The 57,671-nt window shown below is 38.3% G+C and carries 31 protein-coding genes, 1 tRNA gene, 2 pseudogenes and 1 riboswitch; of the genes and pseudogenes, 17 read left to right on the top strand and 17 right to left on the bottom strand.

Features of this window, described 5'->3' with window-relative positions:
* Window positions 1-1,389: 1,389 nt before the first annotated feature.
* Genes gcvP through gcvT form a run of 3 tightly spaced genes read right to left on the bottom strand, consistent with a single transcriptional unit; the run spans window position 1,390 to window position 5,678 of the window.
* On the bottom strand, window positions 1,390-4,185 hold the full coding sequence (gene gcvP, locus ACFIKB_RS07490) for an aminomethyl-transferring glycine dehydrogenase (RefSeq protein ID WP_375653211.1): 2,796 nt from the start codon (window positions 4,183-4,185) through the stop codon (window positions 1,390-1,392).
* A gap of 5 nt (window positions 4,186-4,190) precedes the next feature.
* The gene (gene gcvH / locus ACFIKB_RS07485; RefSeq protein ID WP_273723568.1) at window positions 4,191-4,559 is read right to left on the bottom strand and encodes a glycine cleavage system protein GcvH; all 369 of its coding nucleotides are present in this window, start codon (window positions 4,557-4,559) and stop codon (window positions 4,191-4,193) included.
* A gap of 6 nt (window positions 4,560-4,565) precedes the next feature.
* Window positions 4,566-5,678 (bottom strand): glycine cleavage system aminomethyltransferase GcvT, encoded by a 1,113-nt coding sequence (gcvT, locus tag ACFIKB_RS07480; protein ID WP_375653203.1) that lies wholly within the window; start codon window positions 5,676-5,678, stop codon window positions 4,566-4,568.
* Window positions 5,679-5,815: 137 nt separating this feature from the next.
* Window positions 5,816-5,913, bottom strand: a riboswitch (glycine riboswitch).
* Window positions 5,914-6,359: 446 nt separating this feature from the next.
* On the opposite strand from gcvT, the gene ACFIKB_RS07475 reads away from it, so the two are divergent.
* From ACFIKB_RS07475 to ACFIKB_RS07460, 4 genes are all read left to right on the top strand, one after another.
* Window positions 6,360-7,022 (top strand): LON peptidase substrate-binding domain-containing protein, encoded by a 663-nt coding sequence (locus ACFIKB_RS07475; protein ID WP_375644963.1) that lies wholly within the window; start codon window positions 6,360-6,362, stop codon window positions 7,020-7,022.
* Window positions 7,023-7,035: 13 nt separating this feature from the next.
* On the top strand, window positions 7,036-7,242 hold the full coding sequence (locus ACFIKB_RS07470) for a Trm112 family protein (protein WP_375653202.1): 207 nt from the start codon (window positions 7,036-7,038) through the stop codon (window positions 7,240-7,242).
* A gap of 637 nt (window positions 7,243-7,879) precedes the next feature.
* On the top strand, window positions 7,880-8,260 hold the full coding sequence (locus ACFIKB_RS07465) for a helix-turn-helix domain-containing protein (protein WP_375653199.1): 381 nt from the start codon (window positions 7,880-7,882) through the stop codon (window positions 8,258-8,260).
* A gap of 1,247 nt (window positions 8,261-9,507) precedes the next feature.
* Window positions 9,508-10,539 carry an aspartate-semialdehyde dehydrogenase gene (locus ACFIKB_RS07460; RefSeq protein ID WP_375644965.1) on the top strand — a complete coding sequence of 344 codons (1,032 nt, stop codon included), beginning with the start codon at window positions 9,508-9,510 and terminating at the stop codon, window positions 10,537-10,539.
* Window positions 10,540-10,820: 281 nt separating this feature from the next.
* On the opposite strand, the gene ACFIKB_RS07455 is transcribed toward ACFIKB_RS07460, so the two are convergent.
* Window positions 10,821-11,468, bottom strand: coding sequence for an SH3 domain-containing protein (locus tag ACFIKB_RS07455; protein WP_375644966.1), 648 nt, complete (start codon window positions 11,466-11,468; stop codon window positions 10,821-10,823).
* A gap of 512 nt (window positions 11,469-11,980) precedes the next feature.
* Here ACFIKB_RS07455 and ACFIKB_RS07450 point away from each other — a divergent pair.
* Genes ACFIKB_RS07450 through ACFIKB_RS07440 form a run of 3 tightly spaced genes read left to right on the top strand, consistent with a single transcriptional unit; the run spans window position 11,981 to window position 14,513 of the window.
* On the top strand, window positions 11,981-12,799 hold the full coding sequence (locus ACFIKB_RS07450) for a MetQ/NlpA family ABC transporter substrate-binding protein (protein ID WP_015856778.1): 819 nt from the start codon (window positions 11,981-11,983) through the stop codon (window positions 12,797-12,799).
* 27 nt (window positions 12,800-12,826) lie between these two features.
* Window positions 12,827-13,861, top strand: a complete 1,035-nt coding sequence (locus tag ACFIKB_RS07445; RefSeq protein WP_015856779.1) for a methionine ABC transporter ATP-binding protein — start codon at window positions 12,827-12,829, stop codon at window positions 13,859-13,861.
* A complete protein-coding gene (locus ACFIKB_RS07440) occupies window positions 13,854-14,513 on the top strand; it encodes a methionine ABC transporter permease (RefSeq protein WP_015856780.1) in 660 nt (219 codons plus the stop codon). The genes ACFIKB_RS07445 and ACFIKB_RS07440 overlap by 8 nt, the downstream gene beginning before the upstream one ends.
* A 922-nt stretch (window positions 14,514-15,435) precedes the next feature.
* Here ACFIKB_RS07440 and ACFIKB_RS07435 read toward each other — a convergent pair.
* Entirely contained in the window at window positions 15,436-15,915 is a 480-nt protein-coding gene (locus tag ACFIKB_RS07435) for a MaoC family dehydratase (RefSeq protein WP_375636453.1), read from the bottom strand.
* Window positions 15,916-16,078: 163 nt separating this feature from the next.
* Here ACFIKB_RS07435 and ACFIKB_RS07430 point away from each other — a divergent pair, with 163 nt between their 5' ends.
* Window positions 16,079-17,413: an NAD(P)H-dependent oxidoreductase gene (locus ACFIKB_RS07430; protein ID WP_375636451.1), complete on the top strand. Its 1,335-nt coding sequence runs from the start codon at window positions 16,079-16,081 to the stop codon at window positions 17,411-17,413.
* Window positions 17,414-18,213: 800 nt separating this feature from the next.
* Here the strand turns inward: ACFIKB_RS07430 and ACFIKB_RS07425 are convergent.
* Window positions 18,214-18,570, bottom strand: coding sequence for a hypothetical protein (locus ACFIKB_RS07425; RefSeq protein ID WP_375653198.1), 357 nt, complete (start codon window positions 18,568-18,570; stop codon window positions 18,214-18,216).
* Between the two features lie 1,370 nt (window positions 18,571-19,940).
* Between ACFIKB_RS07425 and ACFIKB_RS07420 the strand changes: the two genes are divergently transcribed.
* The 4 genes from ACFIKB_RS07420 to ACFIKB_RS07405 all read left to right on the top strand — a co-directional run bounded on the left by ACFIKB_RS07420 (window position 19,941) and on the right by ACFIKB_RS07405 (window position 23,510).
* On the top strand, window positions 19,941-20,129 hold the full coding sequence (locus ACFIKB_RS07420) for a hypothetical protein (protein ID WP_375653196.1): 189 nt from the start codon (window positions 19,941-19,943) through the stop codon (window positions 20,127-20,129).
* A gap of 613 nt (window positions 20,130-20,742) precedes the next feature.
* Window positions 20,743-21,486, top strand: a complete 744-nt coding sequence (locus tag ACFIKB_RS07415; protein ID WP_375636448.1) for a creatininase family protein — start codon at window positions 20,743-20,745, stop codon at window positions 21,484-21,486.
* Window positions 21,487-21,499: 13 nt separating this feature from the next.
* A complete protein-coding gene (locus ACFIKB_RS07410) occupies window positions 21,500-22,528 on the top strand; it encodes a CobW family GTP-binding protein (protein ID WP_375653194.1) in 1,029 nt (342 codons plus the stop codon).
* 10 nt (window positions 22,529-22,538) lie between these two features.
* Window positions 22,539-23,510: a WD40 repeat domain-containing protein gene (locus tag ACFIKB_RS07405; RefSeq protein WP_375647643.1), complete on the top strand. Its 972-nt coding sequence runs from the start codon at window positions 22,539-22,541 to the stop codon at window positions 23,508-23,510.
* Window positions 23,511-23,764: 254 nt separating this feature from the next.
* Here the strand turns inward: ACFIKB_RS07405 and ACFIKB_RS07400 are convergent, their stop codons facing one another.
* The 9 genes and pseudogenes from ACFIKB_RS07400 to ACFIKB_RS07360 form a co-directional block, all read right to left on the bottom strand.
* The gene (locus ACFIKB_RS07400; RefSeq protein ID WP_375653191.1) at window positions 23,765-27,421 is read right to left on the bottom strand and encodes an autotransporter outer membrane beta-barrel domain-containing protein; all 3,657 of its coding nucleotides are present in this window, start codon (window positions 27,419-27,421) and stop codon (window positions 23,765-23,767) included.
* Window positions 27,422-27,573: 152 nt separating this feature from the next.
* Window positions 27,574-31,146, bottom strand: a complete 3,573-nt coding sequence (locus ACFIKB_RS07395) for an autotransporter outer membrane beta-barrel domain-containing protein (RefSeq protein WP_375653189.1) — start codon at window positions 31,144-31,146, stop codon at window positions 27,574-27,576.
* Between the two features lie 168 nt (window positions 31,147-31,314).
* Window positions 31,315-31,724 (bottom strand): annotated as a pseudogene (locus tag ACFIKB_RS07390) (autotransporter outer membrane beta-barrel domain-containing protein); the annotation flags it as partial.
* A 498-nt stretch (window positions 31,725-32,222) separates the two neighbouring features.
* Window positions 32,223-32,504, bottom strand: a complete 282-nt coding sequence (locus ACFIKB_RS07385) for a hypothetical protein (RefSeq protein ID WP_375644982.1) — start codon at window positions 32,502-32,504, stop codon at window positions 32,223-32,225.
* A 478-nt stretch (window positions 32,505-32,982) separates the two neighbouring features.
* Complete coding sequence (locus ACFIKB_RS07380; protein WP_375644981.1) at window positions 32,983-33,546, bottom strand: hypothetical protein; 564 nt, start codon at window positions 33,544-33,546, stop codon at window positions 32,983-32,985.
* A 750-nt stretch (window positions 33,547-34,296) separates the two neighbouring features.
* Complete coding sequence (locus tag ACFIKB_RS07375) at window positions 34,297-37,416, bottom strand: autotransporter outer membrane beta-barrel domain-containing protein (protein ID WP_375653187.1); 3,120 nt, start codon at window positions 37,414-37,416, stop codon at window positions 34,297-34,299.
* Between the two features lie 444 nt (window positions 37,417-37,860).
* Window positions 37,861-40,734 (bottom strand): autotransporter outer membrane beta-barrel domain-containing protein, encoded by a 2,874-nt coding sequence (locus tag ACFIKB_RS07370; protein ID WP_375653185.1) that lies wholly within the window; start codon window positions 40,732-40,734, stop codon window positions 37,861-37,863.
* Window positions 40,735-41,887: 1,153 nt separating this feature from the next.
* Window positions 41,888-45,010 carry an autotransporter outer membrane beta-barrel domain-containing protein gene (locus ACFIKB_RS07365; protein ID WP_375653183.1) on the bottom strand — a complete coding sequence of 1,041 codons (3,123 nt, stop codon included), beginning with the start codon at window positions 45,008-45,010 and terminating at the stop codon, window positions 41,888-41,890.
* Window positions 45,011-45,685: 675 nt separating this feature from the next.
* The gene (locus ACFIKB_RS07360) at window positions 45,686-52,339 is read right to left on the bottom strand and encodes an autotransporter outer membrane beta-barrel domain-containing protein (RefSeq protein ID WP_375653180.1); all 6,654 of its coding nucleotides are present in this window, start codon (window positions 52,337-52,339) and stop codon (window positions 45,686-45,688) included.
* Window positions 52,340-52,536: 197 nt separating this feature from the next.
* On the opposite strand from ACFIKB_RS07360, the gene ACFIKB_RS07355 reads away from it, so the two are divergent.
* The 5 genes from ACFIKB_RS07355 to ACFIKB_RS07335 all read left to right on the top strand — a co-directional run bounded on the left by ACFIKB_RS07355 (window position 52,537) and on the right by ACFIKB_RS07335 (window position 56,381).
* A complete protein-coding gene (locus ACFIKB_RS07355) occupies window positions 52,537-53,487 on the top strand; it encodes a siderophore ABC transporter substrate-binding protein (RefSeq protein ID WP_375636428.1) in 951 nt (316 codons plus the stop codon).
* 102 nt (window positions 53,488-53,589) lie between these two features.
* Window positions 53,590-54,546: an ABC transporter permease gene (locus ACFIKB_RS07350; protein ID WP_375653178.1), complete on the top strand. Its 957-nt coding sequence runs from the start codon at window positions 53,590-53,592 to the stop codon at window positions 54,544-54,546.
* A complete protein-coding gene (locus ACFIKB_RS07345; RefSeq protein ID WP_375636425.1) occupies window positions 54,539-55,489 on the top strand; it encodes an iron chelate uptake ABC transporter family permease subunit in 951 nt (316 codons plus the stop codon). Before ACFIKB_RS07350 ends, ACFIKB_RS07345 begins: the two co-directional genes overlap by 8 nt.
* The gene (locus ACFIKB_RS07340) at window positions 55,486-56,244 is read left to right on the top strand and encodes an ABC transporter ATP-binding protein (protein ID WP_375636423.1); all 759 of its coding nucleotides are present in this window, start codon (window positions 55,486-55,488) and stop codon (window positions 56,242-56,244) included. The genes ACFIKB_RS07345 and ACFIKB_RS07340 overlap by 4 nt, the downstream gene beginning before the upstream one ends.
* Window positions 56,245-56,307: 63 nt before the next feature.
* Window positions 56,308-56,381: transfer RNA gene (locus ACFIKB_RS07335), tRNA-Gln, on the top strand.
* Between the two features lie 171 nt (window positions 56,382-56,552).
* Here ACFIKB_RS07335 and ACFIKB_RS07330 read toward each other — a convergent pair.
* Window positions 56,553-57,371, bottom strand: coding sequence for a DNA adenine methylase (locus tag ACFIKB_RS07330; RefSeq protein ID WP_375653176.1), 819 nt, complete (start codon window positions 57,369-57,371; stop codon window positions 56,553-56,555).
* A gap of 142 nt (window positions 57,372-57,513) precedes the next feature.
* Window positions 57,514-57,671: pseudogene (locus tag ACFIKB_RS07325) on the bottom strand (late control protein); the annotation flags it as partial.

The raw sequence follows: 57,671 nt of genomic DNA, 5'->3' as shown, positions 1-57,671 counted from the left end.
TAAATGCCCAATTAAACTAAAGTATTAATTCTCTATATATCAAACAAAACATCCAGTCTCATAAGTTTCTCTTATTTTCAGTTTTGTTCATAGTGAAGCAATCAAAATCATTCGCTTGCATACCACAAACTGGACTATGTATAGATAAAAATGATTTAAGAAAGGAATAATACCTCTTATGAACCATCTCAAGTACCAAGAGCTATAACATTAAGCGGCTGGCAAAGTGTATGATAGTGCCAACTTCTTCCTTCATAGAGCGTAAAGATTGGGAGCTCTCTCAATAGATTTATCGTTGTACCATTCACGAGCGCCGTCGCGAAATGGGATTGGGAGCGAAATGTCTCTTTAAAACAAACACGTGAATTAACAACCAAAGTATATTCTTTTTGGAGTGTTCTGTTTTACATGAGGGTATCCCATTAAGAACACAATAAATAAAAGCATGGGACAATATGTAATCCCCATTATAAAAAAACATTGCTTTAGATGCTTCTGAAAGCCGTAAAGCTGAATTAAAAGGAGATGACAAACTGAGGATTGAGTTTCACCTTTACGGCTTTATATTTCTCTGAAATTAGATTGTCTTCCAGTTTCAAAGATTACGTCAACAGAAATACGCAATCCCCTCGCCATCATCTGGCATACAAAAGCTTGAACTACTCATAAAGCTCTTTTTTGTCTCAATCTCTGACTTAAAACATGTCGCTGCGTTAAGTTTGGATGTGGATTTACAGGCAACAGCTAAAACACACGGGCTCTTAGGAAAACAACGCCGTAAAGTCACAAACTGACCTACAATGGATTGGAAAGATGTGCCGGCTTTTTATAAGACACCCTGTAAAAAAACAACCATAATACATTTGGTTTTGCATTTACTCATTCTGACAGGTATTCTTACGTATTTTTGCGTCATATTTATAAAAAGCAGATTAAAGAGAAATATTTAGACAATGCTTGACTTAAGAATATGCAACAACAGAGTTTCGCGGGGCTTTATCATCAGATAACACTAAATTTGATTTTATTCTTTCTGCAACCGGTCGTAGTCACCTTAGTGAGAGTCGTATGTCACAACACATGCAACAGACTGGACCCTATCCCCCGTAGGTTTCACTCTCGTTTACGTGAATTAGCTGGCTAGACCGATGCGCCTAGTCACTAAAACCATGTCATACGGTAGAAGGCAAAGGAGAGCATGCCTATTGCCCACAAAACACAGTTTTTTGTCGACTTTTCCGATTTTTCTCATGTTATAAAAAACTATGCAAAATTCTAGAAAATAGACAAATAACTCCATAATAACATGATCAATAAGTAAAAAACCCACACAAAATGTGTGGGCTTTTTTGTTTATGTAAATAAACAAAGTAAATACATATTTGTTATTTAATAGGTATTTCCCAATGGCGGACACGAACAAATGAGCATTCTGTCTCCCGCAACATTATCAATACGCGATACAGGAGGCCAATATTTACTGGCTGGATCAAGAGAACTGTTGGGAAAAGCAGCTTCTTGTCGCGAATAGGGTCGTTCCCAAGCATCATCTAAAGCATCTGCCACTGTATGAGGGGCATTAACCAACGGATTATTGTCTTTTGGCCAAATCCCACGACCAACTTTCTTCGCTTCTTCAGCAATAGAGAGTAAAGCATCACAGAAACGATCAATTTCTGCTTTTGGTTCTGATTCCGTTGGCTCAATCATCAAAGTTCCCGGAACAGGGAACGACATCGTGGGCGCATGGAATCCATAATCAATGAGACGTTTTGCAATATCATCAACACTCACCCCATACTGCTCTTTCAACACACGTGTATCCACAATACATTCATGAGCAACACGTCCATGCTTGCCCCGATAAAGAATGGAATAAGCGGGTGAAAGACGTGCAGCAATATAATTGGCATTTAAAATGGCTATTTGTGTTGCATATTTTAAGCCATCAGCCCCCATCATTCGAATATACATCCATGTAATCGCAAGAATAGACGCACTTCCATAAGGAGCTGCCGAAACCGCATGTGTTGTCCCATCCTGTTCATGCCCTGGTAAGAATGGTTTGAGATGCGCTGCAACTCCAATTGGTCCCATACCAGGACCACCACCTCCGTGGGGAATGGCAAATGTTTTATGAAGATTCATATGACAAACATCAGCGCCAATATCTGCAGGACGAGCAAGCCCCACAAGCGCATTGAGATTAGCACCATCGAAATAAACTTGTCCGCCATTTTCATGAATAATAGAACAAATTTCCTTAATGCTTTCCTCATAAACACCATGTGTTGAAGGATAAGTAATCATGAGAGCAGCCAATTTATCCTTATGCAATTGCGCTTTCATTTTGAGATCGTCTACATCAACATCACCATCGCTTAAACATTTTACCACAACGACTTCCATACCTGCCATATGTGCCGAAGCTGGATTGGTACCATGCGCAGATGCAGGAATAAGACAAACTGTACGTTGATGTTCTCGCCGTGATTGGTAATATCGTCGGATAGCCAAAAGCCCCGCATATTCACCTTGAGCACCAGAATTTGGCTGAAAAGAAACTTGCGCAAATCCTGTAATTTCACACAACCATGCATTTAACTGATTAATCATCTCTAAATAACCCGCTGCATCCTCTTGTGAAACAAAGGGGTGTATATTGGCCATACTAGCCCAACTTACAGGCATCAATTCAGCCGCCGCATTAAGCTTCATTGTACAAGAGCCAAGAGGAATCATAGCACGATCCAGCGCCAAATCCTTATCTGCCAAACGACGCAAAAAGCGCATCATATCTGTCTCTGAATGAACCGCATGAAAAAAAGGCTGAGAAAGAAAAGCAGCATTCCGCTTTTTGCCAAAGAGTCGTGGAGAAACCTGATCGCCTAATTGTGCCCCAAAAAGCTGCGCTAAAGCACAAGCATCTTCTTCTGTCGATAATTCATCAAAATTGATTGCAATGGTGTCATCATCGAGAACACGAATAAGGCGTCCACTCATTTTGGCTTGATGTGCAATCTCTTTCGCTTTTCCCTTCACAACAATGCTTACACAATCAAAAAAAGATTCTCCTTCACAAAAAACACCTGCAGCCTCTAAACCAGCAACAAAACGACATGTTAAATGATGAATTCGCTGCGCAATTTCTTGTAAACCTTTCGGCCCATGCCAAACAGCATAAGCGGTTGCCATATTAGCCAACAAAGCCTGTGCTGTACAAATATTTGACGTCGCTTTATCGCGCCGAATATGTTGTTCACGTGTTTGCAAAGCTAAACGAAAACCAACACGCCCTCTCGTATCCACGGATTGACCAACAATACGCCCTGGAATAAGACGCGTTAACGCATCACTCACTGCAAGGTAACCAGCATGTGGACCACCAAAGCCCATTGGAACGCCATAACGCTGCATAGAGCCAACAACGATATCTGCCCCCCATTGAGCAGGTGGCTCCATAAGGGTAAGCGCTAAAGGATCAGCCACAACGATAACTAAAGCTCCTTTTTCCTTTGCCTCTTTTATGATCTCACTGTAATCATGAAAAGCACCTTTTGTATCTGGCCAAGACAAAACAACTGCCGCTGTATTAGAACAAATTTTCCTCTCTGGGCTGATACAAATACCTTGTGTTTCAGCACGCGTTTGCGCAACACTTAAAGTCTGAGGATGTAAAAGACTCTGAAGAGAAATCTTCGTCTTTTTCTCACGGGAAAAGCGAAAAGCGAGGGCATTGGCTTCAGCTAAAGCTGTTGCTTCATCAAGAAGGGAAGCAGCAGCAACAGGCAAACCTGTGAGTTCACTCACCAATGTCTGAAAATAAAATAAAAGTTCTAAACGACCCTGACTAATTTCTGCTTGATAAGGCGTATAAGCAGTATACCAAGCAGGATTTTCAAACAGATTTCGTAAAATAACTGGGGGCACATGAGTTCCATGATATCCTTGCCCAATAAAACTTTTGTGCACACAATTACGCTCCATCATCTTGGAGAGTTCTTCCAAGGCTTGTCCTTCACTAGCAGCCTTTGGTAAATTAAGTGAACGTCCCAAATGGATAGAATGTGGAACAGCTTGAGAAATGAGTGTATCAACACAATCAAGCTCTAAAACATCAAGCATTTTTTGTGTTTCATCAGGACGCAGCCCAATATGTCGAGAAGAAAAAGAACGCTCGATCATGATACTCATCCAATCAAAGCCTTATAAGCATCTTTATCCAACAACCCTTCCAGTTGTGTCTCATCCTGCAATGTCATTTTCCATAACCAGCCTTCTGTTTCGGCTTTCTGATTTACCAATTCAGGATTATCAGCCAATGCTTCATTTATTTCGACCACTTCACCATCAAGAGGAGCATAAACATCTGAAGCGGCTTTCACCGATTCCACAACAGCAGCTGCCTCTCCTTTGGAAAGTTTTGTCCCACTTTGTGGTAAATCAACAAAAACCAAATCTCCTAATTGCTCTTGCGCATAATGCGTAACCCCAACAGTCACCACTTTTCCTTCAACGCTAAGCCATTCATGGTCTTGTGTAAAATAAGTTTTAGACATAAAAAATCATCCTTTAAAATAACGTTGTTCAACAAAGGGAAGTGAATGAACTGATAATACAATCTTTTTGCCTCGCAGTTCTGTAAAGACTTGTGTCCCTTCAACTTTACAATCAACAGAAACATAACCCATCGCGACAGGACCATCAAAAGAAGGACCAAAACCACCTGATGTTACAACTCCAATCTCATTACCTTGATCATCAAGAAGCACCGCACCAGCACGAATAGGTTGGCGCGTTTGCGGTTTTAATCCAACACGACAACGAGCAGGTCCTTTTTGCAGCGCTTCAAGAAAAGCCTTCGCGCCATAAAATTGTGCTTTTTCTCGAACACTTTTAGGAACAGCCCATGTTAGAGCCGCATCAATAGGTGTCGTATCAGGGGTAATGTCATTTCCATGCAAACACAGCCCTGCTTCCAACCGCAAGCTATCGCGTGCTGCAAGTCCAATCCACTCAACACGAGAATCACTCAGCAATTTTTCAGCCAACATATGCGCATGCCCTATAGGCAAAGCAATTTCAAAACCATCCTCTCCCGTATACCCAGAACGCGTTATAAACCAATCCTGTTGTGGTTCGAATCCTTGCATAAAGAACAATTCATTCCCTGGCAAATCGGCATCAGCAAGAACAGCGGCCGCTTCAGGACCTTGAAGAGCAAGCAATACCCTTTCAAGAGCAATCACTTGACATTCAAAATCAACCGCACGCTTTTCCAATTCTACAAAATCAGCCTGTGCATTCCCAGCATTGGCGACCAACATAAAACGGTCCTCTTCCAAACGGGTAATGATAAGATCATCAAGAATACCAGCCTGCTCATTAAGCAAGTAATTATACCGTGAGTGCCCAATCTTTAAAGCTGCTGCATCAATGGGAAAAGCATAGGACAAAAATTCCACGGCTTGTACCCCTTCAACGGCAATCAATTTCATATGAGAAATATCAAAAAGTCCCGCATGTGCACGCGTATGAAGATGCTCTTTCAAAACGCCAAGAGGATACGTTAAAGGCATGTTCCACCCCGCAAAAGCACCAAATTTTGCTCCTGCTTTTTCATGCATATCATATAAAGGAAGTGTTTTTAAAAAAGATGTTTCTTGTGCTGTGCCCATAATAACTCCAAAGCTGCGCTAACGCCCACAGAATATGACCGTCTCTGCACCCCTCTGTCATCAACCTGAGAGACTCGCGAAAAGATTTTTCGCTTACACCTTCGGCGCGGGCTCTCCCGACTTTCCAGATCTGCCTTCTTCCTTTTACGGTCCTTAAAGCCTGAGAGATTATGGGCTATTTCCCCTTCGGCGGCAATGCGAAAATTCGCAATCTGCACTCTCCCGCAAAAGAATGAAAGAAACGATAACGCTCTTTCCAGCATGCCCTAACCTATAACCTATCTTTATCACACTGTCATTAGTAAAGTGATGAAAATGTTCTCATTTTAAAACTTGCGTAAGCTGCTTCAAAAGATTTATAATAGTATCCTTTTGAACCTTACAAAAATTGCAAGGAACACATTTTAGGAAATTTAAGACAAAATCAAAAGCTATAAACAAAAATACCTCTTGAAAATCATGCAAAACGTCACACACTAAAAAGATCGCAAAGCAATATTCTTTCTCGCGCAGTTCAACCTTAAAGATAGGGTTTCATATTCTTTTTTTAGAATAAGGACTTCAAGTATTTTATAAGTATGATTTTAATGTACAAGAAGTAGGTTTTCTGCTTTCTCAATAGTGTCATAAATTGCGACTATTTACAGACTAAAACTACCGAACAAAGGTGACAAAATACTCATGAAAGCTGGTAATATCTCTTACAATTGCGAAAATGATCTTCCAAAGCAAATTGCCCTTTTTCCTTTAGAAGGTGCACTCTTACTACCCGGCGGTTTTTTATCACTCAACATTTTTGAACCAGAATCACTTGAAATGATTGAAAACGTTATGGTAACTGATCGTCTATTGGGCATTATTCAACCACTTTCATCGAACACAGACCGCTTCTCTACACAACTTTATAAAACAGGCTGTATAGGGCGCATTACAAACTACAGTGAAACAGGAAATGGACAACTGTTCATAATCTTACAAGGTGTTTGCCGCTTCACCTTAGAACAAGAATTGACAAACACAAAATCCTATCGAACAGCTCTCATCCAATCAAACATAAAAGACTTGCAAGAATTTGATGTTGAAGAAAGCATTAACCGAGAGAGCTTACTCGACGTTGTAGAAAAATATCTAACCATACATGAAATGGAATATAATTGGAGCAGTATCATAGAAGCCCCTACACCTATATTGGTTAATGCTTTTTCAGCTCTTATCCCCTTTACACCAGCAGAAAAACAAGCTCTCCTTGAAGCTCCAGATATCGAAAGCCGTGCCCAAACTCTTCTTGCATTAACAGAACGCTCACTCATGAAACAAACAGGTACAGATTACCGTTTAAACTAATGAACGTCCAAACATGAAAAAAATGACCACAGATCCCAAAATGCTCGAATTGCTCGTCTGTCCGATAACGAGAGGCACACTCTCTTACAACCGAAAAAAACAAGAGCTCATTTCTCTCAACGCCAAACTTGCCTATCCTATTCGTGATGGTGTTCCCATTATGCTTGCCTCAGAAGCACGCCCTTTGCAAAACAATGAAAACGTAGCGTATAAAAAATAAGAAAATTTCGTTCATTTTTTCTGGAGAAAGCTGTTATCAATCACTGCTCTATGAAACGCTCTCTTTTGCTCATGCAATCTTTTTAATATTGGTATTTTAAACGCTAATCCATTACACGCCAGCACCAGCATTCTCTTTACCAACTCCCCTCTTTACCAACTTCCAATGTTATACTTACTCTAAAAAGTCTTTTGTTTCTGAATGCGAAAAGAAACTTCCGTTTCTATACACAATAAATGGATAAAAGTCATATAGTTACAATTTTAAATATTCCCAATAATGATCACCAAGAAATTGTCCTAAATTTCATCAAAATAAAGGGATGCATTGCAACAGTTGCATGTAAACTTTGCAAAAAACAACCAAACCAACTGCTGTCACTCTGGTTGACGATTTAAAGAAATTATCCTATGAATGAACTTGTGTTTTTGATCGTATACGCAGCGATCAATAGGGCCTGGAAGCCCTAAAACCGAGTATAAAATAAACCCGCTTTTTGCGGATATCCCGGAATTTCCGGGGGCTCTTGTTATGTCCAAGTGCTCTCAGCACTAAAAGCAAGAGGCTGGCTCGGTTTCAGCACTTCCAGACCCCGGAATACTAATGCGAGGGCGCTCGCAACCGGAGGGGGAGCAAAGTGCGAGCCAAAAATTTACATTTTTATGACATTTCTTTAGGCAAAAAAATTCGCTTTAGAAGAAACCTCATGGGTTTTTCTCAAAAACAATTAGGGAGTCATTTGGGCGTAACATTTCAACAAATTCAAAAGTATGAGAAAGGTTTAAATCGCGTAAGTGCAAGACGTTTACAAGAAATTGCTCATATATTAGATGTTCCCGTTTCCTTCTTTTATGCTGATAACACAAAAAAAGAAGATCCCCTCTATCATTGTGATGACAGAGTAGAAAGCAAAGCAGAATATTTACTTTTGCAAAGTTTCAGAATGCTGACCCGCAAAAAACAAAGGGCTATTTTGCAGTTGATTTCTGGTGAAAAAAATGACCCCTTATTTTCATAAATTCACTGAAAGAACAATCAACATCCTTAATAACATTGAAAAGAATTTTGACTGTCTCCCCACACCTCATGAGAACGAAATTTCTTAAATCTAATCTGGTCTGTAAATAGTCCGAATTCTAACGAGTTTAACTGAGCTATAGCGCTTTGATTCATAATGATATATCTAACGTTATGTATATTGAATGAGTGTCTCGAATATCATAAAATTCTTTCATTTCAAACTTGTTCTATATTGAATCAATCAAAATCACTTATTTGCACATTACAAGCAGAGTTAGCGTGTGAGTAAAAATGTACAAAAAAGGCATACCTCTTAATTGAATCGTCTCACATACCAAGAACTGTAGCCACATTGAGTGCTGAAAAAATGTATGATGGTGCTAACTTACTCTTTTTTTTAAACATTAAACATGGAGGTGTTCAACGGCTTTCCACTCATATAATCCACTTGAAACAAAAAGCTCGCCAAACAAGCCTAAGAATATTCCCACACACTTAAATATATCAAGAAAGCTTAAAGATCACCATACTTCAAATGACGATATTTTATAGCATAACAGGATTAAAGTAAAAATAAGACACGAAAAAACTATATGTATAACTTTCATAAGAATTTATTTATATAATGGATACTTAAGTTTATCCTGTTGTACCATAAATTCTATCATTTAAGGTATGAGAATATGAAGCATGCATACCTCCTTGAAACATTCAAATGTTTTTTAGGTGCCAAATGTCTTTTTAAATATTTTTAGGCTTGCTTGTTGAGCCTTAAGTTCAAGTGAAAAATGGGAAGTTGCTAAAAGTAACCGCTAGAATCTGGCTGTTTACAGACTGTAATAGGAAGCTTCGCTTTTAAAGGCATAGGGAGAAGATCAAATACTTCAACACTTAACAGATAAGGTATTAAAAGATTCCCCCAACGCAATACGTAATAGCATCCTTAAAAAATTCAAAAGTGTGAAGGTAAACAATTGACAGAAGATATGGAATTCACTTAATTAAAGTGCTCTCTAAAGAGATAACAGTTTCGCGTAAAATATTCAATTTTTCAATTCTGAAAGATTAAAAAAACATATCATTTGAAATAAAACAATTTATTGTGCTGACGATAAGGATTGGTGTGCACAAAATTGAATTGTTGAAAATCAAAAATATAATTTAATGATGTTCCTTGACCAACTCACTCTCTCCTGAGTATAGCACGGGGAATAAACGTGGAGAGACATGAGGAGTATATAGAAAATGAGTTTTAAAGTTGCAATTGTCGGCGCAACCGGAAATGTTGGTCGTGAAATGCTTACAATTTTAGAGGAACGTGGTTTTCCTGCGCATGAAATTGTCCCTCTAGCATCACGACGCTCATTAGGACAAGAAGTTTCTTATGGAGATAAAACTTTAAAAGTAAAAGCACTGGATACTTACGATTTTTCTGACACAGATTTTTGTCTGATGTCCGCGGGAGGAAGCATTTCCAAAGAATATGCTCCTAAAATCGCTGCCGCTGGCTGTGTCGTCATCGATAATTCCTCCACGTGGCGCTATGATTCCAATGTTCCGTTGATCGTCCCTGAAGTCAATGCCGAAGCTATAAATGCCTTTTCTAAGCGTAATATTATAGCAAATCCTAATTGTTCAACAATTCAACTGGTCTTAGCTTTAAAACCTCTCCATGATGCTGCAATCATTAAACGTGTTGTTGTCTCTACATATCAGTCGGTTTCTGGAGCTGGTAAAGAAGGAATGGACGAACTTTTCGAACAATCACGTGCTGTTTTTGTTGCAGACCCAATTACATCAAAAAAATTCACTAAACGCATTGCCTTTAATGTCATTCCTCATATCGATGTTTTCATGGAAGATGGTTATACAAAAGAAGAATGGAAAATGACTGCTGAGACAAAGAAAATTCTCGATCCGAAGATTAAATTAACAGCCACTGCTGTTCGTGTCCCTGTCTTTATCGGTCATGCCGAAGCTGTCCATGTTGAATTTGAAAAACCACTAAGCGTATCTGAAGCACAAGCGCTTCTCCGCGATGCTCCCGGTTGTCAGCTTATCGATAAACACGAAGATGGTGGCTATACCACACCTTATGAATGTACCGGAGAAGATGACACCTTTATTAGCCGTATTCGTGAAGATATTACCGTTGAAAATGGTTTAGCTTTCTGGGTTGTCGCCGATAATTTAAGAAAAGGAGCAGCATTGAACGCAGTTCAAATTGCTGAATTGCTCATTTCTCGTAATTTGATAAAGCCTAAGTCCGTAAATTAACGCCCTGTCCGAAAGGATAAAGAGCCTTAGCCGGTCTGTCAAAAGTCCGGCTTCTCTTCAGTAGGATCTTCCCCTGCTGGAGATTCATATCACCAGCCTAAAGGACTGTAATTCGGGGTATTGACAAATTTTACTCTGAATATCCATGAATACCTCGCCACCTTAATTAATCATCGCCGCCCTAATGCCATTTTACGGTACAATAGGATCAGCAGCATAAGCGTTTTTTGCTTCATGCTGCTGATCCTTTTTATCATTCCGGTTGTGAAATTAACTTACCCTTATCGAGCAGGATAAGTCACAACACGGTAACGTGTTTCATTACGTTCAAAATTTTTATAATTGACATTATCAGGAAAGAAGGGATTATAAGCATTTACGTGCTTTACAGAAACTCCTTGTGCTTTGGGCGAAGGATTTAAAATTGTCCGTTCATCTCTTTTTTTGACACCTGTAGAATCGATAATCATATCTGTTCTGTAGAGTTTTTGTATGTTTTTCCGTGTTTTTTGAATCGCCGGAAGAGCTTTAAAACCAGAAACAACCTGTTTTACTTTTTCTTTTTTTACTTTTGGCGATTTTCTCATAGCATTTGGCTTTACTGGCATCTTTGTAAAAGCAACGGTAGGAACATTGTTGACATTGACATAACGTGCAGATGCCCAACCAACCTTTCCGTGATAACCAAGAGAACACCAAGTTTTATTGGATAGACAGCCATAAATTTGCACTTTTTCTCCCATTGGAACCATTGAGATCACTTTGTAAGCTGTCGCAGGACCTGTGCGTAAAGATACCTGACCTGAAGCAACACGAGCAACTGTTCCTGCAATGGTTCCAGCTTCCGCGTGAGAAGCAGTCACAGCCACCCCCGACGCTCCCAAAGCCCATAAAATCATTGTTGTTGATAAAAATTTCTTTCTTAACATTATTTTTCTTCCTCTCTCAAAACATGTGAAGGGCAAAATTTCGCCTTTGCAAAAATTTGCCGCGTTTAAATCCAATGATCCGCAACTTTTATTTCCCGCCCAAAAGACCCCACAACATTGTAACAAAATCTCTCTTTATTCCCCCTCTACACGAACACGGCCTTTTGATCTTGATTGCGCAGTATGCTCCTCATAAATTTACAGCTAAAGCATCATCTGATTGTCTGGTTCTTCAACCAATCGTCCCTTAAAGAAGTTTTTCAAGTGTTATTGGTTCCCTCAACAAATGATTGCAATAAAAGAATTGATTTCCTAAATTTCAGAGAATTACTGAGAATGAATGATGATAAGCCCCCAAAATACTAAAAATAGAAGGAAAAATAATACTCTTTTAAAAATAAAAGTGATTGAATATTCTCTAAAGCTTGTATAACTTTAAATCTCCTTAGAAAAATACAGAGTATATTGAAACTTCCCTCAAAAAATCTCTTGGAAAAGAAAGTTAAAAGCACATGACATTAAAATTTTTTTCTCGTAGTCGGATTATAGGATTATTCCTCTCTCTCTTTGCACTTTTTTTATCTACGGTTTTTGTCATGGCTACAGACAAATCAAAAATCAAACTTGGTATTATGGAAGGGCGGGATGCGATTATTTGGAAAACTGCTGCTGAACAGGCTAAAAAGGCCGGTTTAGATATTGAACTCGTTTATTTTTCTGATTACGCTTTGCCTAATGACGCTGTTAACGCAGGAGAGATCGATGCGAATGCTTTTCAGCACGCTCCTTATCTTAATGAACAAATGAAACAACGTGGCTATAAACTTTCAATTGTCGGCTATACATTTATTGCTCCAATCGGTGTTTATTCGCACAAAATCAAAGACTTAAAAGATCTACGTGATGGTGCACATGTTGGTATTCCAAACGACCCATCTAATGGTGGAAGAGCCTTACTTCTTCTCAATTCTTTAGGTCTCATTAAGTTAAAAGATCCCCATAATATTCTTGCATCTCCACTTGATATTATCGAAAATCCTAAAAACCTGCAAATTCGTGAGCTCGATGCTGGTATGTTAGGGCGAGCTATTGACGATTTTGATCTTGCAATTATAAACACAAACTGGGCTATTGTTTCCGGATTAAACTTCGAAAAAGATGTCGTCGCATGGGAGAGCGCAAAAAATAATCCTTATGATAATATCATCGTTGTACGCACGAGCGAAAAAGATGAGCCATGGGTTAAAAAATTAGTTGCCGCTTACAACAACGATCTTATCCGTGCAAAAATCAAAGAGATTTTTGGCAAAACCGCCCAAACTTCTTGGTAATTGTGCCAAATATCCGAGTAATTGTGAATGGAAAAACCTACCCTTATCTCCTTAAAAAACATCAGCCGTTGTTTTAACAAAACGGCTGGTGTTCCGGTAATTAATAATCTCTCTTTAAATATCCATGCTGGTGAAATCCTTGGCATTATTGGGCGCAGTGGAGCAGGAAAATCAACACTTATCCGCTGTTTAAATGGGTTAGAGAAGATTGATGCAGGGTCCATTTTTTTTGAAGGTGTTGATATTTCAAATCTATCAGAGATAGAGTGGGCGCCTTACCGTCAACGAATTGGGATGATTTTTCAACATTTCAATCTTCTCTCATCGCAAAATATTCTTGATAACATTGCATTGCCGCTTAAATTAAGTGGTGTAAGTAAAAAACAACGCCACAAACGTGCCCTTGAACTGATTGAATTGGTTGGGTTATATGGAAAAGAATATTGCTATCCGGCACAATTGTCAGGGGGGCAAAAACAACGCGTTGGCATTGCTCGTGCGCTCGCTGCTAATCCTAAAATATTGTTATCAGATGAAGCCACCTCTGCTCTTGACCCTGAAACAACACAATCTATTCTAGAGCTCCTTGCTGATATTAATAAACACCTCAATCTCACGATTGTGCTCATCACCCATGAAATGGAAGTTGTGCGCACCATAGCGCATCGCGTTGTTGTTCTTAATCAGGGGAACATCGTAGAAGAAGGACGTGTGAAAGACATCTTTACATCACCGCAAGACGATACAACCATAGCCATGCTCAAGCTTGTCACCCCGCAACTTCCTGAAAAATTTGCGAAAAATCTCAAACCAATCGGGCGAGAAGCTGTCATTGAAATCAATATTGCCGGTGAAATTGCCCAGCAGCCTTTTCTTCATCTTCTAGAAAATGAGAGTGGTTTAAAAGCACGTATTTTGCATGGTGGCATTGATACAGTTCAAGATGAAACCATCGGGCGACTCTTCTTGGCTCTTCCTGGAGAAGATAAAGAAGCTTTAGAAAAAGCTGTTCAATGGTTAACGAAAAAAGGACGATATTGTGAGGTCTTAGGCTATGTTTAATGTTCTGTCTCATGAACTTCCCCAAGCTGTTATTGATACAATATTGATGACACTTAGTGCTTCTTTTATGGCATTTATTATAGGACTTCCCCTTGGTCTTCTTCTTCACACAACAGCACGCGGGGGGATTTTTTCCTCATCTCTCATCAATCGCCCTTTAAGCATGATCATTGACAGTATTCGTGCCATTCCCTTTATTATTCTTGCATTTTATCTTCTTCCCGTTACGCGTATCGTTGTAGGAAGAGGGATAGGAATGCCTGCTGTAATTTTTATACTGACCATTTCAGCTATTCCTTTTTATGCACGCATGGCGGAACTCTCTTTTAAAACCGTTGAAAACGGTCTCATTGAAGCGATCCGCTCTATGGGTGCAAGCCGTCTTCAAATTATCAGACATGTTCTTATTCCTGAAGCTCTCCCTAGCCTGATTACAGGTTTTACAGTCATGGTCATTTCTCTCATAGGAGCCACCTCACTTGCTGGATATCTTGGTGGAGGCGGTTTAGGGGATATGGCAATCCGCTATGGCTATCAACGCTATAATACCTTCATCATGACCATTGTCATCATTCTTTTGATCATGCTCAATATTATAACCCAATGGACTTCTGATAAAATCGTACAAAAACTTGATAAAACAAAACATTAAAAGACTTAGAATTTCACATACCAGTATCATCATCCTCTTTGCCACTTTCCAAGTGCAACAACCCTTGGTTGTCGAAAACGTTCATAAGAGATTAGGAACTTTTTTCTTAAACAGTTTTTATCTCTCCCCATCCGTTTGTAACATGAAAGAAAATAGTTTTAACTGATTGAATATAAAAGGAAATGAAATGAGAGATCTTACAATATTTGAAACTCTCTCTTAACATAAAAATGATAAATTATCATGTCAAATTAAGACATTGGTCACGACCTTTCCCAACCTTAGACAACATATTGAATAAGAACTCTGAATACCGTAAAGTCCTCTCATTCCCAATTTGTTCCATATCGAATTAATCAAAATCTCTCGCTTGCATGTTACAAGCAGGAAGAGCCGTGTGAGTAAAAACTATACAAGCAAGGAAGGCGTGCCTCTTATGAATTGTCTCAAGCACCAAGACCTGTCTTAACATTGGGTGCTAGCATATAAGGTGCTAGCATATAATATGATAGTACCGGTTTTCTTCTTCACAAGCATAAAGATATGGGGTGCTCAATGGCTTTACCGTTATACTATTCACAGGCGCCATTGCGAAATGGGTGTGACGAGCGTTGAGAGATGTTTCTTTAAAATAAGCCCGTGAATTAGCAACGCAAGTATATTCCATTTGAAACATTCTGTTTATGTGAGGGCTATGATCCCATTAAAGAATGCTATAAACAAAAGCGTGAGGCAATGCACTATCTTCACCAAGAAACTCCTCTTCAAAAAGATCTAGGAAAGATAGCAATCTGCTATAGCTATCAACGCTATGATAGCTATAGCATATCTATCACCCTATAGATTATTCTCAATATTATCATTGAAGAAACTTCTCATAGAATTGTACAAAAATTTTATAAAATAAAGTACTCAAACTAATCTAGATATTGGAAGATTTTTCCCCCATCACTGCCACAATAAGCCACTGAGCCGTAAGAGCTGGTTTTTTTAACTGTTCAATTTCTACCGTAACCCCATAATGGAAAACCACTCGACCAGAAGGGCGAATTTCTGCATCATCTAACACAAAACGCGCACGTACCCGTACCCCTGTTTTCACAGGACTCATGAAGCGTACTTTATCGAAACCATAATTAATCCCCATTGTGCTCCCCTCCAACTCTGGAAGTGCCTCATAAGCGAGCGTAGACAAAAGCGATAATGTTAAAAACCCATGAGCAATTGTGCCTCCAAAAGGTGTCTTTTTAGCCTTTTCCTCATCAACGTGTATCCATTGATGATCATCTGTAGCGCATGCAAACTGATTAATCATATCCTGTGTAACAAGACGCCACCCCGATAATCCCACTTCTTTCCCAATAAAACTGGTGACATCTTGTACTGCTATTTTTTGCTGCATAACGCTATTCCTATTTTATTTGATAAAAACAACCACCCCTCTTGCTTTTATAAAATCCATTGATTAGAGCATCAAGAATAAAAGATTAATTGTCTTAAAAACAAATGCACCTTATGAATGAGAAAAGCTCTTTAGCAGAATAGTTTTCAAATGGGAAAAAAGAATGGCAAGCAATGTGAACCTAACAGGTTTAGCGCATGATTTGAAACAACGTGCAGAAAAGCATCCCCCCATCCGTATTGGACTGATTGGTTGTGGTGAAATGGGCACAGATTTATTATCAAGTATTGCGCATATGGATGGTATAACAGTCGCTGCAGTAGCCACTAGGACGCCGTCACGTATTTTTGATGCCGCTACAATGGCCTATGGCGAGGATGGACATGTCTGTGAAGTTGAAAATACTTATGCTCTCACGCAAAGCATTGAAAAAAATTTGATTGCAGCAACAGATGATATTAACCTTGTTTTACGTCATGAACAAATTGATATTATCGTTGATGCAACAGGCTATCCCGAAGCAGGAGCAGAAATTGGTATCAAAGCGCTTGAGAATAACAAACATCTTGTCATGATGAATGTTGAAGCAGATGTTACAATTGGCGCTTATCTCAAACATGAAGCAGAAAAACGAGGGCTCATTTATACACTTGGTGCCGGAGATGAACCAACTTCTTGTATGGAACTCATAGAATTTGTTTCAGCCCTTGGACATAAGATTGTTGCAGCAGGTAAAGGAAAAAATAATCCTCTGCGCTTTGATGCTACACCTGATGCTTACGAAGAAGAAGCATTCCGGCGTAATATGAATGTGCGCATGTTGGTTGAATTTATTGATGGTTCCAAAACGATGGTTGAAATGGCAGCAATTGCCAATGCCACTGGACTTCTCCCCGATTGCCCAGGAATGCATGGACCACAAGCGGCGCTGCAAGATCTAAACAAAGTGCTTATCCCAAAACAAGATGGAGGCATTTTGCAGCGATATGGTATTGTAGATTATTCAACAGGCCAAGGTGTTTCCCCAGGTGTCTTTGTCATTGCAGAAATAGCGCACCCACGTTTACGCGAACGTATGGAAGATTTAAAAATTGGTCAGGGGCCTTATTTCACCTTTCACCGTCCCTATCATTTAACAGCAATGGAAGTTCCCCTCACCTGCGCACGCGCTATGCTTTATGGCAAAAAAGATATGGTTCCTCTTAGCCATCCCGTAGTAGAAGTCTGTGCTGTTGCTAAAAAAGATTTACATCCAGGTGATCAGCTAGACTTTATCGGTCTTTATACTTATCGCGCTTGGATAATGAACATCGCAGAAGCACGCGCTCACCACGCCATTCCTTGTGGTCTTTTAGAAAAAGCAACAGTAACAGCTGCAATTAAAAAAAACGAACTCATTACAATACATAATACTGCTATTCGTGAAGATCAATGGATTGCGCGTCTTCGTGCTAAACAAGACCTTTTACTTCATGTCCCTTCTTCCGCTAAGCTATAAACACTCCTTAATTACCTTACTTAACAGCATCTTTCCCTGACACGACAGAACAACCCAGAATACACTTGTATCGCAAATAAAAGTATTTATCTTTTAATAAAGGCATTTTCAACGATGCATATCACCACTTCCTTCTCACAATATGGCGCGTAAATGCTACAATATAAACCACCCCATGAGATGGCATAAGATTCATTGTGTATCACTATCTTTACTCTATAAAGATACAAACCGGCATCATCATTTTATTTGTCAATATTACGACAGCCCTTGAGCCTTTGAGATGATTCATGAGAAGAATTTTTACTCTTTTTTTGATAATCTTATCCATACACGAACGCAACTTGTTCTATGTAAAAAATACTTTTGATGGATTTAACATAAACAAATTTGAAATAATAATTTATCATTTTTCTTATTGCATAAGAGCCATGAATAAGGGATATTTTTTATTTTATCCTCTTATAAAAGATAAAAAATTTTAAAAAGGATAAAATATGCCTTTAATGAATAATCTTCATATGAGAGAAGGTAAACAATATTAAAAGGCTGATAAAGATAGTAAGTATACTAGCCTTATTACTAGGAAATAACCATAAACTGTAAAAAATGAGGTTACACTATTTTGTAAAAAAACATAAATGTAGGACATTGAACTTTAATAATGTTAATAAAAGCTACATTTGGTATTAATAATAGTGATTTTTCCATCCAATACAGTATAAATAAGTTCAAATATTTATTTTTTCAAAATCATGAAATGAACAAAAAAATCATCGACTTTGTCGATGAGCTTTCTACTAAAGTGTAGTGAATATTCCCCAAAGAGATACAACAGCACCTAATACATCCCCAATACATAAAGAAGCAAGAAGTGATATAATACCTATTCCCCCCCAAAAAGCTGCACCTGAAAAGGCAGCAGTTTTTTCAGCTTTCCCCAAAACAATAGCATTTTGTTCCTCAACGCCTTGAATAACAGCTCTATCCACAGCTTTAATAACTACATTTTTTTCTAGTGTAGAAATAGTAACTGCCACACTCTCTTGAAATTGATTTTTTACAAAACTTGCATTTCCCTCTATAGTTTGTACAAAAAAAAGAATAAATAGTGTAAAAGTAAATGAACATACACGATTTTTAAATATTTTAAACATAGCTTTCTTTGCTCCTCTTTTCTTCACTGAAAAAATGAAAGAATATTCACATATATAAAAACCAAAACTTATATTTAATTATTTATATAATTACACATAATAAAATATTATCTGTAATTATATTACAGATATAACACATTGTGTATTGAATGTAAAGACACAAAAACAACAAATGATAAAAATAATTTAAAATGTAATTAAATTTTAAAGAACTATAAAATTAAAAACTGTCAATCTAATGATAATTCTTCTCTATTATTTCAATAAATATAAAAATGAAAGAATACTTAATGAATTTTTATTATATCGCTCATCAATAAACTTGAAAATAAAATTGATAGCGAATAAAAACCTCGATCTAAAACAAATCTATCCTAATAAATAAACCTTAAAATAGTGTATTATTTTTCTATAAAACAGTTATAAAATGTAAAAATAAATCAAGATCTCTATTTTCAAATAGACAAGATCTCTATTTTCAAATAGAAAAGACGTTAATAAAATGATTCTCAACTTTTACTGATATATAAAGAAAAATAGCGCATAGCATCTTCAAAAAGGTAATTCAGCACCTTTATCTCATACAGCATAAAGAACTTAAATATTGACTTTAAAACCCAATAAAACAAACGCATAAAATAAGTAAATCTATCAGATTTACAAAAACATTATAAGCAACACTAGAGCACCAACAAACTACCTAAAATTAAATAAAAAGAGAGTCATGAAAAATGAGATGATCCCCCAAAATACTGAAAAGCAATTTTCTTTCTTAATTCTCATAAAAGTTATTCCATATTTTTCGTCAATATTGTAGAGCGCAGCCCTATTTATCTTTTGAGTAATTATATTTACTCTGTATTAGTAAAAAATAATTCTCTTTGAAATAAATTTTTGGCAATATTCACATAACTGTCTGCAATTTGTGCAAAATAAATAATAATAAATAATTAATCAAATGCTTGAAAGAAAAGTGGTAGAGAAACTGACTAAAAATTGCATTTTTGAGATACCAACTTAAGTAAGCGCATTGAAAAAATAACGCCATGAAAACTGATATTGAATGATAAATTTAGCAATCGATCATTTTAATAGCAGGATACTAATCTATAATAATAATTTCTTGTTTTGCATGTTGAATGAGAGGGCTGATTATTATAAGACTCTCTTAATTTTAACTCTGTTTATATTGAATCAATCAAAATTCTTCGCTTTCAAATCACAAAAGAAAACGATGTGTGTGTAAACACACTTGAAAAAAGGAAAATTTCACTTATGAGATATTTTAACTATCAAGCGCTGTTAACACAATATTGAAAACTGGCAAAGTGAATGGTGGTGTCGCTTTTTACTTTAAAAAAGTAAATATAGTGAAGTACAATATATTTTATATTATGAGGATTTACCGTTATACCCTTCACGAACAGCGTCGCAAAATAGGCTTGGATACCTTAGGAAAGGTTTCTTTAAAATTAGGAAAGGTTTCTTTAAAACAAGCATATCAATGTGCAACACAATGGCGTTCTGTTTATCATGTATCCAACGGTGTTTCTTCTTGAATCATCTTATAAACTCATCGAGCTCTCTGAGACTGCAAGTTTATCTTACGTGAATCCTTCCCTTTATATTCATTTTTTCTCATGAACACTAAAGTCTATTAAGACACTATCCAAAGTAAAATCAATCAATAAACATTTCTATTCTTTTGTAATATACAGATACTTGAATTAAGAATTTAGAACTTCTGATTGCAACCAAAGTCTGTACTATTGCAACAATAGAAATAGTTTGGTTATCCTCGCTCCATAGTAAAAAGAAGAATATGCAACTTACAGAAAAAATTGTGTTTTCAATAAACAATGAAAAATTATTTTTCATTACATGATGTTAAGTATTTAATCTGTATGAATATTTACTTATTAAAAATGAGAATCTGCATCAGAAAGTCTTACCAAAGATAGCTATCTTTAGAAAGTTCGCCTCATATTACAAAAAAATTGAGTTGGCTTTGCTCAATAAAATCTTCACTATTTTTAACAAAACTCTCATTTTTATAGCATCCATATGTGATGTAAAAAAACGCCTATTTGCGTTTCTCTTATAGATAGATTAAATAGTGACAGCACTTTTGATCACTTTATCTGTGTTAACTTCTCTTTTGGGCAATAATTTATGATATCTAACACGCCTTTTCTCGCTCTTTTACCTTTGGGCGCACACGAATATCACGGAGAGCACCTTCCCTTCGAAACCGACTGGATCATTGCTGAAGCTTTTGCAAAAGCCCTCACTTTACAAACAAAAGAGCAATTTCATATCGCACTTTTACCGGTTGAAAAGATTGGCTATTCTATAGAACATATGGATGTTACAGGCACACAAACCCTCACCTTTTTCGAGGCTATTGAGCGATGGATAAAGATTGGTGAAAACTGTTATCACAAAGGGATCAACCGTCTTCTTCTTCTCAATGCTCACGGAGGTAATTCACCCTTAATGAGTATTGTTATCACCGAATTACGGAGGCGTTTTTCAATGCTTGCGGTAGCAACAAGTTGGAGTCGTTTTGGCCTACCACAAGGTTTAATGGTACCGTCTCAACAGCATCTTGATATCCATGGAGGTTTTATAGAAACCTCTCTCATGCTCTATTTAGCACCCGAAAAAGTGCATATGGAGAAAGCAGAAAATTTTCATAATAAGCAAGCTGATATGATTGCCAACTATCAGTATTTACGCGCTTATGGTCCTCATGCCTTTGGATGGACAATGCGTGACCTTAACAAACAAGGAGCAGCAGGCAATGCAAGTGAAGCAACACCGCAAGCCGGTGAAGCAATTTTCTCTCATGTTCTTTGTGGGCTTCATGGTTTACTTGATGATATCAATCGATTTAAAATAAACACATTTCAATAAAAAGGCATGAACCATGGAAAAGACGCAAAACACTCCCACAAAACTTCCTGTTACGGTTCTCACAGGCTATCTTGGATCAGGAAAAACCACTCTTCTCAATCGCATTCTGAGTGAAAACCACGGCAAACGTTACGCAGTCATTGTCAATGAATTTGGTGAAATTGGCATCGATAATGATCTTATCGTTGAATCGGACGAAGAAATTTATGAAATGAATAATGGTTGTGTCTGTTGCACCGTGCGCGGCGATCTTATTCGCATTTTGGAAAGTCTAATGCAACGCTCTCATCGATTTGATGCTATCATTATAGAAACAACAGGGCTTGCTGACCCAATCCCCGTTGCACAAACTTTTTTTATGGATGATACGGTCCATGAAAAAACCGCTCTCGACAGTGTCATCACAGTCGTTGATGCAAAGCATTTTTCACACCAACTTAAAAAAAGCCGAGAAGTTGAAGAGCAAATTGCTTTCTCTGATATTGTTCTCTTAAATAAAATTGATCTTGTCAGCGAAGAAGAACGTGCACACGCGCAATCGCTCATTCTTGCAATTAATCCCAGAGCCATAATTTACGCAACAGAGCGCGCTAACATCCCTCTTGATAAACTCCTCGATCGAGGTTCCTTTGACCTCCAACGCACTTTAGATAATGATCCCCATTTTCTTGACCATCAGCACGCAGACCATGTCTGTGGTCCCGATTGTAATCATGATCATGCACATCACCACAAATCCACCATTCATGATATTACAATAACCTCTGTAAGTTTAAAAACAGGTGCCCTTCAACCAGAAAAATTTTTCCCATGGATTCAACAGATCACGCAACAACAGGGTCCCGATATTTTGCGTTTAAAAGGCATTATCGCATTTCAAGGAGACGATGATCGTTATGTCATTCAAGGCATACACATGATCCTTGAAGGACAGCACCAACGTCCATGGCGTGAAGATGAAAAACGTGAAAGTCGACTTGTTTTTATTGGCCGCACCCTTGATGCCGAAAAACTGAGAACGGGTTTTGAAAATTGTGCATAAGCGAGTAACAATGCCAAGCATTACCAATTACAATTTACAAAATTATTGTCTTTCCTCCGGTTTTATTGATAACAAACCAGCTTTTGTCTCGGTTGAAGGTTTTATTGTTTTTTTTAACCCAATCCCACAAACCATTGAAGTTCACCAAGGAATAATTTCTAGCCATTTTTCCCATGATAACACAGCTATCATTACAGGTGGAGAAGACGGAAAGGTCTGTCAAACAACAGCAGATGGTCATACAAAAGTACTGGGCAAACAGGAAGGCAAATGGATAAGCAATGTTGCATTTGGACCACGGAAAGTTTTTGCTTTTTCCTCTTCACGTATCACACTGGCAAATGTTGGCAAAGAACTGCAAGAGCTTATACATGAACGCAGTATAGAAGGTCTTGCTTTTGCTCCAAAGGGATTACGCCTTGCCGTTGCCCATTACAATGGTGTTACTCTTCATTGGTTATCAACACAAACATCTCCCACCACATTGGTCTGGAAAGGAGCACACTTTGGTGTCACCTTCTCACCAGACAACCGCTATGTCATTTCTACCATGCAAGAAAACGCCCTCCATGGCTGGCGTCTCACTGATAATCAGCATCTCCGCATGAGTGGCTACCCAAGCAAAGTCAAAAGCTGGTCTTGGAGCGCGAAGGGAAAATGGTTAGCAACATCCGGTGCATCAGCAGCCATTGTCTGGCCCTTTCATACAAAAGATGGCCCCATGGGAAAAACACCATTAGAACTGGGCACACGAGCAAATGCACTTGTCAGCACCGTTGCATGCCATCCAAGCGAAGACATTGTAGCAATAGGCTTCAATGACGGAATGATTTTGTGTGCACATTTTCACGATGGAAAAGAGGTTCTTCTAAAAGGCTATGGAAAAAGCGCCATTTCAGCGCTCAACTGGGATCAGACAGGACACAACCTTGCCTTTGGTAGCGAAAATGGTGAGTGTGGTATTATCAACATCTCTGTTTAAGAAAAAAACAACAACCATTACAGCTAAAATAGCCGCACAATCCTCCAGAAGCAATTGCGCATGAAACCCATCTTCCTCTCTAAAAAATAAACACACTTACGAGGCATTTTCAATCACAAACCAAAGAAATCATATATTGTGGACCTTTTTCATCAAGACAAAAGAACCATTTAGAAAAAATAAGAGAAGATTTTAATAAAGTAAAAGGCAGCATTTTCTACTGCCTTTTTTATAAAAAGACATATCATACTTTGTCAAAAAAGGTGGCGCAAACCAGCAGAGAAACTTGCTCCAGAAAACCCTGCTTTTGTCAGTCTATGCTGATAATTTATATCTCCATAAAGAGAAAGTTTTGAAGAAAGACGCGCATTAAACCCAAGACCTGCTTCCAAAGAAGAACCAAAAAAACCTAATTGGAAATCGTTTTTAAAAGAAACAAATCGCTTATCTTCAAAACTATGCAAATAAGAAAGCTTACTATAAAAAGAAACGACACGTCCCTCTTCAGAAACATTAAGTGTCTTGCTTAAACGCCCACCAACACGCCCCACCCATTGATGAAATTTTCCTAAATCAACCTCAATATTATCAACATCATGTGCCGGATTAAACTGAAGATGCTGATAAACAACCTGAATCTGCGGATCAAAAATAACACCTTTATACCCTGTTGCAAACGTTCTGCCACTTGTTAAAGAACCGCTAAACTGTTTACCCTTTAACGCTACAACCTTGCCCCGTGCTAGTGTCAAAACATCTCCCTTAAAAAGTCCATACGATAATACTCCATCGATATAAAAACCCGTATCATGCTGTAAACTTCCATAGGCTCCAACAGACCATTTATCAAATGCGCTTTTTTTGCTCTGTTCAACATTTAGAGGATGGAGAGAGAGTTTTCCATAAGTTCCCGTGACCCCAAAGAATGTACAACTCTCTGAACTCTCAATTTCTTTCAGCAAAACACCTGCTTCCAGTGCACTATAATCAAGTTCTGCTCCATAGCCATATTCAAAAGCAGAAAGATTTGAAGCATAGTGGTAGCTTCCACCATAACCACGGATAAAAAATGCTGGATTTTCATCACTTTTCAAAGAACCTCCAGAAAAGCTTCGTATTGCCTTCAATTTTTTATTTTGAGAGGCAAAATCCATCAAGCCGGCATGGAATAAAGCATTTGGTAAAAGGAGATAAGTTGGCAACTGTGGGACAACCGCCCTAATTCCCATTTCGGGCTGAATATCAGGCTTAACAGGAACAGGCGGAGTGGGGACAGGATCTGTAGGTGTAGGATCACTTGGATCAGAGGGCTCAGACGGAGCAGGTGTTGGTGTAATAGGCACAGAGGAAGAAGATGAAGGATCTACAGGTGTAGGATCACTTGGATCAGAGGGCTCAGACGGAGCAGGTGTTGGTGTAATAGGCACAGAGGAAGAAGATGAAGGATCTACAGGTGTAGGATCACTTGGATCAGAGGGCTCAGACAGAGCAGGTGTTGGTGTAATAGGCACAGAAGAAGAAGGTGAAGGATCTGTAGGTATAGGATCACTTGGATCAGAGGGCTCAGACGGAATAGGTGTTGGTGTAATAGGCACAGAAGAAGAATGTGAAGGATCTGTAGGTATAGGATCACTTGGATCAGAGGGCGCTGACGGAGCAGGTGTTGGTGTAATAGGCACAGAGGAAGAAGATGAAGGATCTGCAGGTGTAGGATCACTTGGATCAGAGGGCGCTGACGGAGCAGGTGTTGGTGTAATAGGCACAGAGGAAGAAGATGAAGGATCTGCAGGTGTAGGATCACTTGGATCAGAGGGCTCAGACAGAGCAGGTGTTGGTGTAATAGGCACAGAAGAAGAAGGTGAAGGATCTGTAGGTATAGGATCACTTGGATCAGAGGGCTCAGACGGAGCAGGTGTTGGTGTAATAGGCACAGAAGAAGAAGGTGAAGGATCTGTAGGTATAGGATCACTTGGATCAGAGGGCTCAGACGGAGCAGGTGTTGGTGTAATAGGTGTAGGTAATGGAGTGAGAACAGGGTCTGTAGGTGTAGGATCTACCGGCGCAGAAGGTGAAGGTTGAATAGGTAAAATCGTAGAAGAATCTTGTTTAGGACTAATATAAATACCCTCGAGACGAAAATCCCAAAAGTCCCGATCTCCTGCAACTAATCTATTCATAGGATCTGCTTTTCCAAAAGAAGAACTTGGTCCATAAGCACGAAGACGATATTGATAAGGCAAACCATTTATTGCAGTATAATCGCCCATTAGTTTAAAAGAATCTTCACGCGCATATCCAGAAACTTGGATAAGTGAAATACTGTTGCTTCCTTCACCGCTTACTTTCTTTTCTGAAGTTTTGGAAAAATTTTCCATCACAAGCAATGTAGCGCCGGAAACATCTCCATCGATCAAAATACGATCGGTTTTTTGAGAATCAAACAAACCATCATCATTTAAAAACGTACTGAGCTTAATCTGAACATTACCCTCCGCATTGTATGCCTCCTTGTATCGTTCATTCCCGATACGCAATGTTTGATAACCGCTGGATACATCCCGATTGAAAATAAATGTACTATCAGAAAGACTCACAGATGAAAGTGATGAATCTGTAAAAACAGAACCCTGCAAACCTTTATATTTGCTTTTTGTGAGATACCAAGTAGAACCACGCGTTAATTCTAATCTAGCAGTAGAAGTATCTTCAACGTGCGCACCCCCTGTAAGGGAAGAAGCGCTTGCTTTAATAGATATAGAAGAGTTCTTTTCAGCTTTTAATAACAAATCACCAGAGATCTTTGTTGCTTCTGATAAATCAAGAGAAACACTGGCTCCATAACCGCCCTGCCCAGTAACATAAATAGCTGTACCATCTGGAACTGTGAAAGTTGTCTGTTTTAAACGAACAGATGCCTCTCCCATAGTGATTCTTGGCTCTTTTGAAACACCTTCTTGTCCATAATATTCAGCCACTGTGTTTGGATCTAATAGATTAAAATACAGACCATAAACCCCCTTTCCCTGCACAGAAATATTTGAGCTCTCAATCTCAATATTTGTCTTCTTAAAAGCGTCTGATAGATCATAATTATGAATAGGCTGGCCTCTACTATTTACAAAAGCTGAAAAATTTTTAACCAAAAAGCCATGCATATCATTAAGCACAATAGAACTACTCCTCAAATGAACATCCCCACCTTGCAATATGTCAAAAGCCTCTGGTAATTTATCGACACTTTCATTATTAACTATAGCAGTGTATTTTTTTCCTTTTCCCTCAATCGTCATGGTATCGAGAAGATATCTCCCCCCAAACTTTGTTGAAAACGCGCCAATCTCATTAAAAGTAACAGTGCTACCTGACATCCTAACAAATGCATTAAGACCACTTACAATCCCTATACCCTTTGCATTCAAATTGTCTGGTTTAATTTCAACATTGACACTAACTAAAATAACATCCGTCTCTTTCCCCGATGCATAAATAGCGTGCGAAGTTCCCTCAATCTTCCCGTCATTCATCTGAATAACTCCATTTAGAACACGAAGACCGGGGATATCCTTAAAGTTTGAATCCCTTAGAATAAGCTTTCCGCTATCTTGTACGAATGCACCATATTGAGATATTTCATCTGGATTATCACCCGTAACAGTTATACGAGACGCATTAACAATTGTGCCTTGCTTTGCTACATATATAGCTGCAATAGGCGCAGCCTCCTGAGAATTTTTTAAGTAATAAACTTTATCTGCGAGAAAGTGTGTTTTTCTATCATCGCATTTATAAAATGGAGCCTCTGGATCACATAAACTTCCAGCAGCTTCAAGATGGGAAATTTGCAAAAAATAAAGAATAGCTGTTGTAAAATTATATAAAAATGCATGTTTGTAAAATACATTTATCACCATTCTTCCTTACCCCTATTTATTAACGAAGAACAATCAAATAATGTATATTACAAACTTCTTAAAATAAAATAAATATACGATAAATATTTAACTTAATTATTAATATAACTCTTATATACTTATATATAAATTATTCTATATTTCATGGATAACTAAAAATGATATTGTAATCTACCAGAAAAGCTCATTCCAGAAAACCCTGCTTTTGTCAGTCTATGCTGATAATTTATATCTCCATGAAGTACAAATTTCGAAGATAATTTGGCATTAAAACCAAGCCCCGCTTCTAAAGAAGAACCAAAAAAACCTAATTGGAAATCGTTTTTAAAAGAAACAAATTGCTTATCTTCAAAACTATTCAAATAAGAAAGCTTACTATAAAAAGAAACGACACGTCCCTCTTCAGAAATATTAAGTGTCTTGCTTAAACGCCCACCAACACGCCCCACCCATTGATGAAATTTTCCTAAATCAACCTCAATATTATCAACATCATGTGCCGGATTAAACTGAAGATGCTGATAAACAACCTGAATCTGCGGATCAAAAATAACACCTTTATACCCTGTTGCAAACGTTCTGCCACTTGTTAAAGAACCGCTAAACTGTTTACCCTTTAACGCTACAACCTTGCCCCGTGCTAGTGTCAAAACATCTCCCTTAAAAAGTCCATACGATAATACTCCATCGATATAAAAACCCGTATCATGCTGTAAACTCCCATAGGCTCCAACAGACCATTTATCAAATGCGCTTTTTTTGCTTTGTTCAACATCCTGTGGGTTTAGAGAAAGATTTCCATAGTTCCCCAAAGCCCCAAAGAATGTACGACTGTATAAACTCTCAATCTCGTTTAACAAAACACCTGCTTCGAGTGCACTATAATTCAGCTCAGCGTTATAGCCATATTCAAAAGCAGATAAATTGGAAGCATAATGATGACTACCACCATAAGCATGCAGAAAAAAGGCTGTCTTTTCATCATCCTTCCAAGAGGAATGAAAAGCATTCCGCATTGTCTCTACCTTCTTATTTTGCGTGATCATATCCACTAAACCAGCATGAAATAAGGTATTTGGCAAAAGAAGATAAGTTGGCAATTGAGGAACAACAGCTCTAATTTGGAGATTAGACTGAACATTAAGCGACACAGGAAGATTAGACGAAGGATCAACAGGATCAGAAGATGTAGAAGGCTTTGGTTCAATAGGAGCAGGAGAAACAGAATCTGCAGATGAAGGAGATGCCGAAAAAGAAGGCGAGTCAGACATCAACAAGGTAGGAAGTGGATCGGGGGGAGAAGGTGGAAGATCAACAGGATCAGAAGATGTAGAAGAAGAAGCTGTGGCAGATATCAATGACGTAGGAAGTGGAGTGGAGGGAGAAGGTGGAAGATCAACAGGATCAGAAGATGTAGAAGAAGAAGCTGTGGCAGATGTCAATGACGTAGGAAGTGGATTGGAGGGCGGAGGGGGAAGATCAACAGGATCAGAAGATGTAGAAGAAGAAGCTGTGGCAGATGTCAATGACGTAGGAAGTGGATTGGAGGGCGGAGGGGGAAGATCAACAGGATCAGAAGATGTAGAAGAAGAAGCTGTGGCAGATGTCAATGACGTAGGAAGTGGATTGGAGGGCGGAGGGGGAAGATCAACAGGATCAGAAGATGTAGAAGAAGAAGGTGTGGCAGATATCAATGACGTAGGAAGTGGATTGGGGGGCGGAGGGGGAGGATCAACAGGATCAGAAGATGTAGAAGAAGAAGCTGTGGCAGATGTCAATGACGTAGGAAGTGGATTGGGGGGCGGAGAATCTAAAGGACGAGATAATGAAAACGAAGCCGGTTTAATAAGTGGACCATTATAAGTACCTATTCTAGAAGAAATATAGATACCTTCAAGACGGAAATCCCAAAAATCCCCCTCACCTTCCACTAATCTTTGCTTAATATCCGCTTTTCCAAAGGGCGAATTCGGACCATAACCACGAATACGATATTGATAAGGAAAACCTTTCACTGTAGTATAACTATCATAACCATTGGCGAGTTGAAAAGAACCTGCCTGCGCTGTTCCAGCAACTTGAATAAGTGAAATGCTTTGATCTCTTCCATCATAGACTTCTTTATTTGCAGCTTTCGGAAAATTTCGCACATGAATGAATGTCGTTCCCGAGACATCACCAGAAATCAATATACGATCGGTTTTTTCGGGATCAAACAGACCCTCATCACTCAAAAATGCACTCAACTTAATCTGAGCATTTCCCTCAGCACTGTAGACTTTTTTATCTTTTGATGCGAGAATTCTATCTCCTGCGTCTATATCCGCCCTTTTTCCAATGCGTAGCGTTTGATAACCATTCGATATATCTTCATCATTAAAGATCAGTGTACTATTGGAAAGACTTAGAGAAGAAAGTGATGAAACAGATTCCCGTAAACCGTTGTATTTACTTTTAGTAAGATACCATGTTGAATAGTGGGTTAACTCTAAATCAATAGTTGATTTATCGTCAACACGCGTACCTCCTGTAAGAGAAGAAGCACTTGCTTTCACCAATAGAGAAGAGTTATTTTTAGCTTTTAGCAACAAATCACCAGAAATCTTTGTTTCATCAGATAATTCAAGAATACCTTCAGCCCCATAGCCTCTATTCCCCTTCGCATAAATCGCAATACCATCTGGAACTGTCATATTTGTCTGTGATAAATAAACAAATGCCTTCCCCGTGAGAACTTTTTGGATTTCTAAAACTTTTTCATCATCTCGTTGCCTAATCATCTTAGCAAGCTCTTCTGGAGCTAAAACATTAAAATACAAACCATGTACTCCATCCCCTTTCACAGAAATATTATTTTTTTCTATCTTAATACTTGTATTCTTAAAGCCATCTGGTGAAACATACTTTTGAATTAATTTGCCATTATCGTCTACATAACCTGAAAAATTTTTAATCAAGAATCCATGCATATTGTTAAGATGAATAACATTTTTTTTCAAATGAACATCACCCCCTTGAAAAACCTCAAAAGCTTCAGGCAATACCCCCATAGCGCCATCACCATCTGTTCTAGCTTCCTCCCTCCTTCCTTGCCCCGTAATACACATAGTATCAAGAATATAGCACCCCCCAAACCGAGTTGAAAATGAGCCAATCTGATTAAAATTAACGGTACCTTCTGACATTCTAACCATTGCATCAAAACCACTCATAATACCGATCCCTTTTACCTTCAAATTATCTGGTTCAATATCGATATTCACACTCTCTAAAGAAATATCCGTTTCTTTCCCCCATGCATAAATAGCATGTGAAGCCCCTTTAATTTCCCCTACTGTCATGCTAATAACTGCATTTTGAGCACGAAGAGCAGGTATGTCCTTAAAATCTGCAGCTGTTAGATTAAGTTTTCCACCATTTCTTACATACGCCCCATAGGCAGATATTTTATCTGAATTATCGCCATAAACTGTTATCTGAGAGGCATTAACAACAGTGCCAGCTTTTTCTACATATATAGCTGCAATAGGCGCAGCCTCCTGAGAATTTTTTAAGTAATAAACTTTATCTGCGAGAAAGTGTGTTTTTCTATCATCGCATTTATAAAATGCCTCTCCTGCCTCACTTGAAGATCCTGCAGCACTAACATAAGTAACCTGAAAAAAATAAAGAATAGCTGTTGTAAAGTTACACAAAAACACATGTCTTTTAAATACATAAAACATAACTCTTCCCGACTCCTATTCCCCTATTTTTATTCATTTAAGAATAATATCTATATTTAAACTAACGGAATTCTTAAAATACAATAAATATAAAACTAAAGAGCTACTTTTAATACTTAATATAACAATATATACTTATATATAAGTTACTATATAGTTTATGTATAGCTAGAAATGACAGTGTAAACCGCCTGAAAAAATGGTTTCTGAAAAACCAGCTTTGCTAATTTGCTAAGACGATGTTGATAAGTTACATCTCCATGCAATGCAAAATGTGAGGACAACAGAGTATTCAACCCAACTCCAGTTTCTAGAGAAAAACCAAAAGCCCCTCATTGGAATTCATCTCCAAATTGTACACGTTGTTTTCCTCCAAAACTATTGGCAAGATGAAGCTTGCCATTGAAAGAAACAACAATGCCCTCTTCAGAGACAGAAAGCATCTTTCTTAAAGACCCACCAACACGCATCACCCACAGATCAAGTTTTCCATTTCAATATCAAAACCATCAATATCAGACGCCTTATAACCGCACCTTTTGATAAATAACCTAAACCTGCGGATCAAAAATAACCCCTAACTATAATTGTAATTGTAACAAATATGAGTGTTCGGAAGAATCTGAAGACATTTAAATTAACGACATGACCTTCGGTCATGAAAAAAAGGCTTATGAAAAAATAGAGAAAGGCAAAAACGAACTATCCCCTTTATGTCTTGTCATAAATGACTTACCCGCAATCAAATGAAGCATTCAAAGGTGTTCCTCTTCAATGTTGTTGTCTTGCCTCTTGCTTGCATGAGAACATCCCCCTTAAATAAACCATAGGAAAAAAGGACATCTATACAAAAGCCTGTATCATGCTGCATGCTGCCATATGCTGTAATAGACCATTTATCAAATATACTTTTTTACTTTCTTCAAGATCTTGAGGTTGTAGAGATTTTTTCCATCATTTCCCATTATTCTAAAGCTCAAAGTGTGATGTATATCCTCAATCGCATTGAGCAAGACGCTTGCCTCTATAGCGTTATAATTCAAATTTCCGCCATAGCCATATTGAAGCTCAGGTGGTCAGAAACATAATGATAACTTCCACCGTAGCCTCGCGCAAAAAGTGCGAGATTTTTTACCATTTTCCCCTAAAGCCCCAGCAGCGATACGCAATGTTTCCAGCTGTTTTTTGTGATTGTTCATATCCATCAAACCAACCTGAAACAAAGCATGGGGCATCGACAGATATGTTGAAACTTGCGGGACCACCGCTTTAACGCCCTCTTCAGAATAAAGAACAAAAGCATCATGATCAGCGAAAACATTATTATGATGAGTATAAGTGCTTAAAGAACGAGACACATCATTTTCCAACCGAATATGACGCAGATGAGAAAGTTTCTGAACATATTCAACTTCAAGTCGATAATTCCAAAATTTCCATTATACTCAATATTTTTCTCTTTAACGGATTCATTCCCACCTTTTACCTATCTATAAGAAGAATTTGGACCATTAGCACGAAAACACTATATCGATAAGGCGCTCCTCTTAAAGCAACATAATCTGTTGCCAGTTTAAAGGCATCCTCCGCAACCTTTCCATAAACCTGAACAATTGAAACACTGAGACTATCTTTTTATCGTCTTTTTGCTTACCTTTGCTATGGTTCTTTATTTTTTTGAAGCCACTAAAACATCGACAATATGCATCTTAGTTTTTCCATAAACATCACCATAGATTAAGAAGTTTATCAGCTTTTATTCCCTTGCTTTTACCATTTGCAGCAAGATGTGCACTAACATATAAACGTGCGTCCCCCCTGCAACGTAAGCATAATCTAAACCACGATCATCATCCAATCTCCTAATACGAAGTGTCTAAAAAAATCATTTCTTGGTTTTCTGAAAAAAATAGAACTATCAATAAGCCTTACCAATGAAAGAAATGAATCTACAAAATATAGAACTTTTTTATGATTATTTTTAAGCGCATTTTTATTTGCTCTTACAGTCCATTGAGATCGATTGAATAACGCAACACTACCATAAGAACCTTTCTCAATATGTGCTCCTCCTGCAAGAAAAGACGCATAGGCATCAAGCGCGACAAATGAATTATTTTTGACATCTAATAACCGATCAGCAAAAATACGCGAATCCTCTAATATCGTAATATAAGGAGACCTCCTAGCATCGTTACTATAAATAGCCCTACCATAGGGAATATGAAGAGCAGTCTTTTTAAACCAAAATTCACCTAAACTTGTAAGAAGCTCTCCCTCTTGATATTCATATTGCGAAGGAGCTCTTCTAAAATGCAAACCGTGAACCCCTTGTCCTTTAATAAGGATCTCTGTGTTTTCAAAAAAAAATCCCAGACATAAGACCATCCTGCAACTCATATGATCTTTCCTTAAAAACAGGATCGGCACTTTCAACCGCTATACCATGAACATCAGAAACCTGAATCTTACCTTCATCAAAGGAAAAAAACCGCCCTGCTTCACGCCAACCACAGATTGAGGTAACGTGGTATTTCTATCACTTTTCTTTTCGCCATTCCCTATAATAAAACTCTTTTTAAAAGAAGTTTTATTATCTTTTGACACAATCACTGCTGATGTAATCTTCTCAGATCTATTTAATTCTAAAATTCAACCAGTTCCTGAAACGCCTTTTTCCCCTTTACTTTTTTCCGGCTTAATAACTATGTTATGAGATTGTATTGTAAAAATAACATCTGTAGTTCTCTTATCCAATCCACTCATATATAACTTATCACGACTTTCAAAAGTACGAGCAGCATCAACTGTATCACACGAATACGATTAAAAAAAAGAATTATATGAAGGTTTATAATCTTCTGCACTCGCATCTATATTGTACGCGAAGAAAAAAATAGAGGTCGTAAGAGAACACACACACACATGGCATTTTAATACTTTAATCATAATTTAGTCTAAACTTTCTTTATTTTATCTTTATAAAAAACCGAAAAGACAGATCTGGTTCATGCACTAATTATTCTTATTACATGTCGTCCACATAATTTGCTTTATATTATATATGAAAATCAAAAATCAGAAAAACAATACAATAAAACCATGTTTTGTGCTTATAATTTTAACAAAGGATGTATTAAAAAAATACAATTAAAAATGATAGCTTAATCCACCAGAAAAATGCGTTCCAGAAAAGCCAGCATTCGTAAATTTATGCTGATAAATCAGATCACTATGAAAAATAATTTTTGGAGATAGTTGCGAAAAAACACCAAATCCAGCTTCTAAAGAAGACCCAAAAGAACCAAGCTGGAAGGCATCTTTAAAATACACAAATTGTTTATCATCAAAACTACGAATGAAATGAAGCTTACCATAGAATGAAAGAACATGTGCATCTTTAGTAAATGTAAGTGTCTTCGTTAAATACCCACCAACACGCATCCCCCAATGATCCGGGCTTCGCATATCAATATTAAAATTATCAATATCACGAGTCTTATGAAACTGGAGATTTTGATAAACAAACTGAACCTGTGGTTCAAAAACAAAATATCGGCTGCCTATCATAAACGTTTTACCAGCAGTTAAGGAAACACTTAGAGGCTTACCTCTCAATGCAGCCGTTTTACCTCGCTCAAGTGTGAGAACATTTCCATTAAACAAACCATAAGAGAAGAGACCATCCATATAAAGACCCGTATCATGCTGCATGCTTCCATATGCTGTGATTGTCCATTTATCAAATATACTTTCTTGACTTTGTTTAATCTTTCGAGGCTGCAAAGAAAGCTTGCCATAATTTCCCATAATTCCAAAGGATGTCGTACTATATGCACTTTCGATTTTCTTGAGTAAAATACTTGCCTCTAGTGCATTATAATCAAGCTCACCGCCATAATCACCATATTTAAGTGCAGATAAATTTGAAGTATAATGATGATGTCCACCGTAACCGCGCAAAAACAAAGCGGAATTTTCATCATTTTTCAACAACCGACCAGAAACAGTTCGCAGCGCTTGCAACTGCTTGTTTTGATTACTGATATCCATCAATCCAGCATAAAATAAGGTATTTGGCACAAGAATATAAGTCAGAACCTGTGGAACAATGACTCTCACATTTGGTTCAAAATGAGAAGAAGGCTCAAAAACAGATGGCGGAACAGGTGAACCAGACGCAACTGGAGCAACAACAGAAGTGGGGCGAGAAACAGGCGGCGGAACAGATGAACCAGATGCAGGTGGTACAACTGGTTTAGATTCAGCAATAGCGGGAACAACAGGTGCAAGAGAGGAAGGAGGATTGGGGATCTCAAGCACAACAACATCAGGTACATTAGGTGTGGTAGTAAGATGAAAGTCCCTATCAGGAGAATCTACAGGAGAAGAAAGACTTGGCTCCTGAGGTTTTTGCTGAGAGTTAGAAGCAATAGAACCATCCTCACCTCCAGTCATATTAGGATGAATTTTAGGAAAAGAAGGAATATCATCAGAAGAAGGAGGGACAACCAAATCAAGAACAGGAAAAACTTTAGTGGAATCGAGAGAAGTAGAATCAACAAATTGACTTTCGAGGCGAAAATCCCAAAATGTTCCAGTATTTTTAAGCACTCTTTGATTGGAATCTGCCGCCCCTAAAGCAGAGCTTGGACCATAACTCTTAAGATGATACTGATAGGGAGAGGCTTCAAGTGTGACATACCCCCCATTTAACTGAAAAGAATCTTCAGCGGCTTTTCCATAAACCTGAATAATGGAAATCCCCTGATCATTACCACCATCTCCCGTTAATGCCCCTGGGCTTCTAGGAACACTATACACATGGACTGTCGTTTTTCCTTCAAGATCACCATTGATTAAAAGCCTATCCGTTTTTTGCTCTTGCAGAGCTCCTCCTTTATCCAAATATGTATTAAGATAAAGACGCGCATCGCCTTGTGCACGATAGACAGTCCCTGCCCCTTTTCCGATAAGAAGTGTCTGATAACCATCTGTCGTTTTGGATTTTAGTTCTTCAAAAACAAGAGAACTATCCGTAAGATTGACCGATGAAATGAAGGAATAGTCCCCTAACTTAGAACTAGAAGCATCAGAGTTGTGCAATTTGTCAACTTTTGGTCGCGATAAAATCCACTTTGAACCATTTTTTAACTCTATCTTAGCTGTAGAACTTTCATCAACATGTGCGCCTCCTACAAGGGTAGAAGTATCAGCCTCAATCTTTACATTGGAACGCTCAACAGCTTTCAGGAGTGAATCACCAGAAATTTTTGAATGTTGTGAGAGTTTAACAGAAGTTTCAAATTGGCGGCTATAAATAGCTGTACTTTCTAGAGCCATAACAGTTGTCTTTGTCAAATGGACAGACCCTTTTCCAGGTATAATTGTTTTTTTATCATTGAAGACAGCTTCCCAAAAAAAGCGCATGCCATTAAATGCATTGCCTCTCACAAAAATATTGGAATATTTGATATGAGCATCATTATTATCATTCCCCTGCAATATAATGCCATGAGCATTGCTAACATTAACGTTTCCCTTCTGGAAATTAAGAGAGCCTTTCCCCTGAAGCATACTAAAAGCAGAAGCTTCACGATGATTATCTGTATTTGTCCCCTGTTTCCCCCTCCCAGTAATAGAAACACCATCTAAATTAATTTCTCCTTCTCCTCCTGTTTGAACACCAATACCATCAGCAAAGTTAATTTTCCCTCCTTTCATATAAATTTTTGCACCATTATAACTCAAAAGACCTATCGCATCAGAAGATGTCTTAATCTCTGTCTTGGTCAAAGCAACAAACGACCCTTTACCAGCAACACTGATCCCCATTCTGGTTGCTTTAATCACCCCATCCTGCATCTCAAAAGCTCCCTCATCATTAACATCGGCCCCTATCGACACATCGTTTAACATGGAATAAAATAGAGCAACGCCTCCCCCATTTGAAGACTTTACAGCTGTTGTCCAAGCATTTGCTCCTGAATAGCCATTTGCATTCGAAACACCGTTAATGATTATAGCCTCTCCCTCAATGACTGTATCTTCCCCTGATGCCTCTATGGCAGCATCAGAACTTTCACCCGTAAGTCGATAAGTTTTCTGGGAAATTTCATGCGGTTGACCATCATTACAGTGATAAAATGAGGCACTTTCGTTACATGAATATGGCTTCTTCTCAGCAGGAATCTCACCTGCATCAGCATTGTATACAAAGAAAAAAATAACCGTTGTAAAACGACATAAAGAGAGATGATTTTTAAGCATAATTTTCTACAAACTTTCTTCCCCTTCTCTAAAAACAAAAAAATACGCGTTCTGTTTAATAACTTTGGTTATATGCGATAATTTAAAATACGTTTTGTATTTTATATATCCACTAAATGTTTTATGTAAAGCCAGAATCCCAAAATATTACAATTTAAAATTGTGTTATTTATAAAAACACGTAAAAATATAGATAAAAATAAAAAATCCACCCCAAAGCGGTGATTTCAAGAGAATTTAATAAAAATACACTAAAGGAAGAAAAACAACATAAGAAGCAAGAACTGCAAACTAGAAAGCCTTATCTCGTTTCTAAAAAGAAACAAACTTGCTCATGCAAAAAACATTTTTTAAAAAAGCTTATTTTAAAAGTTGCAAACAAATAATAAAAAACCACAAGCTATGCTTGTGGCTTTTTAAACAACTTACCCCAAGATGATCATCCTAAAAACGATAGCGCAACCCACCAGAAAAACTGATCCCAGAAAAACCACCTTTGCTCAATTTATGCTGATAAACCAAGTCGCCATGAAGCGCAACTTTTTGAGACAAGCGAGCATTAAGACCTAATCCAGCCTCTAGAGAAGAACCAAAAGCCCCTAACTGGAAAGAATCTTTAAAGCGCACAGCTCTTTCTTTGCCAAAATCATGGGAAAAATGAATCTTTCCATAGAAAGAAACATCACGATCTTTTTCAGACGCAGTCAGAGTCTTCATCAAACGCCCCCCCATACGCACCACCAATTGATCCAGTTTATCCATATCAATATTAAAATTATCAATATCACGAGCCTCATTAAATTGAAGATGTTGATAAACAACCTGAACCTGTGGATCAAAAACAACACCTTCATATCCTGTGGCAATTTTCTGACCACTCATCAAGGAAACACTTAAAGGGTTACCCTTCAATGTTGCAGTCTTACCCCGAGCAGTTGTCAGAACATCTCCCTTAAACAGACCATAGGATAAAAGACCATCAACATAGAATCCTACATCATGCTGCATACTGCCATATACTGTAGCAGTCCATTTATCAAATGTACTTTTTTGGCTTTGTGCAACATCTTGAGGCTGTAGAGAAAGCTTTCCATAAGACCCCATAACCCCAAAGGATATAGTACTGTCAACATTCTCAACAGTTTGTAGCAAAACACCTGTCTCTAGCGCATAGTACCCTAGATCCCCTCCATAACCATATTCAAGCGCAGATAAATCTGAAACATAACGATAACTCCCACCATAGCCACGCAAAAATGAAGCAGGATTTTCACGAATTTCCAACATTCCACCCAAATTAGTCCGTACTGTCTCCAGCTGCTTATTTTGATTGCTAATATCTATCAAACCTACATGGAACAAACTATTTGGCAAAAGGAGATAAGTTGGTACCTGAGGAACAACAGATCTTACACCTCGTCGAGACGGAGAAACATTTTCAATTTTAGAAAGACTATCCGCAGAAGACACTGGAACAATATCCGCAGAAGATGCTGGAACAACATCCGCAGAAGGCGCTGGAACAACATCCGCAGAAGATTCTGGAACAACATCATCAGAAGATTCTGGAACAATATCCGCAGAAGATTCTGGAACAATATCCTCAAAAGAAGCATGTGCAGGAGGTGTACGTTTAGAAACCATAGGAGTACTTTTAGAAACATCAGATGTTTGAACATATTCATTTTCTAAACGAAAATTCCAAAATGCGCCTCCATTCAAAGCAAATTTCTGTTTAACATGCTCCTCCTCTCCAGTAGCACTTGGACCATAAGAACGAAGTACATATTTATAAGGGGCCCCCTCTAAGGCAACATACTGTCCATTCAGTTGAAAAGAGTCATACGATGCATCTCCATAAACTTGAATAATTGAAACACTATGCGCTTTTTTATTTTTTTCTTCTAAACCTCCCGCAACCCCTTGTATATGGACTATAGTTTTTCCCTTAACGTCACCATGAATGAGAAGCCGATCCGTTACTTGATGATCACTTGTATCACTAGGATTTAAACGTGCATTCAAATGAATCCAAGCATCACCAAAAGCCTGATAAACAATACCTGTTCCTTTTCCAATATAAAGCGTTTGATATGCATGATCAGTACTGGACTTTGTTTTTTCAAAAGTAATAGAACTATTAGAAAGCCTTACCGATGAAATAAATGAAACGCCTCTATAATTAGGATCTTGTAATTTTTTCTGTCTTGGTTGCAATAAAGCCCACTGTGAATTATTTCCCAAGATAAGATCGACTTTAGAACTGTTATCAACCTGAGTTTGACCGACAAGTGCAGAAGCATCAGCAACAACCTCTATAGAAGAGTGACGATCAGCCTTCAGCAACAAATCTCCAAAAAGCTTTGTTTCCTTTAAAAATATTTTAGACTTTCCAGATTGACTGCTATAAAGAGCTATACTATCTGGAACTAAAAAACGCGTTTTTCTCAAATCAACGCGCAATGATTCCCCCTCTGACGAGCCTTCTGATTCTGCCTTACCTTCAAAATGCATACCATAAAATGCATTACCTTTCACTGTAATATTGGAATCTCCAATATTAATCTGAGAACCTTTATTTCCCTGCAATAAAAGCCCATGAGCATCAGTAACATCAACAGAACCTTTCATAAACTCAATATAACCGTTTTCAGATATGTGAAAAGCTGCCTGACGGCCTGTATTCAGCCCTTGATCATCCTTGCCAGTACTACCCTTGCCGGTAATAGAAACACCCTCTAAAATAAAATACCCTTTTTCTCCTGCTTTAACCCCAACACTCCCTAGGCTAATTTGCGTATTCGTTAAATCAACTCTACTTTGAGATTTTCCTTCTGCAACAGCCCCCACTTTGATTGCATCAATTGATCCACCAGACATTACGATGAAACCACCTTGAGCTTCCACCCCCACTAAAACGCCACTCAAATTGGAAACACTCAGAGAGACTCCTGCCTGTTCTGATGCCTTTACTCCATATTTCCAAAAAATCTTTTCCGAATTATTCTTTTCATCCAAAATACCCTTAACAGTTATATTCTTGCCTTCAATAATTGTACCTTTCTTAGACGCCTCTATGGCTCCATAAACACCATTAATATTTTTATCCGTTAGTGAATAAACTTTATTATTAATTGCGTGCTCTCCACCATCAGAACACTGATAAAATGCTGCATTCTGATCACATGAAGACTGCTTTTTTCCAGAGGAAACTTGAGATTCAGCATTGTTTGCAAAAACATCAACATTGTGTGCAAAAAAAAGAAATGCTGTTGTAAAAGTACATAAGGAGAAACGATTTTTAAATATATTTACCATAATTACACCATAATTCCGCCCCACCACAGAGCAACGCATAACGCATCAAAATTTAATACGTTTTGATTTAAATACAGGAAGTTTATTAATATTTTTTGTATTTTATGTAAATATGAAATTAAAAAATTACTCAAAAATACAATCTAAATCTGTCGCTTTTACAAAGAATTTGCAAAAATATAACTGAAGAACGACAGAAAAATCACCTTCAAAGTTGTTATTCCAAAATAGCCTTAATCGGTTGACATGCATTAAAAACGCCTGCTTTAATTGCTGTCTAATCCCACCAAAACGGATATAATCAACCTCCTTACGATAGAGATATTATATTGAAACAATATGTATTTGTAAGCAGACAAAACATATACCAAAATTGAAAAACAAGAGTTTACATATACCTTTTTAGACATCTTCATGGCAAGACAGCCTAATAAAGAGTAGGAACGTGTAAAAATCAGTTCCTATTTTTACTATCTCCTTTTAATTCAACTTGACAATATTCAAAAACATTCAGAGCCATATTTTAAAAAGTGAAGATGACACATGACTTTATCTTTTTATTTATGCATTTAAAGAAAACACATTTTCCAAAAACAATATGTCATTATGTTTCTCATTCATCAGTTTTCTCAGATAACTCTCATTTTTTCCATCCCCATTTCACAAAAACAGCGGATATAATATAAAGTTCATCAGATATAGCCCTCATTGCGCTTGAGTATCTTCTTTTCCTTTGCCAATTTCTAATATTGTAAATCCTCTCCTCCTAAGGTAATTTCCAAAATTATATTGACTCCTTTCTTAGACGATTATCCACTTGCCAATCTTACATAATATGCAACGGAATGCTTTTTATAGGTTCATCATAAGAGCATTAAAAATATTTCAGCATCCTGAATTAAAAAATATCTTTATCAATCGACATATTATAAATAATATAATAATCACTCTGAAGTATGCGTTTTGAAACCATAACGTACAAACTCTTCAAAATTTTCAAAAAAATGAAAGAATTACAACCCAAAAGCATATCAAAGATATGCAAAGTCACACTCTCGTAAAAATGCTATAACACAAAATGAATAGAGAATGAGAAAAAGCCACAAGTTATACTTGTGGCTTTTTCAAAGATTAATCAGAAACAGCAACAACTCTAGAAATGATAACGCAAACCACCAGAGAAACTAGTTCCAGAAAAACCAGCTTTCGTTAGCTTGTGCTGATAAACCAAATCACCGTAAAGCGCAAAGTTTTGAGACAATTGGGCATTAAAACCTAATCCGGTTTCTAACGAAGAACCAAAAGAGCCTAGCTGAAAAGCATCTTTAAAATGCACAAATTGTTTTCCTTCAAAACCGTGAGCAAGATGAAGCTTGCCATAGAAAGAGACAACTTGAGCCTTATCAGTTGCGACCAGCCTCTTTGTTAAACGCCCTCCAACACGCCCTATCCACTGATGAAGCTTTCCCAGCTCAATATCAAAGCCATCCACATCAGGCACTTTATTAAATTGAAGATATTGATAAACAACTTGAACTTGCGGATCAAAAACAAAGCCGTCCTCCCCCACCATAAACGTTTTACCAGCAGTCAATGAAGCGCTTAAAGGATTTCCCTTTAATGTTGCCGTCTTGCCACGTGCAGTTGTTAGAACATCACCTTTAAACAAACCGTAAGACACAAGACCATCAACGTAAAAACCCGCATCATGCTGCATACCACCGTATGCTGTAACTGACCATTTATCAAATGTACTTTTTTGACTCTGCTCAACATTCAAAGGTTGCAAAGAAAATCTCTCGTAGGCCCCGATAATTCCAAAAGAAGTGGAACCATACATATTTTCGATTGCTTTCAGCAAAACACCTGCCTCTATGGCATTATAATCAAGCTCGCCGCCATAACCATATTCAAGCGCGGAAAGATTTGAAGTATAACGATGATTGCCGCCATAACCGCTCACAAAAAAGAAAGGATTTTCACGACTTTCTAACAAACCCCCAGAAGGAATTCGTAAAGCTTCTAATCGCTTATTTTGATTGCTCACATTCATCAAACCAATATGGCGTAAGGCATTAGGCAAAAGGAGATAAGTCGGAACCTGCGGAACAACAGCCTTAACTCCCGGCTTAGGATGAGGCTCCGGAGAAGGTGCTGGAGAAGGTTCTGGTCCTGGAATTGGGTCAGGAAAAGGCTTCGGAGCAGGATCTGGTTTAGGTTTAACATCAGAATCTATAGATCTACTTTCAAGGCGAAAATCCCAAAATTCTCCGTTCCCTTCAACTAATCTTTGATCCATGTTTGCTTTTCCTAAATGAGACCTTGGACCATAACTATAAAGCTTATACTGATAAGGTAATTTATCTAATGCTACATAACCACCTTCCAACTGAAAAGAATCTTGCTCTGCTTGTCCAGAAACCTGAATGACTGAAATACCTTCATCATTTCCTCCCCTTCCCGTGTATCCTCCTGGACTTCCTGAAACTCCATGCACTTGGAGCTTTGTTTTTCCCGAAACATCACCATGAATTAAAACACGATCAGTCTTTTGATGATCAAGAGCACCACCACTATTCAAGTATGTATTAAGGGAAATAGAGGCACCGTCCCGTGCTCTATAAACTTCACCCTTTCCCTTTCCAATACGAAGGGTTTGATAATCATCAGCAGAAGAAGATTCATGTCTTTTAAAATTAATAGAGCTCTCACCCATAAGACTAACGAGTGAAACAGAAGAATCATGGGCAGCCTCATGTTGATCTTTTTTCAACGGTTGTTGTAAAATCCATTTAGAACGGCCTCCCAAATAAAGTTCGGCATTAGAATTTTTATCAACATGTGTGCGACCTTCAAGAGTAGAAGCATCAGCCAAAACTGTTATAGAAGCACCTTCCTCAGCTTTTAATAAAAAATTCCCTGAACGAAGAGTGCTGTGCACCAACCCCACCGCACCAGAAATAATGTTTCTACCATAAAGAGCCGCATCGTCTAAAACAGAAAACTCTGTTTTATCCAAATTAACAACTTCTAATCGTGGTAAAGCTTTTTCTTCCTCTGATGAAACTTCTTCTTTTTTATCCCCACCTTCACTCCATGGCTTCTCTCCCCGCAAATAGATACCATAAGATCCCTTACCCTTTACAGTAACAGAAGAGGATTTCATATTAACTTCAGTCACAGGAATCTTTGAATCAGAATCTTCATTTGATAAATCTTTAACTTCCTGCAGAGGAATAGAATTGACTGTATTTTCTAATAATATGCCATGGACATCCATAGCACGAATAGTCGTACCCTCTAAATTAACAGCTGCCCCTGAATCCATATGCACAACCGCATGATCCTTGCCTTTGTCCGCCTTCCCAGTAATTTCAACATTCTCGAGATTTACTTTTCCACCTAACGTCGAAGAAACCCCATGGCTGTTCATAAAATCAACTGATCCACCTGACATCCAAATTTCTGAATGATCATAACTTAAAAGACTCGCATTCCCATTAGCGGTCTTAATTTCTGTATCTTCTAAAAGAACAAACGAGTTCTCTGCTGCATCAACACCCTCATGACTTTCCTTAATCTTTCCATTTTTTACCTCAATCACGCCATCACTCGCACGAAGGGCTATAACTGTATTTTTGATAATCGGATCTTCCAAAACAATCTTACCGCTCTCTAATACATGCACACCCACTAGAAAAGTTTTATCAGCAACTTGACTACGAACCGTTACATCCTCCCCACTAATCCTTGTGCCTATTCCTTTCACCGTTATAGCAGTAGGATCATCAGGATAGTTGGAAACGTTCTTATTTGTAATCCTATAAGATTTATTATCAATTTTAGACTCCCCGCAATTATCGCATATATAATACAACCCATTATAGTAATAAAACCCAGGATTCAAACCTCTTCCATCAGAGTCCTCATTTTTAACCGTATTATCTACATTATTCTTATGCCCATTCTCTCCAATCTCTCCAATCTCTCCACTCAGCTTACGATAATCGCTCCCCCCACGAATACCCTCATCGTTATTGCCAATAGGAGGATAATAATTATCCCCATTCTCTCCACTAAGAGGAAGCTTATGCTTATTACTCCCGCTAAGATGAGGAGAAGAATTAGCAGAGACAACTGGGATAACCTTTATAACATAAGGTTTACTATCCTTCTCCTCTGTAGCCGCATAAACTTCTCTTCCATTTTGGAACAAAGAGAGGATAGCTGTTGTACAAGCACACAAACATAGATGATTTCTAAAAACTTTAATCATAGTTCCCTCGAAACTTTTCTTCCCCTCTCATTAAAAATAAAAGCACCTGCAAAACATCCCATTGCACACCTCAAAACACGAAAAGTGTAACAAAAAGAACATGCCTCATGCTCATCTGAACTGTGCAATGAATTACCCCAATAGATTTGGCAGAAGCTCTACGCCAAAACCACCTATAAGAGAATAATTAACAATCACACTTTATAGGTGTATAATGCATTCTGTATTTCGTGTAAAGAAAAAATAAAATCAGTGCGTGCAATTAATTAAAAAAACAACTAAACCTTGTGAACTTTAAAAATTAATCCACAAGGAGATAAATAAAACAATGATTTAAATCAGTGGAAAACAAACTCTCAAAAACGAGTTTTAGAAAACATCAAATATTATATTAGATAATATCAATACAGTACCAAAAAGGATAACCTAACGCATACTGGACTGCTGAACGCTTAAAAAGCCGATAAAAGCAAGGCACTCTATCGCATCAGTAGCAGCATAAACTTTAAGAAAATTCGCTTTAGCGTAGAAAAGTGCTCTCATACATAAAACAAACTATGTCTTTTTTGCTCAATCAAGAAGATGAAAAGCTTTTAAGAGCAATACAAGTTGTTACAAAGAAAAAAGGCAGCACATTGTGCTGCCTTTTCTAAAAAGTACATACTGTACCTTATATTAAAACTGATAACGTATTCCTCCAGAAAAACTTGTTCCAGAAAAACCAGCCTTATTAAGCTTATGTTGATAGAGAACATCAGCATGCAGAGAGAACTGTGGCAACAATTTGGCATTAAAGCCTAACCCAGCCTCTAATGAAGAACCAAAAGCCCCTAACTTGAAAGCATCATTGAAATGCACAGACTGTTTTCCTTCAAAACCATGAGCAAGATAAAGCTTACCATAGAAAGCAACAGCATTCACGCCTTCAGAGCCTGTAGGAGTCTTGGTTAAGCGTCCACCAACACGTGCCACCCACTGATCAAGGTTACCCATTTCAATATCAAAATTGTCGATATCACGGGCTTTATTAAACTGGAGATGTTGATACACAACCTGAACCTGCGGATCAAAGACAAAACCCTTATATCCTGTAGCAATTGTCTGACCACCAGATAAGGAAACACTTAAAGGATTACCTTTCAATGTTGCTGTCTTACCCCGTGCAAGGGTGAGAACATCACCTTTGAACAGCCCATAGGATAAAAGACCATCAACATAGAAGCCAACATTATGCTGCATGCTACCATATACTGTAGCAGTCCATTTATCAAATGCACTCTTCTGACTTTGCTCAACATTCAAAGGCTGCAGAGAAAGTTTTCCATAAGTTCCCATAACACCAAAGGATATAGCGCTATCAGAATTTTCAATAGTTTGCAGCAGAACACCTGCCTCTACACCATTATAACTAAGATCGCCGTCATAACCATATTCAAGTGCGGACAGATCTGAAGCATAACGATAACTTCCACCATAGCCGCGTAAATATAAAGCAGGATTTTCACGAACGTCTACCATTCCTGTAGAAGTCATCCGCAACGTCTCCAATTGCTTATTTTGATTGCTAATATCCATCAAACCAGCGTGGAATACGCTATTAGGCAAGCTGAGATAAGTTGGAACCTGTGGAACAACAGACCTTACAAATTGTTCAGGAAGGGCAGCAGATCCCATAGACTTAACATACTGATTTTCTAGACGGAAGTTCCAAAACTCTCCACCATCCTTAACAAACTTCTGCTGAACATGCTCCTGTTTCGAAGTCGCTTTTGGAGCATAAGCACGAAGAGTGTATTTGTAAGGTGAGTTGCTCAGTGCAACATAATTGCCATCGAGTTGGAAAGAGTCTTTCTTCGCTTGACCATAGACCTGAACAACTGAAACACTGTGAGCAATCTTTCCATTCGCTTTAACAACTCCTACATTGCCCGCATCACCTCGTACATGTATTTTTGTTTTTCCAGAAACATCACCATGAACGACAAGTCGATCAGTGACTTGTTGATCACTCGGATCATGGGGATTCAAACGTGCATTGAGATGAATTACAGCATCACCCTGTGCCTCATAAACTGTGCCGTTCCCATTTCCAATATGGAGAGTCTGATATTTCCCTTCAGATTCGGAAGATCTAAAATCAATAGCACTATTTACAAGTCTCACAGAAGAAACGCATGAATCCACACATCCTGAATCTAGAGTACCCAAATTCTTCTGCGCACTTCTTTTTAGAACCCACTGTGAACTATTAGCCAAGTCTAATTTTGCATAAGAACTTTTATCAACGCGAACATCGCCTGTAACAATAGAGCTATCAACCGTAACTGATATATTAGAATCATTCTCGGCTTTTAATAATAAGTCACCAGCAAGAGTTGTTTTATTTTCTAATGAAACATGACCACCAGAATTATTACCATAGATAGCTATACCCTTTGCAACTTCAAAATCAGTTTTCTTCAACGAAACTGTTCCTGTTATGCCTATAGGTGTTTTCTCCTGTTTGGATACAGCACTCCACTTAACAACAACTGCTTCCTCAGTTGCTAAATCCTTACTTCGATTTTGTTGACTCTCTTCTTTCTGTGTTACTCCATCAAAATATATACCATAGGTTCCATCACCTTCTACTTTAACAGTAGAAGACTCGATATTTGCGCGATTCATAGTAGGACGAACCTCAGAAGATCTCCTTCTCCTAGAAGAACCGGCCTCAACCACATTATCACCAGAGTTCATAATCCACAAAGCACGAGAATCAGTAACAACATTTCCATTCTTAAAATCAATGGAAGCATTATCACTCAACAGAAAAGCTGCACGCTCTAAGTTCTCTATGGAATCTAACTTCCCTGTCGCTTTTTTCACATTAATGCTAACTTTGTCTAACTCTACGCTCCCCCCAGATTCTGACAACACTGCTACTCCCTTTGCCAAAGTAATAGCCCCAGAATCCATGGTTATCTTACCGCCTTGACTTGCCAGACCAGCTGCAACATCCCCCGTCACGTTAATTTTTGTATCCTTTAAATTAACAGATGATCCAGAACCAGCCAAAGCACCCACATAAAGCGCATTGACTGTCCCTCCAGTCATCTTAACCTTTCCGCCACTTTGCGCTTCAAGCCCAATCAAAGAAGATGTAATTGTTGATTTATTATCCAAAACAATCTCTGCTTTTTCTTCTGCAAGAACAGCACTCACAGCCTGTATTGCAGTCAAATCAACACTATTTTTACTATCAGAAGAATCTGCACCACTAATAGTAGCACCTTCTAATTTAACAACTGTATTACTCTTTGCATGCATAGAATGCTGAGTTCTCTCACTTGCATTCAGTGTAAGATTTGTCATTGTATGTGATCGACCATCACTACAAAAATAAGCACCTTGCAATCTTTCCGTACCATTTTCCCCCGTATTACTACACTGAGAAGAAACACCTTCCTGCTTTATACCATTGGCTGATACAGTCGCCACCATAGGCTTTTGCGATTCAGATCTAAGTGTGTCGGCTCCTTTATTATAAAGTAGAACACGCGCTACAGGTTTACCATCCATCTCCTTAGAGGCAGGCTTCCTTTGCTTAGATTTAATAGAATTAACTAGAGTAGAAGAAAGCTTAGGCTTTTTAGTTTTTCCAGAAGCAGCAGGCACTTCAGTCTTGACATTTTCCAACGAAGAAGATTGAGGAGCAGAAGATGAAGTCCGTTCTTCAGTTTCAGAAACTGGAGAAGTTCCAGTCAAAGAATCTAATTTCACATCAGAATTGCCTGTATCAGACCTTCCAAGTACAGAACTCTCCAGCGTAGAAGCTTGAGGAGCAGAAGATGAAGTCCGTTCTTCAGTTTCAGAAACTGAAGAAGTTCCAGTCAAAGGACCTAATTCCACATCAGAATCGCCTGTGTCAGACCTTCCAAGTACAGAACTCTCCAGCGTAGAAGGTTGAGGAGCAGAAGATATAACAGTCTGAGACGGAATTAATTCAACCTTTGTACTATTACCCTCTGTAATATTACCTCCTTCGTCCACTATATCATACCCCACATCATCAGATTCCGCACTTGAATTATCAAGAAGAGAAATACTTAAAGTTTCACTATTTCCATCTGTTAATCTATCTTCTGTTTCCGGTGATGGAGTACCACCTTCACTTACATCATTCACATCAACTGTATCAGTATCACTATGGGTCACTGTAGCATCTTCTACTTCATTCTGACTATCCGTTCTATTAGGAGAAGCAATAAAAGAAGTATCTACACTTCCATCAACAGTTTCCTCAGTTGGCAAAACACTTTGTGAAGCAGATAGAGTATTTCCTGAAACTTCAAAAGTTGGAGTAAGATTTCCAACAGATGCAGTAACTTGATCAGGTGCTAATGAAGAATCTAATTCTGAAGAACCATTTACCCCAGATACAGTGCCTTTACCTTCAGATGACGAAACATCAAAAACAACAGGCTTAATACTATTATGAGGTCCATGAGCTATACTAGCAGCTACATTTCGCCGCCCCTCACCATTTTCTAACTTACTTTCTAAGCTGAAAGTCCACAGTGTATCAGGACCATCTTCCAATTCTCCCAATTCTTCTGAATTCCTGGAAAATGTTATTGGACCAGACGCCCTAAGAATATATTGATAAGGAGATCCCTGCAATGTGACATATTCATTAGCAAGTTCAAAAGAATATTTTCGTGCCTCTCCATAAACTTGAATAATTGGAAGAGCGGCAGGTTTTTTTGTATTTTGCTCCCGTTCACCTTGATTTTGCACAGCTTGACGCTGAATTTTCTCTCCATCTTTTAGTTTTTCATTTAAAGTGGTGATGACAGAATTATCATTTACATACACCTTCGTTTTTCCAGTAACAGCGCCATAAACCAAAAGCTTATCAGACATAAGCTTAACGTTACCTGAATCACCAGAAACAAAATTCACATTGACATAAAGCCTAGCATCTCCTTCAGCATACAAACCGTTACCTAGATACGTACCTTCTCCATTTCCAAGTTGCAGTGTTTGATAACCTTCATCTGCACTTTTTGGAGGCAAAAATACAATACTACTATTTGTAAGATATACCGCCGAAAGATTTGAATCTATACGATGTCTATCTTTCTCCAATGGTTGATGATGAGTACTTTTTGTTAAATACAGTCCTGAACGAGACAAATAAAGCGCAGCTTTTGCATTCTCATCAACACGAGCTGCACCTATAATTGAAGATTCATGAGCGTGCACCAATAGACTAGAATGAGATTTAGCTTTTAAAAATAGATCACCCGAAAGAACGCTATTCTCTCCTAAAATGACAGCACCATTTAAATCACCACCATAAATAGCTATACCTTCTGGAATTTTAAGAGTAGTTCCTGTTAAAGAAACCATCTGCGCTGTACGACTATTGTCTTTATTTATTATGGTTCCTTCTGCATCTGTTTCTTCTGCAGCTTCTTTTTTTTCATCTTCTGTAACTGCCGTATCAAAATATATGCCATAAGAACCTTCTCCCGCTATTTGAATAGTTGACCTTTGAATATCAGCTTTAATCTTAAAATGACTTTCACTCTCCTTACCCGTTATATTCACTATATATTGCAAAGCGTCCTGATTAGATCTAGTCTTCCCTATAGTAGAGAGAGGAGTAACAAGAGCATCCTCCGTAGCGTGATAAGTATAATAGAGTCCATTCAGCTCAAGCATTTCATCTTCTGAATAAATATCACCACCATCCGTATCATCAATATGAAAACGACTTGCCAAAAGACCACCACTAAAACCACGATCATCTATCGGAGCGGTTGCAACCTCAATAGCACCATCAGTAACCCAAAGAGCAACTGCATCAGAGCCCTCAACTCTTCCTTTTTCAACAGAAATAAGACCTCCATCTGACAGGAAAATAAGATTTGAAGAACTTTCAGAATCATAATCAGAACTCTTTCGCCCAGTTATCCCCTTTCGACTGTTAATACGAACTCCTTCTAGTCTTACAATCCCTTTATATCCGGCAAAAACTCCCAAAGCACCTGTATCAAGATTAATTGACCCAGACTGCATCATTATTCCAGACCGGCCCTCACTTTTCAAACCAATCGCAACAGGATAAAAATCCACTCCATTTAGAAAAATAAACGAATCTTGATCAGAAGAAGCTCCTATCCCAGTATAATAGATTCCTCCACCCTTCATATGAATCCTTGAATCGCCTTGAGCATCAACCCCAACTATAAAGTCCTTAATATTTGAATTTTCTAGCTTAACTTTTGAACCAAGTGTTGCCAATATTCCTGCCCCCACTTTTGTATCAAGATAGCTATTGTAATCATCAGGCCTATTTTCTAAATCATCAGGATTACCGATGTTACTAGGATTTAAAATTACATAATTTTTTGGAACAGCTATCCCCCTAATAGACACAGTATCTAACTCAACAGTTGTACCTCGATCCGAAAACAAGACTTGTTTCTTACCCGATTTATACACCTCTTTCCGAATAACCTGTCCTGTGACATGCATAGCGTTATCACCAAACTCCAACACACCAATAGTACTTCTCTTTAGCTGATGATACCTCGTATCAAAACAGAGCACAGAGTTAAGGGACAAGAAACTCCCATCAGGACATGGACTTGCACCAGGAGCACCTTGGACAACACCAGGAGCAGGAGCACCGGGGACAGCACCAGGAGCAGGAGCACCGGGGACAGCACCAGGAACACCACCACCGCCAATGCCGCCAGGAACACCACCAACACCAACACCGCCAGGAACACCACCAACACCAACACCGCCAGGGACACCGCCAACACCAACACCGCCAGGGACACCGCCAACACCAACACCCCCAGGGACACCGCCAACACCAACACCGCCAGGGACACCGCCAACACCAACACCGCCAGGGACACCACCAACGCCAACACCGCCAGGGACACCGCCAACGCCAGCACCGCCAGCACCACCAGCACCGCCAGCACCACCAAGTCCACCAGCACCGCCAAGTCCACCAGCACCGCCAAGTCCGCCAGCACCACCAAGTCCACCAGCACCACCAAGTCCACCAGCACCACCAGCACCAGGAACGCCAGCGCCTGGGTCAGCGACTCGTGGTAAAGGAGGCGCAGGCAATTCTTCTTCTTTTTTAGGCGCAGGAGATGGTGATGAACCTCCGAAAGATGGTATCAGAGATGAAAATGAAGAAGGTAGTTTTGGAAATGATATGTCAAACCAACCAGCCGAAGCATCTACACCTTGCAAAAAGAAGAGAGCACTTGTTGTCAGTGCGTACAGACTTGTACGCTTTTTAAATACATTGGTCATATGTTAAACTTTCTAAATATGTTGCAAAAACACTAGAATTAAGTGAAAATGAGGTAAGTGAACAATTTGTAACATATGTTAGTCAACTTTACAACATAGTGTTATTTATTTACGCTTCATTTTGTGCATAAAAATACCAAAGTTAAGTTTTTAAGTGCGCAAACCCTTATAATATTAGATAAAAGGATAAAATTACGATGATAAAATATATGAAACGGATGACTTCTGTTTTACTGGTTGCAACCAGCTTTGCAACAGCTTTATGGACACAGACGAGTATTGCAAATACGAGTACTCAAACAAATGTAACAATTAATCATGTTTCAGGCACGACTCCTGTTCCCGCTTCTCCGCAAAAGGTTATTGTGTTTGATATTGCCTCTCTTGATAATATGAATCGCCTTGGTATCAAAGCGGTTATCGGTATTCCTGAAGGAAAAAAACCATCCTATCTGCAACAATTTGATGATGCAAAATATGAAAAAATTGGTACCCTTTTTGAACCCGATTATGAAAAAATTGCCACTCTTCAACCTGATTTGATTATCATTTCCTCCAGAACTCAAGCAAAATATAACGATTTATCCAAAATCGCTCCAACAATTGATCTAACTGTAGGAAATGAAAACTCTCTTGCAGATATTGAACGGAATGTGTCTATCCTTGGCAAAATTTTTGGCAAAGAAAAAGAAGCTGCAGCAGAAATTGCAAAACTCAATGAAACTTTAGCTGAAGTTCGTAAAAATACTAAAGGAAAAGGCCAAGGTCTTGTACTCATGACCTCTGGTGGAAAAATCAGTGCCTTAGGACCAAAATCACGTTTTGATATTTTGCATTCCGCTTTTGGAATTGCCCCAGCAACCGATAAACTCACTGTACAAAAACATGGACAGCTCATTTCTCCTGAATTTATTCTTGAGACAAATCCTGATTGGTTGTTGGTGATTGATCGGGATGCCGCAATTGGACGTGAAGGGCAATCTGCAGCACAATTGCTTAACAATGAGCTTGTTCACCGCACAACAGCAAGCAAACAAAATCAAATTATTTATTTGGACTCTTGGAGCTGGTATCGTGCAAGTGGTGGTTTAACGGGACTCATTGAAACCGCTAAGCAGATCAATGAAGCCTTTACAAAGAGCAAATAAGCGTACAAAAGAGCTTGCTTGCTATATAAATAAAATTTAAAAGCAGAGATTGTTTATTAAGCAGTCTTTGCTTTTTTAGGTTTTGTTAGAAAATGATTTAACGTGAAGAATTACTGGATAACCATAACACTTCTCATTCTCCTGTCTATCCTCAGCATTTTTGTTGGTTATTCTGATGTCACGCCTTCTGACCTTTTCGCAGCAGATCCCCATGCGTGGCTTATTTTTTGGCAAACACGTCTTCCTCGTACCATTGCAATCCTTTTAGTAGGTGCATCACTTGCACTTTCAGGTATGATTATGCAACTATTGACACGCAATCGCTTTGTCGAGCCATCAACCGCTGGAACTGTTGAATCTGCTTCCCTTGGCATTCTTTTCATTATGATTTTTCTGCCCGATATTTCTGTTTTAGGAAAAATGGTCGTTGCGACACTTTTTGCCATGACAGGCACTTTACTTTTTATGTTTTTATTGCGCCGCATTCCTCTAAAATCTGCTCTCATTGTACCCCTTACAGGGATTATGCTAAGCTATATTATTGGCTCTTTAACCAATGCCATTGCAGATTATGAAATGTTACTTCCCTCTCTTCAAGCTTACTTATTTGGCAGTTTTTCAATGGTTCTTGAAGGAAAATATGAGCTCTTATGGCTATCCCTTCCCCTTTGTATTCTCGCCTATTTCACTGCTGATCGCTTTACAGTTGCAAGTTTGGGAGAAGATTTAACCAATAACCTTGGATTGAATTATCGTGTTGTCATGTTTTTTGGTCTTTTTATTGTCGCCTCAATCACTGCTGTTGTTGTCTGTACAATTGGCCGTATTCCTTTTGTTGGACTCATTGTGCCCAACCTTGTGTCAAATTTCATGGGCGATAATATGCGCCGTACTGCTCCTTGGGTAGCCATCAGCGGTGCAGGATTGGTCTTGATTTGTGATCTTGTAGGACGAATAATTCATCCCTCTCTTGAAATTCCCATCAGCACTATGATGGGTGTAATCGGTAGTTTTATTTTTATGATACTGCTTTTACGCTGGAGAAAGCGTCTTGGATAGAAGAAAAAAAACAATATGTGTACTAACAACACTTATCATCATAGCATGTACTGTCATTAGTCTTTACATGACGTGGAATATCAATGTTTATACATGGACATTTCGTCTTACAAAACTTTCCTCTCTGCTTCTTATTGCCTATGCAATAAGCGTTTCTACGGTTTTATTTCAAACAATCGTTAATAACCGTCTTCTTACCCCTTCAATTATGGGATTTGATCAGCTTTATATTTTAATAAAGACTGTTCTGATATATTTTGTAGGCTCTCTTTCTTTGCCCTTTCTAAATGAAGAAGGACAACTCATTCTCGAAGCCCTCATTCTTATTCTTTTTTCAATAAGCCTTTTTCGCTGGCTCTTTTCAGGAAGCCTAAAAGGGCTTCATTTGACGCTTTTAATCGGTGTTGTTTTAGGCGGATTTTTTTTCAGTTTACGGATGTTTATGCAATTGCAACTAAATCCAGACCAAATGATGAATTTAACCGATATTATGTTTGCAAATTTTAATAAATTCAATACACCATTAATAAGCTTTGCCACAATCATTGTCTTCATTGTGAGTCTGATTGGATGGCATTCCCGTCATCTTCTTGATATTTTAGCTTTGGGACGTGAAAATGCCCTCAATCTTGGCGTTAATTACCACAAAAGTGCGACAGCTGTCCTTATTTTTGTTTCCATTCTCGTATCCATTTCTACCGCATTAGTCGGCCCCGTCACCTTTTTTGGACTGTTAGTTGCCAACCTTGCCTATGAACTTTCTCCTCAAGCAAAACACTGTGTTGTTGTGCCGATTGCAATATTATTAGCGATTATTTGTTTGGTGGGAGGACAATTTATTTTAGAACAAATTTTTCACATGGCAGGACGTTTAAGTTTTATCATTGAATTTTGTGGGGGTATTGTTTTCTTAATGTTACTGATGAAGGGAAAACTAAAATGATTGAGATCAATCATCTTTCCAAGGCTTACGGAGCACGATTGATTATCGATAATTTATGCCTTCATCTTCCCAAAGGGGGGATTATTTCTCTCATTGGGCCAAATGGTTCGGGAAAATCAACTCTTTTAATGCTGATAAGACGTCTTTTGTCATACCATAATGGTACAATTCATATCGATGGCTTTGATATTGATAAAATGCCCCACGATATTTTGGCTCAAAAACTCTCAATTCTGCGTCAAGATAATCCTTTATCCTTCCGTTTAACCGTGTACGATTTAGTAAGTTTCGGACGCTATCCTTATTCAAAAGGCTGGTATACACATGAAGATAAACAATTTATCGACAGTTCGCTACGCTATCTCGGCTTACAAGATTTAAAAGACCGTTTTTTAGATGAGCTTTCTGGCGGTCAGCGTCAACGCGCTTTTATAGCCATGGTTATCTGCCAAGATACTGATTATCTTCTCTTAGATGAACCATTAAACAATCTGGACATGAAACATGCCGTTTCTATGATGAAGCAGTTACGCCGCACAGCTGATGAACTGAAAAAAACCATTCTTATTGTTATGCACGATATTAATTTTGCCTCATCTTATTCAGATATGATTGTTGCACTGAAAAATGGCAAAGCAGCCTATTGTGGAACTCCCAAAGAAATTATGCAACCAGAAATTCTTAAAGACATTTATGATGTTGATATTCAAATCAAAACAATCAATGACATTCCTATCGCTCTTTATTATCGATAATCTAAAGATTTTTTGCGCTTGCCTACACTGTAGAATCTGCTAGAGATGATAAAATTGGCTTATTGGGGAATAGTTTAATGGTAGAACAGCGGACTCTGACTCCGTCAATCTTGGTTCGAATCCAAGTTCCCCAGCCAGTGTAGCTGTAGCTTGCCAGCGTGTAGCTTGCCAGCGGGTTTTGTATATTTTGACACTAGGTTTTGTACCAATTTATTTTTTTCAAAAGATTTTTAAGGGGTTCTCAAAGGGTCTTCAAAGGTCTTTCAAAGGTTATTTAAAGACCCTTTAATGCATCTTTTCTCTTCATCCTAAAGGTCGCAATTTGAGATGATGAGCTCTCGAGCAGCAGTCGGATTATTTGAACCACATGTATAAGATGTATTCACCTCTTTTATCTTAAATTGGTTAAAGGTTTTTCGGATCTCAGGCACATCATTGAGAGACAGAAGAAATTTTCCCTTTAATTGCGCAAGCAGTGTGGACATCGTCTGGTAATCCTCCCGCTTAAACAAATCCTTTCCATAATAATCCTCAACACCAAAATAAGGTGGATCAAGGTAAAACAAAGTGGTCGGCCGGTCATAGCGCCTGATAAACTCAGACCAGTCTAAATGTTCAATGGTCACACCCGCTAAGCGGCGGTATATAAGCTTTAATAAGCCTTCAAGTTTGAAACTGTTAAACCGTGCACCACGGTTAGGATCAACGCCAAATGTTCGTTTAGCCACCTGCCCAGCAAAACTCAACCGCTGGAGATATAAAAACCGCAAAGCCCGCTCTAAATCTGTAAGGGTCTTTGGATCTTGTAGAGCGAAACGCTGAAACGTCTCACGACTGCTTATCTGGAACTCCAACAGATCCATAAAAGGGTGATAATGGCGTTGCAACACCCGAAAAAAATTCACCACATCACCTGAGCGGTCATTGATGACTTCATATAAGGGAATCAATTTCCTCCTGAAGAATATTCCCCCCATTCCAACAAAAGGCTCAGCATAAGTGCGATGGGGAATGCCTTCAATGATTTTGATAATGGTCTTCGCCAACTTGATTTTGCCACCAACATAAGCAGCAGCTGGTTCCGTAGGATCAACAGATTTTAATGTTTCTTTACAAAGTGTATCCATAATTTTTTAACACTCTTTCATCTATATTAGCCATCTTCTCATTGCTTTAAGTGATAAGAAGTGGCTGCGATGTTAAGTTATGTTGCATCGGACGGGTGTGTTCGCAAAACTATCCCCGTTGGCTGGGCAACCAGCCCAGCCTCTATTCTTCGCTGTTTTCTTTTCCCTTGTTTGGTGCTTCGAGTGTAATTTCTGTAATGTATCCGCTTTGTTTCTCATAGCGGTGGGTGACGGTAGCGGCTTTCCATGGACCATTGATTTCGCCTCGAAACCCTTGCAACACTAGAGGTTGATCCGCCA

It is taken from the genome of Bartonella sp. MR110HLJHH (assembly GCF_042194225.1).
Lineage (GTDB): Bacteria > Pseudomonadota > Alphaproteobacteria > Rhizobiales > Rhizobiaceae > Bartonella > Bartonella grahamii.
This window is presented reverse-complemented; position numbering and strand designations above follow the sequence as displayed.

What these genes read in the sequence shown, in the direction of transcription:
- ACFIKB_RS07360 (WP_375653180.1), bottom strand. Translation starts at nt 52,339, where the DNA reads ATGACCAATGTATTTAAAAAGCGTACAAGTCTGTACGCACTGACAACA.
- ACFIKB_RS07450 (WP_015856778.1), top strand. Translation starts at nt 11,981, where the DNA reads ATGACATTAAAATTTTTTTCTCGTAGTCGGATTATAGGATTATTCCTC.
- gcvP (WP_375653211.1), bottom strand. Translation starts at nt 4,185, where the DNA reads ATGATCGAGCGTTCTTTTTCTTCTCGACATATTGGGCTGCGTCCTGAT.
- ACFIKB_RS07475 (WP_375644963.1), top strand. Translation starts at nt 6,360, where the DNA reads ATGAAAGCTGGTAATATCTCTTACAATTGCGAAAATGATCTTCCAAAG.
- ACFIKB_RS07455 (WP_375644966.1), bottom strand. Translation starts at nt 11,468, where the DNA reads ATGTTAAGAAAGAAATTTTTATCAACAACAATGATTTTATGGGCTTTG.
- ACFIKB_RS07410 (WP_375653194.1), top strand. Translation starts at nt 21,500, where the DNA reads ATGGAAAAGACGCAAAACACTCCCACAAAACTTCCTGTTACGGTTCTC.
- ACFIKB_RS07400 (WP_375653191.1), bottom strand. Translation starts at nt 27,421, where the DNA reads ATGGTGATAAATGTATTTTACAAACATGCATTTTTATATAATTTTACA.
- ACFIKB_RS07440 (WP_015856780.1), top strand. Translation starts at nt 13,854, where the DNA reads ATGTTTAATGTTCTGTCTCATGAACTTCCCCAAGCTGTTATTGATACA.
- gcvH (WP_273723568.1), bottom strand. Translation starts at nt 4,559, where the DNA reads ATGTCTAAAACTTATTTTACACAAGACCATGAATGGCTTAGCGTTGAA.
- ACFIKB_RS07395 (WP_375653189.1), bottom strand. Translation starts at nt 31,146, where the DNA reads ATGTTTTATGTATTTAAAAGACATGTGTTTTTGTGTAACTTTACAACA.
- ACFIKB_RS07340 (WP_375636423.1), top strand. Translation starts at nt 55,486, where the DNA reads ATGATTGAGATCAATCATCTTTCCAAGGCTTACGGAGCACGATTGATT.
- ACFIKB_RS07380 (WP_375644981.1), bottom strand. Translation starts at nt 33,546, where the DNA reads ATGAGTTGCAGGATGGTCTTATGTCTGGGATTTTTTTTTGAAAACACA.
- ACFIKB_RS07435 (WP_375636453.1), bottom strand. Translation starts at nt 15,915, where the DNA reads ATGCAGCAAAAAATAGCAGTACAAGATGTCACCAGTTTTATTGGGAAA.
- gcvT (WP_375653203.1), bottom strand. Translation starts at nt 5,678, where the DNA reads ATGGGCACAGCACAAGAAACATCTTTTTTAAAAACACTTCCTTTATAT.
- ACFIKB_RS07470 (WP_375653202.1), top strand. Translation starts at nt 7,036, where the DNA reads ATGAAAAAAATGACCACAGATCCCAAAATGCTCGAATTGCTCGTCTGT.
- ACFIKB_RS07445 (WP_015856779.1), top strand. Translation starts at nt 12,827, where the DNA reads ATGGAAAAACCTACCCTTATCTCCTTAAAAAACATCAGCCGTTGTTTT.
- ACFIKB_RS07355 (WP_375636428.1), top strand. Translation starts at nt 52,537, where the DNA reads ATGATAAAATATATGAAACGGATGACTTCTGTTTTACTGGTTGCAACC.
- ACFIKB_RS07425 (WP_375653198.1), bottom strand. Translation starts at nt 18,570, where the DNA reads ATGTTTAAAATATTTAAAAATCGTGTATGTTCATTTACTTTTACACTA.
- ACFIKB_RS07415 (WP_375636448.1), top strand. Translation starts at nt 20,743, where the DNA reads ATGATATCTAACACGCCTTTTCTCGCTCTTTTACCTTTGGGCGCACAC.
- ACFIKB_RS07330 (WP_375653176.1), bottom strand. Translation starts at nt 57,371, where the DNA reads ATGGATACACTTTGTAAAGAAACATTAAAATCTGTTGATCCTACGGAA.
- ACFIKB_RS07370 (WP_375653185.1), bottom strand. Translation starts at nt 40,734, where the DNA reads ATGGTAAATATATTTAAAAATCGTTTCTCCTTATGTACTTTTACAACA.
- ACFIKB_RS07375 (WP_375653187.1), bottom strand. Translation starts at nt 37,416, where the DNA reads ATGCTTAAAAATCATCTCTCTTTATGTCGTTTTACAACGGTTATTTTT.
- ACFIKB_RS07430 (WP_375636451.1), top strand. Translation starts at nt 16,079, where the DNA reads ATGGCAAGCAATGTGAACCTAACAGGTTTAGCGCATGATTTGAAACAA.
- ACFIKB_RS07460 (WP_375644965.1), top strand. Translation starts at nt 9,508, where the DNA reads ATGAGTTTTAAAGTTGCAATTGTCGGCGCAACCGGAAATGTTGGTCGT.
- ACFIKB_RS07405 (WP_375647643.1), top strand. Translation starts at nt 22,539, where the DNA reads ATGCCAAGCATTACCAATTACAATTTACAAAATTATTGTCTTTCCTCC.
- ACFIKB_RS07365 (WP_375653183.1), bottom strand. Translation starts at nt 45,010, where the DNA reads ATGATTAAAGTTTTTAGAAATCATCTATGTTTGTGTGCTTGTACAACA.